Below are 57,671 nucleotides of genomic sequence, written 5' to 3' on the forward strand. Positions count from 1 at the left end.
GTGTTTCGTAAACCCATCCGCAACTGCTCGCCTGCACCAATGCCTGAATGTTAGAACCAGAAATGGGGCTAGACCGGGGCATTTCAACCCCGTCCAAACGATTTCAGTCTTCCAAAAGGAAGTGCGCCCGTGCGGTCGCGATGGGCTGGGAGCGGGACTTTTGCCAGGCGGTGATCATCACATTGGCTACGCGGTTGCCCTGGCGGGTGAGCTGACATTCAGCGAACGTCTCGCGGTTCAGGCCAGCACGAAGGTAATCGAGTGAAAAATCCACGATGCGGGGCATTCTCAGAGCTTCCTGGGACATCATCAGATAGATAACCGCTGACAACTCCATGAAGCCGCCGATCACCCCACCATGGATAGCTGGCAGTATCGGGTTACCCAGGTTTTCCTCTTTCATGGGCAGGCGAAAAATCAGGTCGTCGCCGAAACGGTCGCACTCGAGGCCGATGAAACGGGCGTAAGGGATACTCTCCAACATTCGAGAGAAATCCCCGGTGTCCTGGGTATAGCGGAGGATTTCCGGATTGGTCATTCTTCGCCTCCAGTGATCAAGTCGCGGAACGACTTCGGAGTCGCTTCCTTACCGATACGCATGAACGTACCAACACAGTTGGCGATGGTCTCCCCCGGCTCCTGATAGGCCTCACAGCGGGTAAAGATAATATTGCGGGTAACCTTATAGGTTTCAGCGCGGGCGTAGACCGGCTTGTGTGGTTCCGCCGGGCGCATGTAGTCCACCCTCAGGTCCAGGGTCGGGCACAACTCGAAGTCATCCAGGCTGCACATGATCACGGAACCGGAAGTGGTGTCCATCAGCGTTGTGATGGCACCACCATGGATAACGCCCGTATCCGGGTTGCCGATAATGCGGTCACTGTAAGGAAGGCATAGCGTCAATTGACCTACCTTTGCAGATGTTACTGTCAGGCCCAGTTCCCGTCCCTGGTTGAGGGTTTCTATAAACCGGCGGACCCGGTCCATCCTCATGGAGTCTTTCATAATGTTAGGCTCGTCAGGTCAGTTTTGGGTTTCTTTACCAACTTCTTTCTCGGTATCCGACTTTGGCAGCGGCTCCTCGAACACCTTGCCGGCTCGCAGCGCCTTCAGCGCGGTAGAGCGGAACTCCCGACGATACAAAACGATGACGATCAAGGTAGAGGCACCCATGAATACCAATGGGTGGATAAACCAGGAAACCACTGCCAAGGCGTAATAGTAAGAGCGCAACCCAAGGTTGAAGGCATCGCCAGCAAGATTGCAAACCCTTCCGGCGTTCTTTGCAAAGGCTTCCCTGGCAGCAGGACTTGCCTTGGTATCGGTTGTCAGCGGTGCACTGCCAATCAGCACGGAGACGAAATTGTACATCCGCATGGACCAGGTGAACTTGAAGAACGCATAGATGAAGATCACCATCAAAACGACCATCCGCATTTCCCAGATTTCCCGGCTGGGCAAGGTGCCAAACGGCATGGTACTGAACACTTCCATGACCTCTTGGGTGTATCCCAGCGCCGTGATGATACCGGCCAGGATCAACAAGCAACTGGACGCGAAAAAGGCACCGTTGCGCTCAAGGTTACCCACCACGGAGGCGTCGGATATGCGGTTATTCCGGCGGAGCATCACGCGCATCCAGTCTTCACGATAAAGGTCGAGTGTGTTGGAGAGGCAGGGTCGATCATTGGCCTTGCGCCTGGAATACTCGGAATAGCCCAGCCAGCAGATCAAAAACCAGACCAGGGCAATGAGTTCCAGATAGTTGCTCATGAAGTCGTTCCGGATGCGGTATAAAACGGGAATTGGAGTTTTTGATCATACCGCAAAGCCGACAAAGCCTCCATACAACAGGCCCTTACGGGTAGCATCACAGCCGCCCACAGAGATATGGTATAAACATCCCAATGCCCAGCAACGGCGACCGCGGGTATCCACGAGGGTCTGCCCAGGTATTCAAACAAGGAGTTTATCGTGAACGTTCACACAGGCTTTCGAGATCTTACCGTTTTTGTGGTGGTGGCCTTCCTTGCCGGGTGCTCAGTCAACCCGGTCACCGGCGAAAAGCAGCTGTCACTGATTCCCGAGAGCCAGGAGCTTTCCATCGGCAGCGAGCAGTACAAACCCACGCAGCAAACCCAGGGTGGCCAGTTCTACCTCGACCCGGAATTGAATCTGTACGTCAGTCAGGTAGGCCAGAAGCTGGCAAAGGTCAGTGACCGTCCCGACCTACCCTATGAGTTTGTGGTTCTCAACAGCAGTGTTCCCAATGCCTGGGCGCTTCCTGGGGGGAAGATTGCCATCAACAGGGGTCTGTTGATGGAGTTGGAGGATGAGGCCCAGTTGGCGTCGGTTCTTGGCCATGAAATAGTTCACGCGGCCGCACGCCACAGTGTCCAACGCATGCAGCAAGGCATGTTGATCAGCGCAGGCGTGGCGGGGTTGGGTTTTGCCCTGTCTGATAACGAATGGGCCGGCCTGATCATGGGCGGCGCGGCCATGGGTGCACAGCTCGCGCTCGCCCAATACAGCCAGGGGGATGAGCTGGAATCTGACCATTATGGCATTCGTTACATGAAAGCAGCCGGATACGACCCACAGGCAGCCGTGGAATTGCAGGAAGTGTTTGTACGGCTCTCTGAGGGCCGTGACACAAGCTTCATTGAAGGGATGTTCGCCACTCACCCGCCGTCACAGAAACGCGTTCGTGAAAACCAGGAACTGGTCAATAAAATTGGCGCGGGCGGCTATCGCGGCGAAGAAACCTACGAGAAGAAGCTGTCGTTCCTGCGCAGCCGCCAGCCTGCTTACGATGCCTATGACGAAGCCATGAAACTGGCCAGCAACGACAAGCTGGACGAAGCACTCGCCAAAGTGAATGAGGCCATCAAGGTAGAACCGGAAGAAGCCGCTTTCTACTCACTTCGTGGGCGCATCTACCGGGCCAAAGAAAACCTTGATAAAGCCGCCGCAGACTTCGACAAGGCCACGTCGTTGTATCCGGAGATGTTCACTTACCAGCTTCACAGCGGCCTGAATGCCCTGGAGCTGAACAATTATGACAAAGCCCGCGAACACCTGAGCCAGGCCAATCAGGTTGTGCCGACATCAATCGCCTACCTGCGGCTGGGTGATGTCGCTGTCAAGCAGGGTAAACGCCAGGAAGCCATCCAGTATTACAGCACCGCAGCAGAGGCCGGCGGTGAGGTGGCCGAGGAAGCAAAACGCAAGCTGGCCCAACTGACGCAGAACTGACGTCATCGTCCGCATTGACTTTTAGAGCAATAACTCTAAAAATCGATGTACTTAAACAACAATCGGACGATTGCCATGCTTGCGAAACGTATCCAGCCGATGGTGTTCCAGGCCCGGCGGCTTTATGTGGAGCTGATGTTCCAGGTGATGGGGCGCGCGCTCCAGGCTGTCAGTGAAATTGATTCCGCGGTGCAAAAGGAAGCCCGGGCCCTGCCCGATGGCTTCCTGTTTGAAATGATGGTGATGCCAGACGGGTCACGACTCATTGTTGAGCACACAGGGAATGGCCGCTTTCATTACCATGGGGACTCCGCACCTCGCCCGGTGGACCTGTCCATTCAGTTCAAGCACATCGCTCACGCCTTCCTGGTGCTCTCGTTCCAGGAGAAAACCTCGGTGGCGTTCGCCAATGACCGCATGCTGGTGGATGGCGATATCAGTTATGCCATTCGCATGACCCGCGTCCTCAATCGGCTTGAAACCTTCATCCTGCCCAAGCTGGTGGCGAAACGTGCGGTAAAGGAATACCCCTCAAACCTTCACCTGCCTGAGAAACTCCTCAGCGCAGCCCGTATCTACCTCAAGGTTGCAACCCATTTTGTCGAGACGGTAAGAGCATAATGACGAACCAATATTACGAGTTTTTCTGCCCGGTCAAAGTCATCGCCGGCAAAGCGGCTCTTGAGCATATTCCTTACGAGCTCACCGGCCTCGCCGCCAAGCGCCCGATGATCGTAACCGACAAGGGTGTCAGGGCCGCCGGCCTTCTGGACCCGGTAGTCGCGGCCTGCGAGGAAAGCGGGCTGGAAATTATCAGCATCTACGACGATGTACCGCCGGATTCGTCCACCGACGTGGTCAGGGACATTGCCGGCATCTATCGTAGCGAGAAATGCGACTCCATCATTGCGGTGGGTGGTGGCTCTGCCATCGATACCGCCAAGGCCGTGAACATTCTGGTGTCAGAAGGCGGAGATGACATCGCCGCCTACAGTGGCGCGGGGGTGATCAAACATCCCCTGAAACCGTTCCTGGTGGTTCCTACCACCGCCGGTACAGGCTCGGAGGTAACGTCGGTAGCCGTCATCACTGACACAACCAAATCGGTGAAACTCCCCTTCACTTCGTCATTCCTGCTGCCCAATGCGGCCGTGATCGACCCCAGGATGACACTGACACTGCCTCCCCACATCACGGCTGCCACCGCCATGGACGCCATGACCCATGCCACGGAAGCCTTTACCTGCATGGCCAAGAACCCGCTTAGTGATGCCTATGCCACAGCGGCGGTTAAAAAGATCAGCACCTCGCTGTTGCAGGTCATGGATAACCCGAAAGACAGCGATGGCCGACTGGAGCTGGCGCAGGCCTCGACCATGGCCGGGATCGCCTTCTCGAACTCCATGGTGGGACTGGTTCACGCCCTCGGGCACGCCACCGGCGCCATCTGCCACCTGCCCCATGGTTTGTGTATGAGCCTGTACCTGCCTTACGTACTGGAGTACAACCTCGAGTCGATCCGGGCACCGCTGGGCGAGTTACTGCTCTACCTCGAGGGGCCTGATGTCTATTCCGCCACACCGGCCAGCCGCCGCGCGGAAGCCAGCATATCAGCCCTGCGCAAGCTGCGAGACGAGCTCCACAAACGCTGCAAACTGCCCCGCACTCTCAAGGAAACAGGCAGCGTTGAGGAACACCAGCTTGATACCATCGCCGAAATGGCCATGGACGACGGCGCCATGATGTTCAATCCGAAAGAGGTTAGCCTCGAAGATGCTCGCGCGGTTCTGAAGCGCGCCTGGGCCTGATCGGGTAACGCCCGGCACCCGGCTCAGGCCGGGTGTTTCAGGCCCTTCAGGGAATACAGGCCGACACTCAACGCTACAAAAACATTCAAATCATGTCATTGAAATTGACAGGAGAAACAGTGACAATTCCGCAGTAGCTGGCAGGGATGTAGCCGGATTAGAATATCTCCTTGAAACAGAGCCTCGCATCTATGCGCAAAGACTCATCCAGTCGGCACATCCTGATCTCTATTGCGTCACTGGCACTCCTGTTTACGTCCCTCTGCGGCGCAACCGCATTCGCTAACGAGGAAGCTCCCTCACAGGACGCAGAGCGCGTATTCCGATTTAACGTCTCGCCGAATGGCTACCCCCCTTACCTGATCACAGAAGGCGACAAACAGTCCGGCATCATGTGGGACGTGGTTGTCCTGGTGGCTAAGCAGTTGGATTATCGCGTTGTCGCCGAAAAAATTCCCCGCAAACGGGTCGATCAGATGCTGATGGACGGCTACATAGACGGCACCACCCGGGCGAAGGAATGGACTGACAACCCCGAGGATTTTGTCTTCACAGATCCCGTGGTGAATATTGAAGAAGTCCTGTTTGTGCCGAAAGACTCAGCGTTTCAGTTTGAAGTGCCTGAGGATCTGCTTTCGAAAACCCTGGTAACCCACCTCGGTTACCATTACCCCGCATTGGAACCGTACTTTGAGTCAGGAGACATCAGGCGCTTTGACGTCTCCAAGGACCGGGACATGTTCCTGTACGTTCTCCATGGCGAAGATCTCGACGCCGCGATCGCAGATCGCCTGGTTGGCAAGTGGATCCTGAGGAACGAGGGGCTCCAGAGAGAGTTCACCACTACCTCGACCAAGCTCAGCGAATACGGTTTCCGACTGATGCTCCGGAAGGAGTGGGCACCTTTTGCCAACGCGTTTAACCGGGAACTCCAAGCCCTCCGGGAAAACGGCAGACTGGATGAAATTCTCTCCAACTACCGTTAACTCCGGAATCGCCTCTGTTATTCAAGTCGCCTGAGCAGGAGCATCGGCGATACGCTCAATACGGGCTTCAATTGCCAGCGACCGAACAGCGCCAACACCAAGGCACTGAACAGTGGGATGGGCAGTATGGTCTGCCAGTGCCAACGGAACTCGCCTTCAAACATGCGGAACTGCAACGCCCAGACGGCGCCTTCCGCAGCCGCAACGCCGAGAATACCGGCAAAGAATCCCAGCAACGCGAATTCCAGCATGGTACTCCTTACCAGCAGTGTCTGTCGGCCGCCCAGAGTCCGCAGCAGCGCACCTTCCCGTTGCCGATCCTGCATGGTGGCACTGACTACCGCAGCCATCACAACCAGAGCGGCGGCCAGGATCAACGCCAATATCGCTTCGATAGCCTGGGTAACCTGCCGTACGATTTCCTGAATACGCTCAATCACATGGTCGATTTCAAGTACGGAAACCGTGGGAAACCGGCGTGAAAAATCGTTGAGCTGGGATTTCAGGTCCGCCGGCAGATAGAACGCCGTAATCCACGTGGCGGGCATGTCTTCCAGCCCACCTCCCGGAGGAAACGCCATGTAGAAATTGGGTTTCATGCTGTCCCACTGGACCGTACGAACACTGGTCACGGTTTCCGAGATCTTCTCTGAGCCAATGGTGAAGCCAAGCTCATCCCCCACCTCAACACCGAGCTTTCCAGCCAGCTCCGCTTCAATGGAGACACCGTCGGTCTGCCCGTTCGTGAACCATTGGCCAGCAACAATGCCGTTGTCCTCCGGCAATTCTTCCATCCAGGTCAGGTTTAACTCGCGGTTAAGGGCACCGACCCGCTCGTCCTTGGTCACGGCTTCCTTCACCGGCTTCCCATTCAACTCGGTAAGCCGGCCACGGACCATGGGATACAGCTTCTCCAGTGGGTGCCCGCGTTCCGCCCAGAATGCATCCACCTCATCCACCGCCTCCGGGGCGATGTTGATCAGGAAGTGATTGGGCGTGTCTTCAGGCAATTGCGACTGCCAGTCGTCCAGCAGGGACGTTCTGACAAGGATCAGCGTGGCCGCCAGCATCAACGTCATGGCGAAGACCGCAATCTGGGACAGGCTGGCTCGGCGATGCCGGTACAGACCCACAAGTGCCAGCCGCCAGGCGTTCCCACCACCACTGATGCGGCGCAGCGTAGTGACCATCAACCACCCAAGCAGGCCCAGAGTACCGAGCAGCAAGGCAAGCCCACCAAGCAGGGACAACACCAGGGACACTTCCCTGGCATACATCCATACCAAGCCAAAGATTGCGACGACTGCAATCACCAGGTCGGGAATCGCTTCGCGGCCGGATTCGCCAGGCTGGCTTCGCAACACCCGCATCGCCGGTACATTCCGCAGCCTTCGGATGGGCGGATACGCAAAGGCAAACAGCGACACCAGCGCTGTCAACAACGCCGGCGCCAACGCATTGGGATCAATCTGGTAGTCTATCTGCCGCTCCAGCACATCCCCCAACACGCTGGACAGCAGCCAATACAGAGGTAAGGCCACCAACAGGCCGCCAACGGCACCAACAATACCCCACAGAGCCAATCGACGCAGGTACAGGCGGCCTATTCCCTGGCTGCGAACCCCCAGGGTTTTCAACAGCGCGACAGTATCCCGTTGCGATAACGCGTACTGACGGCTGGCGACCGCCACGGCGACCGCCGCCAACATCACCGCCAGGCTGCCACCCAGCAACAGAAAACGCTCAGCCCGTTCCAGGGAGCGGGAGAAGGTCTCGCCGTCTCGCACACCCTCCCACTCGTGGCTGGGCTCCAGACGTGGCTGCAGCCAACCGTAGTAATCGTCGAGCAGCGCTTCTTCACCGGCAAACAGGTACACGTATTCAACCCGACTGCCCTCCTGAATCACACCGGTGGCGCCAACGTCATCCACGTGCATCATTACCCGCGGCGCCAGAGCGGACATATTGAAGCCGCCGTCCGGCTCACGCACCAGCAGGCCAGAAATGATCAGCCCCTGATTGCCAACCTCCAGGGTGTCTCCCAATTCGAGCTCCAGGAGTCGCAGCAAACGCGGGTTGATCCAGACCTCGCCCGGCGCAGGTCCATGGGCAACCGTTTGCCTCGGCGCCTCCGCACCCTCCTGGTATTCCACTTCGCCCCGCAGCGGGTATGCGTTGTTCACCGCTTTGACCGACACCAGCTGGAAATTCCCGGCACCAAAGACCATCGTGGAGAATTCGACCATACGGGCCGTTTCCAGCCCTCTTTGCTCGGCTTCCTGCATCCAACCCTCAGGAATCGGGCGGCCGTTTTCCGCTTCCAGTTGGCGATCCGCGGCAAGAAAAGAGCTGGCTGACGACACCAGGGTACGCTGCAACTGGCTGGCGAACAGGGCAATGGTTGCTACCGTGGCAACCGCGATGATCAGTGCCGAGAGCACCACACGAACATCCCGTTCCCGCCAGTCACGTTTGACCGACATGAGTTTCTTTGAAGCCGCCATCAGTTCACCGCTTCTGGCTGAGGGGCCGTCGAGGGCTCGGTCAATACACCGGCCTCGATATTGAATTGTCGGCCACAGCGGGCGGCAAGCCGTTCGTCGTGGGTCACCATGACCAATGTTGTGCCCTGCTCCCGATTCAGGGTCATCAACAGGTCGGATACGTCAGCGCCAGTGCGGTTGTCGAGATTGCCCGTGGGTTCGTCGGCAAACAGGATGGCCGGCTCGGAGGCAAAGGCGCGAGCAATGGCCACCCGCTGCTGTTCGCCACCGGAAAGCTGCCTCGGGGTGTGAGAGAGCCGTTCGCCAAGCCCGACCCGTTCCAGTAACTCCTTTGCTTTGGCTTTCGGAGAATCGAAACCGCCCAGCTCCAGCGGCAGCATAACGTTCTCCAGCGCGGTCAGGGCCGGCAATAACTGGAATGACTGGAACACGAAGCCAACACGGCGGGACCGGAGTTTCGCGCGTTCATCCTCACTGAGCTTGCTGATCACCGAACCATCAAGTTCAACGGTGCCATCAGATGGGGTATCCAATCCGGCCAACAGCCCCAACAACGTGGTTTTCCCGGAGCCGGAGCGCCCGACAATGGCGACGGATTCACCCCGGTTGATTTCCAGGCTGACCCCCTGCAAGATCGTCAACGTATCTGTCTCCAGGCTGACCTTGTGCGTCAGATTACTGACTTTCAGCATGGGGCTAACATTATCCGGTTTGTGATCACTTAAGTCGCTCACGAGCTCTCCACAACGGTTGTCTTGAACACAGGACCTCTATGCATACGGTATTTTTACGCCTGAGATCAATAGTTTTTCTCGCTTTAATGTGTGTTGGTGCCCAGGCTCAGGCCAGCCAGAGCACACTGATGATCGTTGGCGACAGCCTCAGCGCAGCCTATGGCGTGCAAACCGGGGAATCCTGGGTGGCTCTGCTTCAGGAACGGCTCGAGGGCGAGGGCCTGGACCACTGGCAGGTGGTGAACGCCAGCATCAGCGGCGAAACCACCGACGGCGGTCTGCGCCGCCTGCCGGATCTTCTGGATAAGAACGAACCCGCCGTTGTTGTCATCGAGCTCGGTGGTAACGATGGCTTGCGGGGATTTCCGCCCAACGTTATCCGCCAGAACCTGGCCCGGATGATTGAGCAGGTAAAGGAGGCGGGCGCCGAAACCCTGCTGGTGGGCATGCAGATTCCGCCCAATTACGGTCAGCGATATACCCGCGCCTTCGCGGACATTTACCCCGAACTTGCTGACCAGTACGAGACCGAACTACTCCCCTTTTTCCTGGAAGGTATCTATGACCAGGAAGGCATGATGCAGGGCGATAGCATTCATCCAACGGCAGAAGCGCAGGGTCAGTTGCTCGATAACATCTGGCCAGTACTGGAACCCATGCTCAGGGAATAGCCCTGCTTTAAGCCACCAGCGTGCGGGCATGCGCCACAGCCCGCCGCTCCGACCAGTAATAGCCATCCTGAACGTGCTCAACAAAGCCGACATGGCCGCCCCAGCGGGGCGCTTCCAGCCTCACGTAAGCGCCCAGTTGCGCACGGGATTCCGGAAAACATTGCCGGGACAGGAACGGGTCATCGGCAGCGTTAACCATCAGCGCCGGCACACGGATGTCCTTTAAAGTCCACAAGGCAGAACAGTTTTCCCAATAGTCCCTGGCATCTCGGAAACCGTGTAACGGGGCGGTGTAGCGGTCATCAAACTCATGGAAACTGCGAATCTTTTCGAACCCGGTAATATCGATCAGCCCCGGGAATCGTTTCGACTTCTCTTCCATCTTCGCGTGAAGGTCACGCAGAAAACGTTGCATGTAGATACGCCGGCTGGGCCGGGCCAGCGTATCGGCACTGCCGGCCAGGTCACAGGGTACGGAGTAGGTGATAGCGCCGCAGATACGGCTATCCACCTGCTCTGACTTCTGCCCGAGGTATAGCAGAGTGAGGTTACCGCCCATGCTGAAGCCCGAGAGCATCACTTTTCCATATCCCTGAGCAAGTCCATGCTGCACGACCCTGTCCAGGTCGCCAGTTGCGCCGCTGTGGTAAAAGCGGGGCTGGTGGTTCATCACACCGCCGCACGAACGAAAGTTCCAGGCCAATACATCCCAACCGTCGTTCAACAGCGCGCGCGCCAATCCCTGCATGTAAGGACGCTGACTGTGCCCTTCCAGGCCGTGGGATAACACCGCCAACCGGTCGTTCCCCTGGCGATACCAATCCAGATGTAACTCGTCATCGTCCTCTGTTGGCAGCGATTCCCTGACCGGCTTTGTCAGTGAAACCTTGCGAAACAGAGTCGGCCAGACAGACTGGACGTGGCCATTGCGCAACCACAGGGGTGGCTTGTAATACAGATTGTGGTCGTACAAAATTTAACCTTTCAATTCATGGGGTTGACGCCGCCGGGCAAAGTCCCTATTATGCGCGCCATTCCGACTTTGTTCCCCGATAGCTCAGTTGGTAGAGCAACGGACTGTTAATCCGTTTGTCGCTGGTTCGAGCCCAGCTCGGGGAGCCATTTACAGCACCTCCTCTCGCTGCATGAACTCCCGCAGCACCCGAAACAACGTCACCCCATCTCTGGTTCCTGCCATTTCCCGGATTGAGTGCATGCCAAACTGTGGCACACCGATATCCAGCGTTGTCACCCCAAGATTACCGGCGGTGAGCGGGCCAATCGTGCTTCCACACCCCATGTCACTGCGCACCACAAAAGTTTGATATGGCAGGTCAAGCTCATCACTGATGTGGCGGTACAACGCTGCTGAGCGGCTATTGGTGGCGTAACGCTGGTTATGGTTGACCTTGATCACTGGCCCCTGGTTCAAAAGCGGGCCGTGGTTCTCGTCGTGCCTGTCCATGTAGTTGGGGTGGATACCATGAGCGTTGTCCGCCGAGATCATCATCGAGCGGGCAATCGCGCGCGCCCGACCCTTACCGCACCAACGATCCAGAACCGCTGACAGGAACGGCCCCTGAGCCCCTTCCGCCGACATGCTGCCCACTTCCTCGTGGTCGTTGCATACCAGCAGCGCCGGTTCGTCTCCGGAAGATTCGATCAAAGCCTGCAGCCCTATGTAACAGCTCAGCAGGTTATCCAGCCGTGCCGATGCAATGAAGTCCTCGCGCAGCCCCACCAGCGATGCTGGCTGGGCGTCGTAGAAGCCAAGCTCATAGCCCAGAATTTTACGAACGCGGACACCCGGGGCCTCCGTGGCCAATTGGTCGGTCAGCAGATCGGTGAAGCGGGTGGTGTCGTCCTCCGGCACTTGCATCAATACCGGCGGAAGATCGGTTTGTGGATTAACCGTGCGATTGCTGTTGGCTTCCCGGTCCAGATGAATGGCGAGGCTGGGTATATACGCCACGGCCTTGCGAAAATCGATCAGTGTGTCTTTCACCGACCCGGACTCATCCACGTAAGTGACCCGACCCGCCAGGGACAGGTCACGATCAAACCAGGGATTCAGCAACACGCCGCCGTACACTTCCACACCCAACTGGAAAAACCCCTTGCGGCGCAGTTCCGGGTTGGGTTTCACCTTCAGACAGGGGCTGTCGGTGTGGGCACCCACCATACGAATACCGGCTTCCTCGGGGTCGCGGCGACCAGTGCGGAACGCCACGATGGATGAGCCGTTACGGATGGCGTAATAGCCCTGCCCCGCTTCCAGTTCCCAGTCTTCTTTCTCATCCAGGGCCCTGAAACCCGCCTGATCAAGACGATGCTTCATACTGGCTACAGCGTGCCAGGGGGTCGGTGATGCGTTCAGAAATTCGAGCAGATTGGTGTTAAATTCAGCGTGTTCCATGATGTCCCTGATAAACTGATAATTGCGGCGCCAGTATGGCATGATGGCGCCCGACGTCATATCCGTACAAAACGGCTGCCCGCGCAGCCCGGCTACCCGGAGAGTGTACCTTGCCCGCACCGCGTTTTCTTGATATCGAATACTGCCAGACCGACGACGTTCTGTTCCCCGTGGCCATGGCCTGGTCACTGGAAGACGGTCAGATGAAAACCGTCGTCATCGCCCCGGCCGACGAATGGATACCGGAAGACGCCGACCTGGGCGATATCGACCTGCTCTACCTGGAAGAACAGGGCGTACCCCTGATCGAACTGGCCCAGGAGCTTCATCAGGACCTGCCCGACCAGACGGTTTACGTGGACGGCATGGACCCGGACGAAATCCTGGTGGATCTGATCTTCACCGCCGTCGCCATGGACGCGCCCTTCGAAATCGCGGGCATGGAAGAACTGGTCACGTCCCTGCCCCGGGAAGCACTGGACGACCGACGCAGGCAACTGCTGTCCGACGAAGGCCTGGAACCTCAACTGCCCGAAAACGGGGTCTATGCATTATTATTGATTGCACGTGAGGAAGGCTTCTTCGACTGAACCCCATCCTACAACGTCGCTGGCAATGCGAACTGTGACTTGTGTCGACGTAACAAACAGTTACAGAAGGCAGAATCTGTCGGAATCCGACAACGCCAGGAAGCCCAATAACAATGAACACGCTGTTGCGACACCTCTTCACGGCCGCCACGCTTTCCGCAGCATTGCTCACACCGGGCATGGCCAGCGCACAGGATAAAGTTCCCCGCGAAGGCATGACCTACGTCGGCATTCTGGCCACCGGCCTCAACCACCGGTCTGTAGGCCAGAACACCCTCGAAACAGCCTGGTCAACCACAGGATCCATGGTGCTTGGAACACATATTTCCGAGTATTTTCACGTGGAGATCCGCGCAGGTGCGGGTACCACCACCGCCGAAATCGACAACGAACTGGAATTGGACATCGAGTACTTCGCCAGTTGGTACATCGGCGGCCATTACCCGATCACCGATTACGCCAACGCCTATGCCCAGTTCGGGTTTTCCCACGTTCAGGGGGTAGCCACTCTGACTCAGCTGGGCAAGGCCCGGGAAGCCGATCCTGACGATGACTCGCCCTACGCCTCAATCGCGGACGAATATCCGGACAGTTCCTTCAGCGTGAGCTGGCTGCTTGGCCTGGATTTCGAGGTTATCGATAATGGTTTCATCGTCCTGGAAGGTGGCCGGTTGTTTGAAGACACCGAAACCGGCGCGAACACCTTCCAGTTCTCAACCGGTTTTAAATACGAGTTCTGACCTGCCAGCACCGGTGAATTCGAGCATTGCGCTGAAAATCCCGGTCCAGGGTGTCCCGGGTCACTTCTTCAATGGCGAACTCCTCTTCCAGGCTCTCATCCAGCTTGAAGCGCCGGAAGTTGGTCGAGAAAATCAGCAGGCCCTCTGAGGTCAGCCGCTGCATCGCCTGGCGTATCAACCTGCCATGGTCTTTCTGAATATCCAGTACCCCGGCCATGCGGGCGGAATTCGAGAAGGTGGGCGGGTCCATAAAAATCAGGTCAAAACGCTGATCGCTGGTTGGCTTGCCCGCCAGCCACGCCAGGCAATCCGCCTGCTCCACCCGGTGATGGGATGCATCGGCACCGTTAAGCGCGAGATTCTCCTGAGCCCAGTTCACATAGGTTTTCGACATGTCCAGGCTCAGTGAACGGGTCGCGCCGCCGACCGCTGCGTGCACGGTGGCCGCTCCGGTATAACAGAAAAGATTCAGGAACCGCTTGCCCGCAGCATTCTGCTGAATCCAGTTGCGTACTGGTCGATGGTCCAGGAACAGGCCCGTATCCAGATAATCCTTGAGGTTCACCTTCAGAACACAACCATGTTCGTGAACGTTGAAAAACTCTCCGCTGGCTGCCTGCTTTTCGTACTGGCTGGTACCTGTCTGCCGCTGTCGTTGCTTGCAGACCATGTCTTCCCGCTCGACACCGATGGCGTCAGGAATCACCGCCAGAGCCTCGGCCAACCGTTCCCGTGCGGAACGCTCGTCGACTGACTTGGGAGCAGCGTACTCCTGAACGTGGACACGACCCTCGTAGACATCAATAGCGAGTGCAAACTCGGGCATATCGGCGTCATACAGGCGGTAACAGCCGATACCCTGCTTGCGGGCCCACTGGCCGACGGTCTTCATATTTTTCTTCAGGCGATTGCGCAGCATCGCAGCGCGCTCTTCATTGGCGATGCGAAGCGTCACCTCGCCAGGTACATCGGGCTCCCGCGGTGTCATGGCGCTGGCGTCATCCACGTTGAACAACAGCAACTGCGCCGGCAACTTGCCGTTGTAGAGTCGGTACTGCTTGTAGCTGCGAAGGCCTATGGATTTGCCGTACTCGGGCGCACCGGTGAATACGCCAAACCGCCAGCCCGGCAACGCTTCCTTAACGGCTTCACCCAGGCTGCGATAAAGACCACCCAGCTCCTTGCGTTCGCTCAGGCGCTCGCCGTAGGGAGGGTTAACCAGCACCAGGCCAGTCTCAGCCCAGGCCTCTTCGCGGCTGAACTGGTCAACTCCTTGCTGCTTGATGGTTACGATGCCTTCCAGGCCAGCCCGTTGCAGGTTGTTCCCTGCGGTTTGTATCACCCCTCGATCCTGGTCAAAGCCCAGGAAGGCAGGAACGCGCCCCTCAATGCCCTGCTTGCCTGTATAGGCGCGCTTCTCGGCTTCCTGGCGCAGTGACAACCACAGGTCCGGCTGGTGGCCCAGCCAACGCTCAAAACCGAAACGTTCGCGCTTGCGGCCGGGCGCCAGATCCAGAGCCATCATGGCAGCCTCAATCACCAGCGTGCCGGAACCACACATAGGGTCGATGAAATCGCCGCCGGCTTTCGCCAGTTCCGGCCAACCGCATCTCGTCAGCAGAGCCGCCGCCAGATTTTCCTTCAGTGGCGCTGCCCCCTTTTCCGTGCGGTAGCCCCGCTTATGGAGGCTGTCGCCGCTCAGGTCGATGCCTACCGACAGTTTGCCGCGATTCAGGCGTGCGGATACCGTTACATCCGGGTTTTTGGCGTCCACGGAAGGCCGCTGACCACTGGCACTGCGCAGACGGTCCACAATGCCATCCTTCACTCGCTGGGCACCATATTGCGTGTTTCGGATGGCTTCGTTCTGACCGACAAAGTTGACGCGAAAACTGCCATTCATCGGAATATGCTGCTGCCACTCCAGATCCGTCACACCCCCCAGCATCTGGTCACCGGAGGTGGCATCCACGTCCGCCAGATGAAGGATGACCCGGTTTGCGAGCCTCGACCACAGGCAGGCACGATAGCCACTTTCAAGGGTGCCGTTGGCCCAGACACCTGCCGGTGCGTTCCGGACCGGGTCCATGCCGAAGGTACGCAGTTCGTCCTCCAGCAAATACTCCAGGCCCTTGGGGCAGGTTACGAAAAAGTTAAGGTCTGACACGTTCGACTCCTGAGTCGTTTCTACGATGGCTAAGGTCGTGGGATTAGCGCATTTTCCGAGGTTTTCACTGGCTTGTTATGTCACACAACTATAAGAGAAGCTTCATATAGATGAAATAAATAGTGTACAAGGGCGCTGGCTTAGTCTTACCTTGTAGGTGACGCGTCGTTCCGGGGAGCCAACAAAGGGCTCTCTGTTAACAGGATCCTGACTGCTCTGGCCATACCTGACAATAGTGGGTTACCCCGGAAGGGTTGCCCCAAGTCTCGGCCACGGCAGATGTGTACACGCTTGTTCTGTTAATCCATCAGTGAGGAACGGCATGAAAAGACAGAAAAGAGATATGTACGCTCGTGCATTCAAACGGGGTTACCTGGCCGGCGTGTCCGGTAAAGCAAAAGACAGTTGCCCGTTGGAACAGCCGGAAGTTCGCCAGGAATGGCTCAACGGGTGGCGAGAAGGCCGCACAGATCAATGGGAGGGCATGACCGGCGTATCCGGCATCCACAGACTGGCAAACGTAACGGCATAACGTTGTTTGTCAGCACCCCGAATCTTTAATCTGATCTTTCAACAACACACAATTTGGCGCAGTACCCAGAGCAACCCAAACGGGTCCTCCCGACCCGTACCATGCGATGAAACGCCACGGGGTTTATTCCCCGCACGGGCCCGCTAAGCGGGCCCACTTTATTTCTGGCCTCACTTCCTGGCACACCTCATGGCACACCGTTCTCACCACCGCATCAAGTCAGACGCCGAATCGCGTCGACCGACTCCCGGATCAGCGCCGGACCGCGATAGATAAAACCGGTATAAATCTGCACTAACTTTGCGCCGGCACGAATTTTCTCAGCCGCGCTGTCACCGTCGGTAATGCCGCCTACCCCGATAATCGGTAACGACTCTCCCAGTTCCGCATACAGAGCCTGAATCACCCGGGTGGAAGACGCCTTTACCGGCGCCCCGCTGAGCCCCCCAGCTTCTTCCGCGTACCGATGCCCGGCAACGGCCTCGCGGCTGATGGTGGTATTGGTGGCTATGACACCGTCCAGCCCCGACTCTTTCAGAGCGTTGGCCACAAAGCGCACTCCGTCGTCGTCCATATCCGGGGCGATCTTCACCGCCAACGGCACGTAGCGCCCATGTTCCTTCTCACAACGTGCCTGCTCCTCCTTGATGGCGTGCATCAGGCCCTTTAGAGAGTCGCCAAACTGAAGATCCCGCAGGCCGGGCGTATTGGGGGATGATACGTTCACCGTGATGTAGTCAGCGCGGGAATACACCGCCGCGATACCTTTGCGATAATCTGACTCGGATTCCTCGTTGGGTGTGGCCTTGTTCTTGCCGACATTGATACCCAGTACGCCGGCGTAACGACGCTTGTCCACCTGATCCAGCAGGTGCTCAAGGCCATGATTGTTAAAACCCATCCGATTGATAATGGCGCTGTGCTCAGGGAGCCGGAACATTCTCGGCTTCGGGTTGCCGGGCTGAGCCAGAGGCGTGACAGTGCCTACTTCGATAAACCCAAATCCCAATGCGCCCAGGGCATCCAGATGATCAGCGTTCTTGTCGAGCCCTGCAGCCAGCCCAACGGGATTGGGAAACTCCAGGCCCATCACCTTGGTTGGCAGCGGCTCCGGCTTGCTGACGAGCGCCTGGAGCAACCCGAGCTTTCCTGCCATATCGAGCCCCGACAACGTCAGGTTATGAGCAGTCTCCGGTGGCAGCCGGAACAGCAGTTCGCGCATAATGCCATACATACACAATCTCCCTGATCGAGAACGATGCGGAGTATACCGGAAGTTTTCCACAGCATCGCCCTACACCTTAAATATGACGGCTAAATGTCTGTAGCGTTAAGCTCTTGTGACCTTTTCCACGGAATCTGTGGATAACCCTGTTGAAAATCGCGGGGCAACGCGGCCGAACCCTTGATATTCGCGCCAGCCTACAGATTGATCATTTTTTGATCAGTTTATTTATTTATAAATATCAAATATTTACGGAGCCTTTTCTGTCACGGCAGGCAGTTCGGTCACAGAATGTTACGTCATTCAGCGATTACGCCCATGTGCATAAAACATACAGTGGCAGGTTCGTTATACTGACGATCAGGCCCACGGAGAACCTCAATGACGGACCAGCAGACCTTTTCCTCCCAAGAACACAAGGGACTCCCCCAGGAGCGCAGGGCAGCATCGCGTGTAACCGTTATCGGAATGCTACTGGATGGTGTACTGGGCATTCTCAAGGTCATCGCCGGAACGCTGTTTCATTCCCAGGCGCTGTTGGTGGATGGCATTCATTCCTTTACGGATGTCGCATCGGACCTGGTCGTACTGGGCGTCATGCGGGTGTCCCGTCAAGCGCCAGACCAGGACCATCCTTATGGCCACCAACGCATAGAAACCATGGGCACCATGGTGCTCGGCAGCATCCTCATTGCCGTTGGCGCGGCCCTGGCCTGGGATAACACCCTGCGACTGCTTGATGGCGGCGCTGTGAACATTCCCGAATGGCCGGTGTTGGTGGCAGCCGTCATCTCCGTTGCCAGCAAGGAATGGATCTATCGCTACACACGCCGGGTTGGCATAGCGATCCGTTCGGACCTGATCATCGCCAATGCCTGGCACAGCCGCACTGATGCCCTCTCCTCCGTGGTGGTGCTCTTCTCGACCATCGGCGCCATGCTGGGCTACCTGTGGCTGGACATTCTCGCGGCAGTGATTATCTCCGGGATCATCATTCACATCGGTTGGCGCTTCACCCGCGACAGCGTGAAAGAACTCGTCGATACAGGCCTGTCCCCGGAAGATACCGAAGCACTGAAATACATCGCCAGTAAGACCGACGGCGTGCGCAACGTGCATGAACTTCGCAGCCGACGCATGGGGCATGACATCCTGCTGGATGTGCACCTTGTGGTGTCGCCGGAGATCAGTGTCTCCGAAGGGCATCAGATAGGAATGCAGGTGGTAAAAGCCATGCGCAATGCCCTGGACAACATTCTCGACATCAATTTCCACATTGATGCCGAGAACGACGAAATCCACCCCCAGACCTCCGAGCAACTGCCCGCCCGAGCGGAAATCCGCGAGGTACTTCACCAACACATAGAAAACCTGCCGTCCAACAACCGGCTACGGCTGCATTACCTCCGCAACCGGGTCCATATGGAACTGTTTATGGAGATTCCTGAGTCTGAGGCACTTCCTGACGCCCGTCAGATCAGCGAGGACCTGGGCCGCTACGCGTGGTTCGGCAGCCTCAGGATATGGCACGCCCATACCGAGAACTGACAGGGCGTCTAGCGACGCCGCTTTTCCTCCATGCGGGACAGGAACTCCTGCATGATCAGGGTGTATAACTCCCCTCCCAGGAATCGATCCTCGACCCCGGCATCAATGCTGGGGTTGTCGTTTACCTCAATGACTGCCACTCGGTTACCAGACTGTTTGATGTCCACACCGTAAAGGCCATTGCCGATCAGACGTGTGGCGTTGAGCGCTGCCTGGATGACGTTCCGGGGCACCTCGTACGTCGGCATGGTATCGAAACCACCGCTGTCCACTTCCGCGCCACCATGCTGGTAGATCTGCCAGTGTCCCTCCACCATGTAGTATTTACAGGCATAGATGGCCCGGCCGCCAAGCACCCCGATACGCCAGTCATAATCGGTGTAAAGATACTCCTGGGCCAGCACCAGTGCCGACTGTTTGAACAGCTCTTTCAGGCCCGCCCGCAGCGTTTTTTCATCCTCCGCCTTGGTGACTCCCCGTGAAAAGGCGCCGTCAGGAATCTTGATAACGGCAGGAAAGCCCAGATCACGAATCACCTGTTCAGCACTGTCTTTCTGATCCTTCGACAGAATCAGGGTTTTTGGTGTCGGGATCTTGTTGTTCTTCAACAGATCCGCCAGATAGACCTTGTTGGTACAACGCAGGATCGACACCGGGTCGTCGATCACCACCATGCCCTCGGCCTCGGCCTTGCGGGCGAAACGATAGGTGTGATGATCGATGGCAGTAGTCTCGCGAATAAACAGGCCGTCGTATTCCGGCAGCCGCATATAATCACGGCGGCCGATCTGCTCCACGTTAATCCCCAGCTTACGGCCAGCCTTCTCGAATTTCTCCAGCGCCTCTTTGTCGCTGGGAGGCATTTCCTCGTCCTCGTTGACCAGCATCGCAAGATCAAACCGATAACGACGGCGGGTACGGGGCTTGCGCCAGACCATGCTACTGAAACGGTCAAACGCCGCCGCGAATGCATCCTGTTCTTTCCCTTTCAGGTCGGCGGGACAGCCTGGCTTCATGGACGCTATCTGCCAGGTTTTGCCACGGCGGAACACCACGTCCAGAACCGGGCACGGGAAACGATCAAACAACGCGCGTGCAACCGGCTTCAAATCCCCATGTTCCGCCTGCCCGAAGTACGTGCGGACACGTACTTCCCGCGTGGCGTGGTTATTGTCACCGGCGGGCTCGATCTCAGCCCCGGCTTCCTCAAGCCAATTGATCACGCTCGCATCCAGTTCATCCAACTGCAGCGAGAACAGCCCTTTGCGGCTGAGGTCGTTGAGCGTCATCACAGACGGCACCACATGATGGCCACGAGCCTCAGCCAGCAGTGAACAGTAATAGCCACGACTGAGGTACCGGGCGCTCTGGCACAGGTTGATCACCCGCACCCGACTGGAAGTGGGCGCGGAAAACTGTAGATACTGATCAAAAGTCAGCACGTCTTCACTGGGGTAATACGGTGCCCAGTCCTTGGCGCGGTCAACAACAATCAACAATCGTGACATCAGTGGCATTCCTCCATGAAGGCAGTGCCGGAAGCTTGGGGAACACAGGCCCACCATGCGTCGACGGTGCCTGTACAATCTCGCAACAATACGCCGGAACGCTTTAGCCTACAATTAGCACGAAATGCGTGCTTTTACGCATGATTGCATGCTATCGGCAACGTCAGCACTCACTCATAATAGCCGTCAAAGCTGAATCCGGCGAAGTCGCCACATTTGAGTTATCCAGAGTTCTTTCCCTATGACATCACTCGCTTTTCGTCACGCCACAAGCGATGACCTGGACGCACTGGTAAAGCTGGAGAACCGCTGCTTCGCTGAAGACCGGATCTCACGGCGCAGCTTCCGGCGCTTCCTGGATATGCCGCGGGATCGCCTGATTGTCGCGATGGCCGGCAACGAGCTTGTGGGCTACTGCCTGGTATTAATGAGCACGGCCACCCGGCTGGCGCGAATCTATTCCATTGCTGTTTCGCCAGCGGAACGCGGCAGAAATATAGGCGAGCAATTGGTTCGGGAAGCAGAAGCTGCAGCGGTCGACGCAGGCCGCATCGTGATGAGGCTGGAAGTGCGGGAAGACAATGCCCCGGCGATACGGCTTTACCAACGCCTGGGCTATCGCCAGTTCGGCACCTATCGGGACTACTACGAAGACCACGGCACCGCCCTGCGCTTCGAGCGTCGCATCCTCTATTACGAGCCTTCCCGGGAATATCCGGCAGTGCCCTATTACCCGCAGACCACGGAATTCTCCTGCGGCCCGGCAGCTCTGATCATGGCCATGGCAGCCCTGGATGAGCAGCTGCCGATGACCACCTTGGAAGAACTGAAACTCTGGCGTGAAGCCACCACCATCTTTATGCTCGCCGGCCACGGTGGCTGCGGCCCCCACGGCCTGGCACTGGCTGCCTGGCACCGCGGCTTCCACGCCAGTGCCTACATCAGCAAAGAGGGTGCTCTATTCAAGGATACGGTTCGCAACGACGACAAGAAGCGAGTACTGGAACTGGTACACGAGGGCTTTCTCTACGACATCGGCCAGACCGGTATCGAACTCCATCACGATCCGCTCACCCTGAATGGGATTCAGGCTGCCCTCCACGATGGCCGTGTGCCGGTGATCCTGATCAGCACCTGGCAACTGAATCGCAGCCGCGTGCCCCACTGGGTGACGGTATGTGCGATGGATGATCAGTTTGTATACCTGCACGACCCTGAAATCGATACGGAGGTTGGTGAGACCGTCGCTGACAAGCAATACCTGCCGGTAGACCGCCGGGTGTTCGACCGTATGTCCCGATACGGCAAGAACCAACCATTGCAGGCTGCAGTCATTGTAGGACCAAGGCGTTAGCCGGTCCGCAAGGCGGCCTCTTTAAGCTCGGAAATATCATCCCTTAACCGCGCAGCCGTCTCGAAGTCCAGATCCGCGGCGGCCTTGTACATATCGTCTTCCAGACGGGTGATCTCCTTAAGAACCTCTTCCGGCGAGCGGTTACCCGCCTTGGCACGGTACTTCTCCGCCTCCTCGGCCGCCTTCTCGCCCGGACGCTCGGCCTTACGGCGACCGCGACCGCTGCCGCCACCGGCGCCTTCCATGATATCCGCGATCTTCTTGTTCAGACCCTGCGGCGTAATGTCATGCTCCTCATTATGGGCCGCCTGCTTCGCCCGGCGGCGCCCGGTTTCGTCGATGGCCCGCTGCATGGATCCGGTGATCCGGTCGCCATAGAGAATGGCCTTGCCATGGAGGTTACGGGCGGCGCGACCAATGGTCTGAATCAGCGAACGTTCCGAGCGCAGGAAACCTTCCTTGTCAGCATCCAGGATAGCCACCAGTGATACCTCTGGCATATCCAGACCTTCCCGCAGAAGGTTGATGCCCACCAGTACATCAAACTCACCCCTGCGTAAGTCGCGGATAATCTCAACACGCTCTACGGTATCAATATCCGAATGCAGATAACGCACACGGATATCATGCTCCATGAGGAAGTCGGTCAGATCTTCGGCCATACGCTTGGTGAGCGTGGTCACCAGAACCCGTTCGTTGACGTCGGTGCGCAGGCGGATCTCCGAGAGCAGATCGTCCACCTGGGTAGAGGCCGGGCGGACTTCGATTTCCGGGTCAAGCAGACCGGTTGGCCGCACCACCTGTTCGACCACCTGCCCTGCGTGCTCGGCTTCGTAGTTGCCGGGGGTGGCGGAGACGAACAGCATTTGAGGTGCAATCCGCTCCCACTCGTCAAAGCGCATGGGCCGGTTATCCAACGCAGAGGGCAGCCGAAAGCCGTACTCCACGAGGGTTTCCTTACGGGAACGGTCACCCTTGTACATGGCGCCGATCTGGGGAATGGTAACGTGGGATTCGTCCACCACCAGCATCGCATTGGCTGGCAGATAATCGAACAGTGTCGGGGGCGCCTCACCCGGCTGACGACCTGACAGGTACCGGGAGTAGTTTTCAATGCCGTTGCAGTATCCCAACTCCAACATCATCTCGATGTCGTAGCGGGTGCGCTCTTCCAGACGCTGCGCTTCCACCAGGCGATTGTTGTCCCTTAATTGCTGCAGGCGCTCATCCAACTCGACCTTAATGCGCTCAACGGCATCCAGCACTTTCTGCCTTGGCGTGACATAGTGGGATTTCGGATAAATGGTGACACGGGGCACACGCCGAAGAACCTCACCGGTCAGGGGATCAAAGTAACTGAGGTTTTCCACCTCGTCATCGAACAACTCAATGCGGATGGCTTCTTTCTCGGATTCCGCCGGGAATACATCGATCACATCCCCACGCACCCGATAATTGGCCCGGTGGAATTCAACATCGTTGCGGGTGTACTGCAGCTCGGCGAGGCGCCGGAGGATGTGACGCTGGTCGATCTGGTCACCCCGGTCCAGGTGCAGCATCATTTTCAGGTAGGACTGGGGGTCGCCCAGGCCGTAAATGGAGGATACGGTGGCAACAATGATGGCATCCGGCCGTTCCAGCAGGGCCTTGGTCGCCGAGAGGCGCATCTGTTCTATATGCTCGTTGATGGAGGCGTCTTTTTCGATGAACGTATCGGAAGATGGCACATAGGCTTCCGGCTGGTAGTAGTCGTAGTAGGAAACGAAATACTCCACCGCGTTGTCCGGGAAAAACTCACGAAACTCGCCGTATAACTGGGCCGCCAGGGTTTTGTTGTGGGCCATGATGATGGTCGGCCGCTGAACCTGCTGGATGACGTTGGCAATGGTAAAGGTCTTGCCCGAGCCGGTCACACCCAGGAGCGTCTGGTGTGCCAGGCCGGAGTGGATACCGTCCACCAGCCCATCAATGGCTTTGGGCTGATCCCCAGCTGGCTGAAACGGGGAATCCACCTTGAAGGCGCCGTCTTTCATGAGCGCGCCGGTTTCTGAAGTGGCCATAGTCTGGAGACATCCTTCATTCAATCAAAAGTGATCTGGGCAACGCATTGCACCGCGAATATCAAAAGGTGCAATCTGCAGAGAAACTTATCGTCACGCGGGCTTCATGATACCATCTGAATCGTCAAAGGCGGCCTGAACATGGTGAAAACCACTACCCCGAAGCCGCCGGAGCCCTATCAGACGCAGCTTTAAGGAGCGCAAGTTTGGACCTTCAACTTTCCAGCCGAGTACAGGCAATCAAGCCCTCTCCCACCCTCGCAGTCACCAACAAGGCAGCGGAACTACGCGCTGCTGGCCAGGACATTATTGGCCTGGGTGCCGGCGAGCCGGACTTCGATACCCCGGATCACATCAAACAGGCGGCCATCGAAGCCATCAACAACGGCCAGACCAAGTACACCGCCGTGGATGGTACGCCCGCACTGAAAAAGGCGATCATTGCGAAGTTCAAACGGGACAACGGCCTGGAATACGAAGCCAACCAGATCCTGGTAAGTGGTGGTGGCAAGCAGAGCTTTTTCAACCTCGCGCTGGCCACACTGAACAAGGGCGACGAAGCCATTATTCCTGCGCCGTACTGGGTATCTTACCCGGACATGGTGCTGGTGGCTGAAGGCAAGCCGGTGATCATCGAAACCGGCGCCGATACCCGCTTCAAGATCACCCCGGAGCAGTTGGAAAGCGCCATCACCGATCGTACCCGCCTGTTCGTGATCAACAGCCCGTCCAACCCCAGTGGCATGGCTTACAGCCTGGACGAGCTGAAGGCGATTGGCGAGGTGTTGAAGAAGCATCCGCAGATCATGATCGCCACCGACGACATGTATGAGCCGATCCTGTGGACCGGCCAGCCGTTCTGCAACATCCTGAACGCCACACCGGAGCTGTATGATCGCACTTTCGTGCTCAACGGTGTGTCCAAGGCCTACTCCATGACCGGCTGGCGTATCGGCTACGCAGCAGGCCCGGCAAAAATCATCGGCGCAATGAAGAAGATTCAGTCCCAAAGCACGTCCAACCCGGCCTCGATCTCCCAGGCGGCTGCAGCCGCAGCTCTGGATGGCCCTCAGGACTGTGTGCAGGAAATGGTCACCGCCTTCAAGGAACGTCATGACTACCTGGTGGAAGCCCTGAACGCCCTGCCCGGTGTTGAATGCCTGCACGGTGACGGGACTTTCTATGTGTTCCCGAGTTTCCAGGCAGCCATTGACGCCGATTCTGACGTCAGCAATGATGTGGAGTTTGCCGAGAAGCTGTTGAAGGAAGCCGGCGTGGCCCTGGTGCCAGGCTCCGCTTTCGGTGCGCCGGGCCATATGCGCCTGAGCTTCGCCACCAGCCTTGATACGCTGAAGCAAGCCATTGAGCGTTTGCAGAAAGCGCTGGGCTAAAAATCCTGGCAAGGGGTTGACGAGGCGTTGGGGTAACCTTAATATACGCGCCTCGTCACATGACGACGTTCCCCGATAGCTCAGTTGGTAGAGCAACGGACTGTTAATCCGTTTGTCGCTGGTTCGAGCCCAGCTCGGGGAGCCACTATTCCGAAAAGCCGCTAGTCCTCTGGATTAGCGGCTTTTTTGTTTTCGGTACTTTGAAGCTGTCCTTGGGCCCTAGCCTGTCTGTAACGGTGCCACGGCAAGGTAGGGATTCCTTCCCAAAAAAACGCTACAAGCACGTCCGTGTGCGCTTGGGCTCCGCCATCCATGGCTCCGCACATTTTTTGGGAAGGAATCCCTACCTCGCCTGATTGAGCCTTTAAGTTATTAGAAAAGCCGAATCCAGCTTTCGCGGCGATATCTGAAAACTTTGAACCGGTGCGGTGGGGCCTTCCTCTCGAAAATGTGCGGAGCCATGGATGGCGGAGCCCAAGCGCACATGGATGTGCTCGTAGCGGTTTTCGAGAGGGAGGCCCCACCGCACCGAAGCACCACACCATCAGGCTAGAACAGGACCAGAGCAGAAACCCAAGTCAGAACCCAGTCACCTCAGAGTGAATAGACTCCAACGCAGCCAGAGGATCAGCAGCCTGGGTAATCGGGCGACCGATGACCAGATAGTCGGAACCAGCTTTGAGGGCATCTGTAGGGGTCATGATGCGTTGCTGGTCACCTCGGTCTGCTGAGAGAGGACGGATGCCCGGGGTGACCAGTTTGAAATCCTTGCCCTGCTCTGCTTTCAATGCCGGAGCCTCCTGTGCGGAGCAGACGACGCCGTCCAGACCGCAGTTGCGGGTCAGGGTTGCCAAGCGGGATACTTGGGCTTCCGGGGAATCCGTGATGCCGATACCGGCAAGATCCTCCGGCCCCATGCTGGTCAGCACGGTAACGGCGATCAGCAACGGCCTGTCTTTGCGAAAGCTTTCCAGACGGTCACGACAGGCGGTCATCATCTTCTCGCCGCCAGAGGCATGTACGTTCACCATCCAGACACCCAGGTCCGCCGCGGCCGCTACCGCAGCGGACGTTGTGTTCGGGATATCGTGGAATTTCAGGTCCAGGAAAACGTCGAAGCCGCGGTTCTGCAGGTCACGAACCAGAGTCGGCCCTGAACGGGTAAACAGCTCCTTGCCGACTTTAAGGCGACATTTCGCGGGGTCCAGTTGATCAACCAGAGCCAACGCGGGCTGATCAGAGGGGAAATCGAGGGCAACGATGATTCGGGGACTATCGGGGGTTTGCACGGTCAGTTTCCTGCAGAATGTCGTGTTTTCGGGTTTATTCAGCTTCCACGCCCTGGATTGGGCGAACGGTTTCCCACTGCTTGCAGCTGGGGCATAGCCAATGCAACTGCTGTCCGGAGAAACCGCAGTTTACACATCGGTATACCGGGCGGTTGGCGAGTATCAGGTGGCCAATGCGGCTGACCAGGCGGCCTTCGTCCGTCGTCATGCCCTTTTCATAGCCCGCCAACTCCACCAGGCGCAGCAAACCGCGGACGCTGGGGCGGACTTCCAGTTCCCGGCGCAGCAACTCGATTGCAGCCATGCGACCGGACGTGCGCTCCACGGATTCAACCAGCGCCAGCAGCAAGCTTGTGCTCGGCCAGGCTTCGTAGAACTTGCCAAGCTTTTTGACCAGACGACCCACATCGCCGTGTTCCCTCTCAAGCTTCATCAGCCTGTCCACCGCCTCGGAGCCAAACTCAGGATTCTGATCGAAGACTTTCAGGCTTTGGCTGGCAGCGTCCCGGTAGCTACCCTGGCGAATGAGCAACTTCATCATGATAAACGTGGCCCGGACACAGGAACGATCGTACTCCAGCGCTTCCTTGGATAGCTTTTGTGCCATCCAGCGGTCGTCGTGCTTGAGGGCATTCTCAGCCTGCTCGCAGGTTATATAGGCCAGCATTTTGTACATGCGTGCATCGTGGTCGCCGGTCGTCAATGTACGGGCGACCTGCCCTGCCTTACCCCATTCCTTTTCCTGCTGATACAGCTCAATCAGTTGTAATGAAGACTTACGGCCGTATTCCCTGTCGCCCATCAGTTGATGAAGCAATGCTTCTGCTCTGTCCAGAAGGCCTGCGTTCAGGTAGTCAATGGCCAGCTCGTAGGTGACCTGTTGAGAGTATCGCGGGGGCAGCTCCGGACGGGCGAGGAGGTTCTGGTGAATCAGGATGGCACGATCGGTCTCGCCCTTGTGGCGAAAATGGGCGCCGATGGATAGGTGCAGGCCCACCGTTTCCTTGTTCACAGCCAGGGACTGAACGAAGTTCTCAACCGCCTGATCGGAATAGTTGGTGAACAGGAATTGCAGACGATCCTTGACGGATTCCTCATCGGAGATGGGCGTTTTGGAGCGTTCCCTGGTACTGCCCATCCGCCCGACAAACCAGCCGGCGGCCACCGCAACCGTTAACAGCAGCCATTGAAGCACTATATCCATTAAAGCGTCCGGTCGTTCTGGGCCCTGGATTTCTCCAATGCCTGCTCGGTACGAGCAAGTCGTTTTTCGAGGTTACGGCGGGAAACCGATGTGCGAACGGTTGCGAGCATGGTAATCAGAACTCCGATCAAAGCGCCGATCACAAAAGACAGGATAATCCAGACGGCAACACCGTGAGGCTGAGTCTCAAAGAGCAGAAAATTGAGGGAGACTGCCATCTGATTATTCAGGGAGAAAACAAGTGCTACCAGAACCAGAACCAATACCAGCAGAATGAGAAGGACCTTCTGAAATCCGGCCATAGTCGCAATGCTCCACACGGACCTGGTTGTTTATCTCAGGACCTGGTTAACGTCTTTCCCCAAGAGGGTAATCAGAAGCCCTTTTTAAGGCTATCGTTTACCTGCTCCCGCAACTCCTTGCCTGGCTTGAAGTGCGGAACAAATTTGGCAGGTAATTGCACGGCTTCCCCGGTTTTCGGATTACGCCCGGTTCTGGCTGCGCGATGGTGCAATGAGAAACTACCAAAACCCCGGATCTCGATTCGCTGGCCATCCGCCAGTGATTGGGACATGTGTTCGATAATCGTTTTCACAGCCAGTTCCACATCCTTCACTGAAAGCTGCGTCTGCTTGGACGCAATCAGCTCTACCAGTTCAGATTTCGTCATTGGGCTCATCCCTCTTTACATTATTATCGGATAGCCGGTTACCAGCTCCTTGCCTCTAGTTTAGCCAAACCAGAAAAAAACACAAAAAAAACGGGCTCTTAGAGCCCGTTTTTTTCATACCAACCGGAAATGTTATTCCTTGTTGGCGTTTTGCTGCTGCATCTGCTCTTTGATGAGATCACCGATGGTGGTCGCACCAGAGGAAGATTCGGCCGCTTTGGCGCGAACACCTTCCAGCGCCTGCTTGTCGTCTTCAACGTCCTTGGACTTCACAGACAGGTTGATGACGCGGTTCTTGCGGTCGATGCTGATGATCTTCGCTTCAACTTCGTCGCCTTCGTTCAGCGCGTTGCGTGCATCTTCAACACGGTCACGGCTGATTTCAGAGGCTTTCAGGACCGCTTCAACTTCGTCGTTCAGAGTAATGGTAGCGGCTTTTGCATCAACCGCAGATACCGTGCCCTTAACGATGGAGCCCTTGTCGTTCAGCTGTACAAACTCGGCGAACGGATCGCTTTCCAGCTGCTTGATGCCCAGGGAGATGCGCTCACGCTCGGGATCAACAGACAGGATGACGGTTTCAACTTCGTCGCCCTTCTTGTATTCACGAACGGCTTCTTCGCCAGTCTCGTTCCAGCTGATGTCAGACAGGTGAACCAGACCATCGATACCGCCGTCCAGGCCGATGAAGATACCGAAGTCAGTGATTGACTTGATCTTGCCGGAGATACGGTCGCCTTTGTTGAACTTGCTGGAGAAATCTTCCCACGGGTTAGCAACACATTGCTTGATACCCAGAGAAATACGACGACGCTCTTCGTCGATATCCAGAATCATCACGCCCACTTCGTCGCCTACCTGAACGACTTTGGAGGGATGAATGTTCTTGTTGGTCCAGTCCATTTCGGACACGTGAACCAGGCCTTCAACGCCTTCTTCCAGCTCAGCGAAGCAGCCGTAGTCGGTCAGGTTGGTTACACGTGCAGTAACCTTGGTACCTTCCGGATAACGACCCTTGATATCCACCCAGGGATCTTCGCCCAACTGCTTCAGACCCAGTGATACGCGGTTGCGCTCACGATCAAACTTCAGAACCTTGACGTTGATCTCGTCGCCGACATTGACGATTTCGCTCGGATGCTTGATGCGCTTCCAAGCCATATCGGTGATGTGCAGCAGGCCGTCAACACCGCCCAGATCTACGAATGCGCCGTAGTCGGTCAGGTTCTTGACGATACCCTTGATTTCCAGACCTTCAGTCAGGGTTTCGAGCAGAGCTTCACGCTCGGCACTGTTTTCAGCTTCCAGAACGGCGCGGCGGGAAACAACCACGTTGTTACGCTTCTGGTCGAGCTTGATAACCTTGAATTCGAGTTCCTTGTTCTCCAGGTGCGCGGTATCGCGAACCGGACGAACATCTACCAGTGAGCCTGGCAGGAAGGCACGGATGCCGGCCAGATCCACGGTGAAGCCACCCTTGACCTTGCCATTGATAACACCCTTAACCACTTCTTCAGCTTCGAAGGACTTCTCGAGCACCTTCCAGGCTTCTGCGCGCTTGGCTTTTTCACGGGACAGACGGGTTTCACCGAAGCCGTCTTCCACAGCGTCGAGAGCTACGTCAACAACGTCGCCGATAGCAACTTCCAACTCGCCTTTTTCATTGAGGAACTGGGAGGCGGGGATAACACCTTCGGACTTCAGTCCGGCGTTAACGGTGACCCAGTCGTTATCGACGTCTACAACGGTTCCCTGGACGATGGAACCTGGTTGCATGTCAATTTCTTTTAGGCTTTCTTCAAAAAGATCCGCAAAGCTCTCGCTCATTATGTGTCCTATGTGATCAACGCAAGTTTACTCCGTGCTACCAGCAACACGGTCTGTTAGTTTCAATCCGGATCCAGCCAGTGGCTGGCCGATAACGCCGAATCCGGAATTTCAACAACAAAAAGGTGTAGTCAGGCCTGGCCTGCTGCGGCCATAACCCTGACTAGCACCTCTTCTATACTCAACCCCGTCGAATCAATGACTTGCGCATCGTCTGCAGGCTTGAGCGGGGCGGCGGCGCGGTTCATATCCCGCTCATCGCGCACCCGTATCTCCTTTAAAAGGGCGTCAATATTAACATCGACCCCGGCGTCCTTCAACTGGCTGTAGCGTCTTTGCGCACGCTCTTCGGCACTGGCTGTCAGGAAGATCTTCACCGGCGCATCCGGAAACACCACCGTTCCCATGTCACGGCCGTCCGCAACCAGCCCGGGAGGCTTCTGGAAATCGCGCTGGCGCTGCAACAGCGCGTCGCGCACCGGCTGCATGACAGCCACTTTCGATGCATTATCGCCACAGGTCTCTGTACGTATATTTGCGGTGACGTCAACACCAGCCATCAGCACCTTTGCCGGCTCACCTGGAGGCGTTGGCTCAAACGCCACATCGAGGTTGGCGGCGACGTTTACCAGGGACGGCTCGTCATCCAGGGACACGCCCTGTCGCTCTGCCGCCAGCGCGGTGAGGCGATAAAGCGCACCGCTATCCAGCAGGTGCCACCCCAGCCGGCGGGCGAGCATCTGGGTAATGGTGCCCTTACCGGAGCCGCCAGGGCCATCCACGGTAATAACCGGAGCCTTGCCTTCAGCCATTATTCAGCCCCTTCGGCGGCAATATTGATGCCTGTCTGCTTCGCCAGCTCCACAAAGCCCGGAAATGAGGTGGACACATTGGCACAATCGGTGACCTCGATATCCCCTTCTGCCCGCAGGGAGGCGACGGAGAACGCCATGGCAATACGGTGGTCCCCGTGGCTGTTCACGGTTCCGGCGGTCATCGTCTGCCCACCATCAATGATAATACCGTCTGGAGTCACGGTGGTTTCCACTCCGAGCGCGGTCAAGCCGTCAGCCATCACCTGAATGCGATCACTTTCCTTGACGCGGAGCTCCTCGGCGCCGCGCAGAACAGTTCTACCCTCGGCGCAGACTGCGGCAATGAACAGCACGGGGAATTCATCGATTGCCAGCGGAACCTGATCCTCGGGGATGTCGATACCCTTGAGTTCGGCGGAACGGACGCGAAGATCAGCGACCGGCTCCCCACCAATCACGCGCTCTTCGAGGACCTCTATATTGGCCCCCATCATGCGCAGAATATTAATCACCCCAACCCTCGTCGGGTTCATGCCAACGTGGCGGATGGTCAAGTCGGAATCCGGGGCGATACTCGCCGCAACGAGGAAAAACGCTGACGAAGAGATATCCGCAGGTACGTCTATGGCGGTGGCGGTCAACGAGCCGCCACCGGTCACACTGGCCGTCGCGGTATCTCGATGCACGTGATAACCAAAGCCTTCCAACATGCGTTCAGTGTGATCCCGGGTAGGAGCTGGCTCGGTAACGGAGGTTACGCCCTCGGCATAGAGACCGGCGAGTAGCAGGCAGGATTTCACCTGGGCGCTGGCCACCGGCATTTCATAATGGATACCGGTTAGCGCGTGCCCACCTCGGATTTTCAAAGGCGGCCGCCCGCCCTCGGCGGTATCAATCACCGCACCCATGGCTCTCAAAGGATCCGCCACACGCCCCATTGGACGCTTGGACAGACTTTCATCACCGGTGAGTTCGGAGTCAAACGGTTGCGCCGCCAGCAAACCGGAAAACAGGCGCATGGCGGTACCTGAATTACCCAGGTACAAAGGGCCGCGCGGCGCTTGGAGCCCGTTGATACCAACGCCGTGAATGCGCACAAAGCCTTCGTCCGGCCCTTCAATGGTCACGCCCATATCGCGGAACGCCTGCAGGGTCGCCAGGCTATCCTCTCCTTCGAGGAAGCCCTTCACCTCCGTGATACCGTCGGCAAGGGCGCCCAGCATGATGGATCGATGGGAAATGGACTTATCGCCCGGCACGCGTATCTCGCCGGAAATCCGGCCGCCAGGTTGAAGACGGAACGTTACCTGTTTCTGACTGTTTTTTGTCACGTAAGCCTGTCCTGAAAGCATCTTTGAAAAATGTTCCCGCGCCGCCTTGGCGCGACTGAAAACCCGCAACAGAGTTGCACTGTCCTGATCGGCGATGGCGGTACGAAGCTGATCCAGATCGTGGGTAAAATGATCAATTACCCGCAACACCGCATCCCGGTTTGAGAGAAAAATATCGTGCCACATCACCGGGTCGCTCGCTGCTATTCGAGTGAAGTCCCGGAAGCCGCCGGCTGCGTAGCGGAAAATATCCAGATTCTCGTCCTCGCCCGCCAGGGTATCCACTAGCGAGAAAGCAATAAGATGAGGAAGATGACTGGTGGCGGCCAACACCTCGTCGTGATAGGCCACCGACATGGTCAGAACCGTTGCACCACAGCCTTCCCACAATGCCCTGAGCTTCTCCAGGTCGGGCTGACCAACATTCTCCGCCGGCGTGAGTATAACCTTGTGATTGGCAAACAAGTCGGGGTTGGCCGCGCGAATGCCGCTTTTTTCGGAACCGGCGATGGGATGACCTGGTATCACTTTCGCGGGTAGATCGCCAAACACCTCTCGCACATCGTTAACAAAACTGGTCTTGGTGCTGCCGACGTCCGTTAACACGGCGTTTTCGCCAAGATGGGGTTTGATTTCCGCCAGCACTGCCCGAGTTGCCCTGACCGGCACCGCCAGCACTACAAGATCGCTGCCGGCCACTGCCTCTGCAACCGAACCGGCAGCTTCATCAATAATGCCCAACTCGGTGCCAAGCGCCAATTCGTCCGCGCGCTTGTCAGCACCCACAACGGTAACCGCGAGGCCATTGTCGCGGATCGCCCTGGCCAGAGAACCACCGATCAGGCCAAGGCCAATGACAGCAACACGCTGAAACAGTGGCTGAACCTCGCGCACGTTACTCTCCCCATCCTGCGGACGTATCCAGTGCATGGGCCAAAGCCTCGATAAACCGCGCATTTTCTTCGGGCAAGCCGACCGACACCCGCAGGTGCCTGGGCAGGCCGTAGCCACCAATCGGCCTGACAATCACGCCCTGCTCCAGTAACGACTGATTAATGCCAGCCGCCTGATCGCCCACATCCACGGCAATAAAATTGCCGGCAGACGGAATGTATTTGAGCCCTATTTCGTTAAATGCAGACTCAAGCTGTTTCATCCCGGCTGCATTCACTTCACACGAGCGCCGCAGGTAGTCTTCATCGCTCAACACAGCCGTCGCGGCCACCAAGGCCATAGAATCTACATTAAAAGGCTGACGTACTCGGTTGAGAATATTGGCAATCTCCGGAGAACTTACGCTGTAGCCAGCCCGCAGCGATGCCAGCCCCCAAGCCTTGGAGAACGTCCTGGTAACGATCAGGTTCGGGTAGCGCTTGAGCAACGACAGGCCATCCACATAGCCCTCCCCCTGCAGGTATTCGCAGTAGGCTTCATCCAGAACCACCACAACCCTGGAGGGAATACGGGCCAGGAACGACTCGATCGCCTCGGCACCATGAACCGTGCCCGTGGGGTTGTTGGGGTTGGCCACAAACACCAGCGCGGTGCGATCTGTTATCGCTTCCACCATGGCATCAAGGTCGTGGCCGTAGTCCCTGGCAGGTACCGACACGCCTTTGGCACCGATCGCCTGGGTAACAAGCGGGTATACCGCAAAGGCGTACTGGGAGAACACCACTTCCGAGGAAGCATCTGCAAAGCACCGAGTGATCACTTCCAGCACATCGTTGGAACCGTTGCCAAGGGTAATCTGCGAGGGCGCCACGCCGTACCGGGCAGACAACGCCTGCTTAAGATCAAACCCATTGCCATCAGGATAGCGGCAAAGCTCGCCCAGAGCGCCCTTCACCGCCGCCAGCGCCTTTGGGCTGGGCCCAAGAGGGTTTTCGTTGCTGGCCAACTTGATGATATTTTCAGGCTTCAGGCCCAGCTCCCTGGCCAGTTCATCAATCGGCTTGCCCGGCTGGTAGGGGGATAGCGCCTGCACGCCTTTGACCGCCAGACTTTGGTAATCAATCGACATTTCGACCTTCCTCAGCCATTTGCGTTTCTGTCACAGAACCCCAATGGGATAGGACCCCAGGCGCTTCAGTTCGACCGCCTCTTCATCGATTTCTGACAGCACCTTGCTGACCTGTGCATCGTCCACATGGCCTTCAAAATCGATGTAGAACACGTAGGCCCAGGTACCGCTGGGCGATGGGCGGGTTTCGATACGGGTCAGGCTCAGACCGTGTTTGTGGAACGGCTCCAGCAATTGATACAAAGCGCCAGGCTTATTCCGCATGGACACCAGAATGGACGATTTATCGTTGCCACTCGCCGGCACTTCCTCGCGGCCGATGATCAGGAACCGGGTGGTGTTGTCCGGTCGGTCTTCGATGCTGGCCGCCAGCATCTCCAGACCATAGAGTTCTGCCGCCATGTCCCCTGCGATCGCGGCCGTGCCCGGCTCTTCCGCTGCCCGCCTTGCGGCTTCAGCATTACTACTGACCGTGACCCGCTCGATACCATAGCGGTGGGTATCCAGCCACTGCCGGCATTGAGCGAATGACTGTTGATGGGAATAGATGCGAACAATGTCCTGCCCTTGGTGCTTTGGCGATACCATCAGGTGGTGATGGATCCGCAACTGGACTTCGCCGCAGATCTTCAGTGGCGAGGACATAAACATGTCAAGGGTATGGTTGATCATGCCTTCCGTGGAGTTTTCCACTGGGACCACGCCATAGTGGGCCGCGCCGGATTCCACTTCACGGAACACCGCATCGATGGCGGGCAAAGGCACGCTGACCACAGAGTGTCCGAAGTGCTTTAGCGCCGCTGCCTGGGTAAAAGTACCAATCGGCCCGAGGAAAGCGATGTGCATCGGTTTTTCCAGCGCCAGGCAAGCGGACATGATCTCCCGAAACAATCGAGCCATTTCCTCGCCGGACAACGGGCCAGGGTTGCGCTCCTTTATACGGCGCAATACCTGGGCTTCGCGTTCCGGACGGTAGAAGAATACATCCTCATCCGGGTTGGCTTCCATTTTCACGCGAGCCACTTCCTGGGCACATTCCGCGCGCTTGCTGATCAGGTCCATGATCTCCTGATCCAAGCGATCGATATCGTTCCTCAACTGCCCGAGACGGGCCTGCTCATCACTCATGATCAGCCCCACTCCTTCGCAAACACGGTCATGTAGTCAATCAACGCATCGACACCGGCTTCTGGCATGGCGTTGTAGACACTGGCCCGCATGCCACCTACGGAACGGTGGCCCTTGAGATTCAACAATCCCCTCTCGTTCGCGCCTTTCAGGAAGGCGCTATTGAGCGCGTCGTCCGCCAGGGTGAATGGTATATTCATCCACGAGCGGAAGCGCGGTGTGATCGGGTTAGCGTAGAAATCGTTCTCATCAATAAAACCGTAAAGTTTACTGGCCTTACGACGATTGACCTCGCCCATGGCTGCAACACCGCCCTGCTCTTTCAGCCATTTGAACACCAGGCCTGCCAGATACCAGGAGTACGTGGCGGGCGTGTTGTACATGGAGTCATTATCTGCAATCACCTGATAGTTCATCATCGTCGGCGTGACCTTGAGCGCCTTGCCCAGCAGATCCTTGCGGATGATGACGACCACCAGGCCGGATGGACCGATGTTCTTCTGCGCGCCGGCATAGATCAGGCCGAACTTCGAGACATCCAGTGGGCGTGACAGCATGGTGGACGACATATCCGCCACCAACGGCACAGAACCGCTCTCCGGCACAAAATCGAACTCCAACCCACCAATGGTTTCATTGGGCGTGTAATGCAGGTAAGCCGCGTTGGCATCCGTAGCCCAGGCTTCCTGATCGGGAATGCTGGCAAAGCCATTCGATTCGCTGCTTGCCACAACATTGACCTTGCCATAACGGCTGGCCTCGGCGATGGCTTTCTTCGACCAGATACCCGTGTTCACGTAGTCCGCAGACGCCTTGTCGCCAAGCAGGTTCAAGGGAATGGTCGAGAACTGGCTGGAAGCACCACCCTGCATGAAGAGTACGGCGTAATCATCTGAAACGCCGGCCAATTCCCGAAGGTCTTTCTCGGCTGTTTCGGCGATTTCCACGAACTCGTCACTGCGATGGCTCATTTCCATCACGGACATGCCGGTGCCGCGCCAGTCCAGCATCTCTTCCCGTGCCTGCTGCAAAACGGGCTCCGGCAAGGTTGCCGGGCCTGCACAAAAATTATACGCCCTGCTCATGATCCTGTGATCTCTCAAATCCTGCCAATATAGGATGCCGGCTTATTCCTCGCCGGCACTCTCGCCTGCATCACCTGCGTTGTCCGAGCTACCGCCATCCTGTGCAGCAGGCGCTTCTTCACCGTCGACCTCTTCGGCATCGGTTTCGGCAATACGCTCAACACCCACAAGGCGCTCGTCTTCCTGGCTCAGCTTGATCAGGCGAACACCCTGGGTGTTCCGGCTCAGAACCGATACTTCGTCGGTGCGGGTACGCACAAGCGTGCCCTTGTCCGAGATCAGCATCATCTCGTCGCCTTCAAACAGCTGCAACGCCGTGACCAGATTACCGTTACGCTCGGAACACTGCATGGCAATAACGCCCTGGCTGCCCCGGCTGTAGGTCGGAAACTCGTCGAAGGTGGTGCGTTTACCGTAGCCGTTTTCACTCGCCGTCAGCAGAACCGCGTCTTCCTGCGGAATGATCAGCGACACAACGTGATGCCCTTCCGGCATTCTGATGCCACGCACACCTCGGGCCGTACGGCTCATCGGACGTACCGCCTCCTCGTTGAAGCGAACGGCCTTGCCCGCCGAGGAGAACAGCATGACTTCCGCATCGCCCTTGGTGATGGCCGTACCAATCAGGGTGTCACCCTCGTCCAGCGACAGGGCAATCAGGCCATTGCTGCGCGGACGGGAGAAATTTGGCAACGGCGTTTTCTTGACCACACCAGCCGAGGTGGCCATCAGCACGTACTGATCTTCCGGATAGTCACGAACCGGCAGGAAGGTGGTAATACGCTCCCCGTCTTCCAGCGGCAGGATGTTGACCATTGGGCGACCGCGGGATGCGCGGCTTGCCCGGGGAATCTCGAATACCCGCAACCAGTACACCTTGCCCCGGTTGGAGAAGCAGAGAATGGTGTCGTGGGAGTTCGCTACCAACAGTTTCTCGACAAAATCTTCGTCTTTCATCGACGTGGCGGCCTTGCCACGACCACCACGGCGCTGTGCCTGATAGTCTTCGACTGCCTGGGTCTTGGCGTAACCACCGTGGGAGATGGTCACCACCAGGTCTTCTTCGTCGATCAGATCGGCGATGGTCAGGTCCCGTTTGGAGCTGGTGATTTCGGTCAGACGGTTATCGCCAAACTCGCTCACCACAGCTTCCAATTCCTCTCGGATCACCTGCATCAGGCGGTCCGGATCGCCCAGGATTTCCAACAGGTCGGCGATCTTCTCGAGAATGTCCTTGTACTCGTTCTGTAGCTTTTCGGTCTCAAGACCGGTCAGGCGGTGCAGACGCAGGTCCAGGATCGCCTGGGCCTGCTCTGGCGACAGATGGTACAGGCCATTGCGCAGGCCAAAAATCTCCGGCAGGTCGTCAGGGCGGCAGGCATCTTCACCCGCCCGCTCAAGCATCGCCAGAACATCACCCGGCGCCCACCCCTGGGCCATCAGCTTTTCTTTTGCCTCGGCCGCCGCCGGAGACGCCTTGATCAGCGCGATGATTTCATCAATGTTCGCCAATGCGACCGTAAGGCCTTCCAGAATATGGCCACGTTCGCGGGCTTTGCGCAGTTCGTAGATGGTACGGCGGGTAACCACTTCGCGGCGATGCCGGACAAACGCGTCCAGCATTTCCTTGAGGTTCAGGATCTTCGGCTCGCCGTTGATCAGGGCGACCATGTTAATGCCGAAAACGGTCTGAAGCTGGGTATGGGCAAAGAGGTTGTTGACGATAACGTCCGGGTTCTCACCTCGACGCAGCTCAATCACCACCCGGATGCCTTCCTTGTTGGACTCATCCCGCAGCTCGGAAATACCTTCCAGACGCTTCTCTTTAACCAGTTCCGCAATCTTTTCGATCAGCCGTGCCTTGTTCAGCTGGTACGGCAACTCGTTGATGATGATGGCGTCACGGTTGGTCTTCTTGTCGTGCTCAATTTCATGGCGGGCGCGGATATAGATGCGCCCCCGGCCGGTACGGTAGGCTTCCACAATCCCAGCACGACCGTTGATGATGCCCTGGGTGGGGAAGTCCGGCCCCGGGATGTGTTCCATGAGATCGTCAACGGTCATGTCGGGGTTGTCGATCAGAGCGAGACAGCCGTTAACGACTTCCGTCAGATTGTGGGGCGGAATATTGGTGGCCATACCCACGGCAATGCCCGAGGAACCGTTTACCAGCAAGTTGGGAATCCGCGTGGGCAGTACGTCCGGAATCTGTTCGGTGCCATCGTAGTTGGCCACGAAATCCACGGTTTCCTTGTCCAGATCCGCCAGCAGGGAGTGGGCAATCTTCTCCATGCGGATCTCGGTATAACGCATGGCAGCCGCGTTGTCGCCGTCGATGGAGCCAAAGTTACCCTGACCATCCACCAGTGGGTACCGCAGGGAAAACGGCTGGGCCATACGAACAATAGTGTCGTAGACCGCCGAGTCACCGTGGGGGTGGTACTTACCGATGACGTCACCCACTACACGGGCGGATTTCTTGTAGGCCTTATTCCAGTCGTTGTTGAGTTCGGACATGGCGAACAGTACGCGGCGATGCACTGGCTTAAGGCCGTCGCGCACGTCTGGAAGTGCCCGCCCGACGATGACGCTCATGGCGTAATCGAGATAGGACTGTTTGAGCTCGTCTTCAATATTTACCGGCAGGATCTCTTTGGCTAACTCACCCATCGAGAAAGGTTCCTTTGCATTTGCTGGAAGTCGTTTCAGGGCCCTTCACAGCGCCCCATAGTTATTCTTTAACAAGCGGCCAATACTACCACATTCAACCCCTTAGCGGGGGATATGGCAGTGGCCGTCAGTCAAAAACCACAGTCTTGTTTTCGTAGGCGATCACACGGTCTTCAATGTGCGCCCGCAGCCCCCGGGACAGGGCATTCTTCTCCACGTCCTTGCCCAGACGCACCATATCCTCAATGGAGTCGCTATGGCTGATGCGAATTACCTCCTGTTCGATAATGGGGCCTTCGTCCAGATCCTGCGTTACGTAGTGGCAGGTGGCGCCTATCAACTTCACACCCCGGCTGTACGCCTGGTGATATGGCCGAGCGCCGGCAAAGGATGGCAAAAAGCTGTGGTGGATATTGATAACTTTGCCTGCGTACTTTTCACACAGGTCCGCAGGCAGTATCTGCATGTATCGGGCTAGAACAACCACATCAGCGTCGTACCCTTCGATCAAACCATCCACTTCGCCGAAGGCTTCATCGCGATTGTTCTGATTCACCGGAATATAGTGGTAGGGTATTTCATGCCACTCCACCATGCGCCGGAGGTCTTCGTGATTGGAAATAACCGCTACGATCTCAGCGTTGATTTCCCGGCTGTGCCAGCGATGGAGCAGGTCCGCCACGCAGTGGGATTCCTTGCTGCACATCAGGATCACTTTCTTGGGCCGGGCCGAATCAGCAATGTGCCAGTTCATATTGAACTCGCGGGCAATCGGCTCAAAGGCCGTGCGGAACTGGTCCAGGCCAAAGGGGATCGAACTGGCCTTGATTTCATGCCGCATGAAGAACCACCCGGTCTGGGTGTCGGAATGGTGGCTCGCCTCTGTAATCCAGCCATTGTAGGTCGACAGAAAGTTACTGACCTTGGCAACGATCCCCACCCGGTCCGGGCAGGAAATCACAAGACGATAGGTATGCTCCATGGAAGCCTTTCCTTAATCTGATCCGGGATCACGGGCGCGCGACTTCACACCCTCAAAAATGACCGGCTATGATAGCTTATCTGAGCACCAGAAACGAGGCACAGAAACATGGATAGACTCCCCCTACAGGTACGTACCCGAAAAGCCCTCGCGGGCCGCTCACTGGCCGCGAGAATGATGATCACCCTGGCGCTGCCCCTACCTCTACAGCCGGTGACTGCAGAGGCCATTCTAGAGGGAGAACGCCACCACCCGGTGCAAGCCAGTAACGGCATGGTGGCCACCAGCCACACCCTGGCAACGGAAGTCGCATTGAACGTACTGAAGAACGGCGGCAATGCGATGGATGCTGCCGTTACGGCGGGATTCGCGCTGGCGGTCACCCAGCCGCGCTCCGGCAACATCGGCGGTGGCGGATTTATGCTTTTCGCGCCGGGCAACGGCGACGCGGTGGAGGCCATCGACTATCGGGAGAAAGCACCGGCTGCTGCCACCGAAACCATGTTCCAGGACGATGATGGTAACCTGGTCGAGAATCGCAGCCGCTTTACCCACAAAGCATCCGGCGTGCCCGGCACCGTCGCCGGCCTTGCGCTGGCCCTTGAGCGCCACGGTACGCTGTCGCTGGAACAGGCCCTGGCCCCGGCGATCAAACTGGCGCGGGAAGGCTTTATTGTACCCGCACGCTTCACCGAGGGCCTGGAACAGGCGCGGGAACGACTGCAGCGCTGGCCGGCAACTCTCGAAACCTTCTATAAAGAGGACGGCTCTCCGTGGCAGCCAGGCGAGCAATTTCGGCAACCGGAGCTTGCCGACACCCTTCAGCGCATTGCCGATCAAGGCATCGATGGCTTCTATCAGGGCGAAACCGCGCAACTCATCGTCCAGGAAATGGAACGCCACGACGGCCTGATCACCCTTCAGGACCTGAAGAACTACCAGCCCACAATTCGCCAGCCGGTTCATGGCACCTACCGCGGACATGACATCTATTCCATGTCACCGCCCTCCTCTGGTGGCACTCACATTGTGCAGATTTTGAACATTCTTGAAGGCTACCCGCTGGCCGAGTTCGGTCATAACTCCGCCGCCGGTATTCACCACATGGCCGAAGCCATGAAGCTCGCCTACGCTGACCGTGCGGAATACCTTGGAGACACCGACTTCGTGGAGGTACCACTAGAGGGCCTGACGAGCAAGGCCTACGCCGAAGCATTGCGTAAAACCATTGATCCGGCCGAAGCCCGGCCTTCGACCGAGATCAGTGCCGGTAACCCTGAGGCCTATGAAAGCCCGGAAACCACCCACTTCTCCGTTGTCGACCGCTGGGGCAACGCAGTTTCCAATACTTACACCATTAATTTCAGCTACGGGTCCGGCATCACCGTTGACGGGGCGGGGTTCCTTTTGAACAACGAAATGGACGACTTCAGTGCCAAACCCGGCGAACCCAACGCCTATGGACTGATTGGTGGCGAAGCCAATAAGGTGGAACCCGGCAAGCGTATGCTGAGCTCCATGTCGCCGACCATTGTCAGGCGCGATGGTCGCAACTATCTGGTTACGGGAAGCCCCGGCGGGTCCCGAATTATCACGACAACCTTGCAGGTGCTGCTGAATGTGATTGATCATGGCATGAACATTCAGTCTGCGGTGAGTGCCCCAAGGATTCACCACCAATGGTTGCCAGACGAGATCCGCATTGAACAGGGCATCAGCCCGGATACCGTGAGGCTGCTGGAGGAAAAGGGGCACAAGGTGGTGACAAAAAGTGCCATGGGCGCCATCCAGAGCATACTGATCGATACTGAAGGAACCCTCTACGGCGGTGCAGACCCGCGCCGCAGCACATCTTCAGCCATGGGCTATTGAGGGGCACACAGCCCCGGGAGGCATTATGTTTTTATCCGTTCAACTGAGCTGCTACCCACTCACCGATGACTACAAGCCGCCCATTCGTGCCGTTATCGAGCGGCTTGAAAAAACAGGGCTGGAGATCTTTCCGGGCCGCATGAGCACCGAAATGTTCGGTGAGTACGACGAGGTAATGCGCGTGCTCTCAGACACCATGAAATGGTCGTTCGAGGAGTACGGTAAAGCGGTGTTTGTGGCCAAGATCATGGAAGGTGATCGCCGGCCACGCTAGGGCGCTTTTGAGCCAGGCCCAGACACTCGCTCTAGTCTGGTGTAACTTTCAAAACACGTCCGTCAGCATTATCCGTTAACAGATAAACCGAACCGTCAGGGCCCGTTACGACGGCCCTGATGCGTTCGCCCAGCTCACCGAACAGGGTTCCCACTTCCGTTGCCTCGCCACCCGCCAACCGGACACGATGCACTTGCCGGGTCACCAGTCCGCCAACCAGCAGATCACCCTGCCACTGAGGAAACAGATCGCCGGTGTAAACGGTCATGCCCGATGGGGCGATGGATGGCGTCCAGTGCAGCAGCGGCGCCTCGACACCCTCACGCTCCTCGAACGGGGTTACCCGCGCACCGGTATAGTCCAGCCCATGGGTGGTGACCGGCCAACCGTAGTTGGCGCCCGGGCGAATGACGTTGATCTCATCACCACCCCGGGGCCCGTGTTCATGAGCAATCAGCCGGCCCTGTTCGCTGTCGTAGGCCAGCCCCTGCACATTGCGATGACCATAGCTGTAGATTTCACCCTGGTAGGTGTCGTGCCCTGCAAAAGGGTTGTCGTCCGGAACGCTGCCATCCGGGTTAAGGCGCACAATACTGCCAATGTGGTTTTGACGGCGCTGGGCCTGCTCGCGGTAGTCGAAACCGTCTCCGAGGGTTAACACCAGCGTATCATCCGGCAGCCATACCATCCGCCCTCCATAATGAGCGCTGCCCTTCTTGGCCGGTTGTACCCGGAATAGTTCGCTCACATTCTCCAGGCCCTGCTCTCCCAGTTGCCCCCTGGCCAGGCAGGTGTGATTGGCATCCATGGTGCCACAGGCATAACTCAGGTAAATCTGTCGGCTCTCCTCGAAGTCCCTGGCGGGAAGCACATCAAACAGCCCTGCCTGGCCGGATGCGAAAACCTCCGGCACACCATCCAGCGGTTCCGGCATCAGGTCGCCGTTAGCCGTCAGCATTCGCAACCGACCCGGCCTTTCAGTAACCAGCATTCGCCCATCGGGCAGGAACGCCATTGACCAGGGGTGTTCGAGGCCACTGGCCACGGTTTCAATCGCATAGCCTGGCACCTCATCCGCTACGGCATCAGATTCAGGCAGAACCGCCCCGGCAACCATCAGAAGCATCGCAACAGGCACTGCCGAGGCATTGCCATTTTTACGGGGCAACCGGGAAACCAGAACGGCAAACAACAAACCAGAGAGAGCAGCCGTTGCCAGCATGGCCAACAGTCCACCCATATCTCGCGTGGCAGCGATCAACGTAGGCATGGGCGCCAATGCATCCACAATCCGCAAGGTCGCCCACAATCCCACAGCCGCGGCAAGCGGGCACAGCCACAAACGGCCTGATTGACCAGCCAGCCGGGCCACAAGAGACGCAGCACCCTGAGAGAACAGGAAACTGAGCCCAAAGAGGATGGCGTACAAAGGGGCAAAGTTCAGAAGATCCTGAACTGTAGTTTGCAAACGGGTCGCCATACTGATTTCAACCCCCAGGCCTTCCAGCGCCTGGAGATTGAACTGGGTTTGCACAAGGCTGCCCAGCACGGAGCCCACGATCAACGCGACGATGAATGCCAGCACCACTCTCCTCCAGCCAACCAATGCTGCCATTACTTCTCTCCGGAAGGCTCCAGCTTGTCCTGAGTGCGCAGTTCGAAGTCACTGGCGTCGTGGCGTTCATGCAACTGCCTGCTCTCCTCGCCCCAGGTGCGGTTTACCATCAATCCACGCTTGACCGCCGGGCGTTCTGCGATCTCATCGGCCCAACGCACCACGTTCTTGTAGGTATGCGCTTCCAGGAATTCCGCCGCTTCATACACCTTGTTTTTCACCAGTGCGCCGTACCAGGGCCAGATCGCCATATCTGCGATGGTGTATTCGTCGCCCGCAATGTAGCGATTGTCGGCCAGTTGCCGATCCAGCACGTCCAACTGGCGCTTCACTTCCATGGTGTAGCGGTTGATCGGGTACTCGTATTTTTCCGGTGCGTAGGCGTAGAAATGGCCAAACCCACCGCCCAGGAACGGCGCACTGCCCATTTGCCAGAACAACCAGTTCATGGTTTCCGTGCGCGCCACAATGTCCATCGGCAGGAACTCGCCAAACTTCTCAGCGAGGTAAAGCAGGATGGAGCCGGATTCAAACACGCGGACGGCCGGCGTGTGGGTGTGGTCCATCATCGCCGGTATCTTGGAATTCGGGTTCGCGTTCACGAAACCACTGCCAAACTGTTCCCCCTCGGTGATGCGGATCAGCCAGGCATCGTATTCCGCTTCCTTGATGCCCTTGGCCAACAGTTCCTCGAACATGATCGTGGCCTTCACGCCATTCGGGGTCGCCAGTGAGTAGACCTGGAACGGGTGCTCCCCTACCGGCAATTCTTTCTCGTGAGTGGGTCCGGCGATGGGGCGATTGATCTGCGAGAAGGCTCCGCCGCTCTCGGCATCCCATTTCCAGACTCTCGGTGGCGTGTAGGTGTCATCGGTCATTCATTCTTCCTCAATTTAGTGGATCTATTGGTAACAAGGCCTCACGCGGCCAGTTCCTGGCGCATCATGTTCAGCAGTCCGCCTTCGATAACCATACGGACCTGGCGCTCGCTAAGTTCATGCGTCAGTTCATAACGTTCGCCGTTCCGGGTATTTTTCGCAACAATCCTGTCCCCGGCTTTTAATGTTTCAACCAGCCCCTCAATCGATAACTCATCGCCCTGCTCGATGCTATCGAAGTTCTCCGGAGTGACAAAGTTCAAAGGCAACACACCAAAACTGGACAGATTCTGCCAGTGTATGCGCGAATAACTCTTGGCAATCACTGCCCGCACGCCCAGATAACGGGGCGCCAGCGCCGCATGTTCACGGCTTGACCCCTGGCCGTAATTGTCACCGCCAACGATCAGAGACCCGGTGTCCTGATACTCTTTTGCCCGTTCCGGATAGGTTGGGTCCAGCCGGGTATAAGTAAACTCGCTGATGGCCGGAATGTTACTGCGAAACGGCAGTATCCGGGAGCCGGCAGGCAGGATGTCGTCGGTGGAAACATCGTCACCAACCTTGAGCAGAACCGGCGCCTTCAACGAGTCAGGCAGTGCCTCAAACGTCGGCAGGGTGCTGATGTTCGGCCCCTTCTCAACCACCGTTAATTCCGGGTGCTTCGCCGGCGGGCGGATATTGCGATCATCCACATAAAAGGTACTGTGCTCGTCGAACACAGGATAGTTCATATCGAGATCACGAGGGTCTGTAATCACGCCGGTCAACGCAGACGCCGTGGCTGTTTCGGGGCTGCAGAGACAGACTTTGTCTTCATCAGTACCCGACCGACCCGCAAAGTTCCGTGGAACGGTGCGCAGGCTGATCTGATCCGTTGCCGGTGCCTGCCCCATGCCAATGCAGCCATTGCAGCCGGTCTGATGCAGGCGCGCCCCAGCGCTGAGCAGATCGGTAAGATGGCCCAGTTCTACCAGGTTTTCCAGAACCTGACGCGAGGTGGGGTTGATATCGAAAGATACTCCCTCGCGAACCTGACGGCCCTTCACCATCATCGCAGGAACTGCGAAATCCCTCAGGCCAGGATTCGCGGAGGACCCAATGTAGGCCTGGTAGATGGGCTCGCCAGCCACTTCCCGCACCGGGAACACCTTCCCTGGACTGCTGGGAAGTGCAATCAACGGCTCCAGCTTGCCCAGATCGATCTCGTCATGCAGATCGTAGGTGGCGCCGCGGTCGGCTTCCAGCCTCTGGAAGTCACCTTCCCGCTGTTGCTGCTTGAGAAAATCCCGCACCGCATCGTCCGCCGGGAACACCGTAGCGGTGTGTCCCATCTCCTGCCCCATGTTCGCGATCACATGGCGGTCCATCGCGGACAGCCCTTTCAGGCCCGGCCCATAGTACTCGATAATGTTCCCGGCACCGCCCTTCACTCCGTGGCGGCGAAGCATTTCCAGGATGACATCCTTGGCACTCACCCAATCCGGCAGTTTCCCGGTCAGCTTCACGCCCATGACCTTTGGCATGTTGAGATAGAACGGCTCTCCACACATGGCCATGGCCACAGCCAGACCGCCAGCCCCCATTGCCAGCATTCCCAGGGAACCGGCAGCGCAGGTATGGCTGTCGGAGCCAAGAAGGGTCTTGCCCGGTTTTCCAAAGCGTTCCATGTGCACTGGATGGCTGACGCCGGACCCGGCCGGGCTGAACCACAGGCCGAACCTCTCGCAGGCACTGCGCAGGAACAGGTGATCATCGGGGTTGCGGTTGTCAGTCTGCAGCAGGTTGTGGTCAACGTACTGCGCGGACAACTCGGTTTTGACCTGGCCGAGCCCCATGGCCTCCAGCTCGAGCATAACCAGTGTACCGGTTGCATCCTGGGTCAGCGTTTGATCGATCTTCAGCCCGATTTCCTCGCCGGCCTTCATCGTTCCCGACACCAGGTGTGACTCGATCAGCTTCGTGGCAACATTGCGCGGTTGATTCTTCGTCTGTTTCGTCATCGGATGACCTCCATGCGAGCCAGATTTCAGACCTTCATACCGTTAACTATAGATCCCGCTGGCCAACCTTGTCGTCAGGACTGGGGGAAACACAGCTCCTTGCTTCGGGACGTCAGGCTGCTCCACTTCGGTTTGCTGGTGTTGCGTACTTTTTTCAGATAGGTGTTCACGTCGCTGAAGTGCTTTTCGGTGGCCCCCATCCCGGTTGCCTCGTCCCGGTGAACACCGGACATAAACATCAATGCCTTATATTCATCACCGCCATCATCAATCGTGCCGCTGAGTAACTTCAGATGTGAGGCGCAAAAGATGTGCAGGTTGCGTTTATCGTAATCGACCTCTTGGGCCCAGGCCCAGCTGTTAAAGCTGAGCGCCACCAGAAAGACAGAGGTGCATAAGGTTGGCTTCATGAGGTTTTACTCCCAAAGCACCAAGCGTTGTTGGTGCGTGAATTACGTGGTCGTCCCGGACGGACTGGGCGTAAACAGCAGCCCAGATGGGACATGTCAGGAATCGGTGCAGCCCTATTGACTGGAAAGGTTAACGCCAATCAACAAGGCTAACCAGTAGATCAGGCAACTGTCTTGCGATTGCGGAATTTCAATGTGGCCAGTGGTAGCAGTAACAACAGCCAACTGGCTGCACCACCGCCACCGCTACTGCCACTGCTACCGTTTGGCGCCACCTCTTGTTCCAGAAACTCCAACTCATTTTCAGCCATGGTCATCAATGCTTCGATTTCATTCAACCGAATCTGTTGCGCCTGGAACAGTCCCTGATCCAGTTGCTCTTTGATTAACACATCGCTATTCGAAATCGCTCTGGCCACATGAGCCAGTCGACGCTTGAGCTCGGCGTTACCCAAGCGCACTTCACCATCCGCAATTTCCGCCCCTATACCCAGAGAAACTCCGCCGTTCAAGTTACCATTCATGGCCAGTACGTTTAGCTGTAAAAACTCACGATACGGCAAGCACTGTGATGGGTCTTCGGCAGGATCACCTTCTGGAATGGTTCCGATAACAGGCTTCGGGTCAGCAAAAGGATCAGAGCAGTCATAGTCAGGTGCACTCCCATCGCTGTAAACCGGGTAATCCACAACGCTCATCTGACTGATGTAAAGCCCGTTATCGCTCCCATTCGAAGACTGATTTGCGTCCAAACGCCAGGATTCGCCGACCTCACCGTCTACATAGGTGCCGTCGAAAGTTTGCCTAACCGGCCCGCCAGCCGTTGCTGTTGAATCGTGCCAGCGTATACGGAGGTTGTTTTCCTTGAGTACCAGAGCGCCATTGGAAAAGTCCTCGCCGTTAACAATACAATCCGTGCCGATGCACAGATTCCCCTGCACGACCGTATCATCCGCCCTAATCTGATCAGCATTAGACGATGAAGCCGCAGCGGCACACACTACAAAAAGACTGTATTTAAACAATTTCATGATTGATGGTTCCCAGCTGAGCAAGTGTTGTTAGTCAATCTGGGCCGCAACAGCCTCAAGCCGATCAACCAGGTCAGTCAGGCGGGATTCCAGGCCAGCCAGACGAACATCCAGGGCATCCACTTCATCAGACACCGAGGCCGTCGCCGTCGTTTTGAATGTGTTGAACTGCGCGAGTGTTATCGCATCGCTATCGTCGACAGCGTCCGCCACGAACGTTACCCGACGCTCGGAGCCCAAATCGCCGACCGAGATCGCATCCGCCACCACTTCCGCGCCGGCGCCCAAGGCTACGTCGCCTTCCGCAGAGATCACCACAGAATCAAGCTGGCTGGTTAAATTCCTGATAAAGAAGGTCGACGGCAATGCCGATCCACCATCCGTGATGCCCAGCAACCAGTCCTCGGTCGGGAAACTTGCAGAGACGCTAGTATCCCGCAACAGGATCTGCGGTGTTGGTGAATGCAGTCGGAGTGTGTCGAAACCAAATTCAGCATCAACCACACAGTGTTCGCCGGCACACAAAGACCCCTTCACGATCAGATCATCCTGAACGACCTCATCCGCGTGACTCAAGACAGGTAACGATACTGCAAGTGTAGACGCCAAAACGAAGAACTTTCGCATTCCATAATCCCTATTTGATGATACGCAGCCAATTGTGCGTAATTAGTCGCATTCCAAACTCAGGCGTCCGCCTCGCAACGAAGACCTATCCAATAAATAGACAAACAGCTGAAGCTTATGTCAGAAAATTAATAAATCAATGAAATACTTGCGACACGATAGATTTATGGCCGCTCAATTAGAGCTAGTATGGTGTGATTGCCTGTCGCGTTTCTTGGGCCAGGCCAAACCCGAACGGGAATCGGGACCATAATAAACAAGGGGAACAGCCATGAAACAAATTGTTCTCGTGTCTTCCATTGGTGTCCTCGCTGTAACGGCCAGTATTTCTTTTTGGCTGAGCCAGACTGACTCCTCTGTTGACACCGAAAAATCGATCAGCAACCCGCAAGCTACCCAGGCACTGACTCAAGAGCCGCAATCGACCAGCCAAAGCCAGAACAGCGGGCTTACAGCCGAACAACAGGCTTTACTGGACAACCCGCAAACGCTGGAACTGGCCAACCGGCTCGACTTTGAGGAAGAACTGCACACCTTCTTTGCGAACGCCAAGAGCCTGTCTTCGGAAGAGCGCGCAGCGGAGGCTGCAATGCTGGAACAGCGCCTGGCTGAGTACGAACGCCTGGGACAGGTCAGCGCAGCAGAGAGCCTGATGGTTCGCATTGCCATGACAAAACTCACCATCGAAGACGAAGCCGCGCAGAAACGGGCGTTGCAAGGCCTGATTGACCGGCAGAATGCCGCTGCGCAGGCACGCAAAGAAGAATGGCTGGCCAAACCCAGGCCGGAGTTTGAAGCCTATAAGCAGCAGGAGAAACAAATCGTGCAAGAGGTGATGGCAATGGACAAAGTGCCTGCAGGAATGACCCGCAACGAGTACTTACGCCAGCGATTGCTGGAAGCCCGTGTGGCCGCCAACAATAATGGCGATGCGCCTCAATAACGCATCGCCATCCCTATCGGCGGGTTCCCCGATTCCGGAGAACCTGATACCCAATGTTCTACAGAAGCTGATCAAGTGCCCAGTAGAGCGGATTGAACGGCTTGTTGTAGTCAGCCTGCTGATCGGTTTCAGAGGCCTGCATCACCGCACCGCTTCCGTTCAACACATTGGCCACAAAGTCATCCAGCTCCAGCCCGGCTTCCTGAATGTCTGAGTTGGCAAACTCAATAATTGTGGTGCAGTGGCTCTCGTTCACATCGCGGAACCATGGCAGGTAATACCCAAAATTATTCAGGTTGGACAGGGTACCCTTCAGGCGCTCTGTATCCGTATACCAGCGTTCGTGGATCAACGCCTCTTTGGTAGCCTGATCCGGCGCATTCTCGATTTCCGGATAGAAACGCTCGTAAGAATAGGAGGAGTAATTCAGATCCTGCCAGAAATGCGTATGCCCCATCCGATCATTCGGTAGCTCCGCAGAAAGGGCCGTATACAGTGAGCCGAGATCGTTCAGGTTCATCAGTGGAAGCCCGTCACTGAGGTATTCCAGCGGACCATTGGGCTGATCCAACCCCCAGGCATCACGGATAAACGACTGCAACAACACCGAAGGATAAGCTTCTGGATCCGCTCCGGAAGGCGCACTGAAGGCAGGTCCAGAGTCGTTGATCATGTACCCCCGGTTGGGCTCCATATCTCGGCGAGTCGGGTGATAATTGGTCAAACTGCCCAGGCCGCCGGCACTGCATCCGGTCGTCAGCAATTGCTTCGGCCGCTGCAGATTATCCTTCACCCACGAAATCGCGGCGCGGGTGTTGCGAAGGCCATTGTGATGCCAGATCAAAGGCTCCGCTTCCCCTTCCGGATCTTCGTACACGGCCACCTTGTCACCGGAGTAGACGTCTCCCGTGCAGTACGGGATATAAACCATGTTCCAGTTCTGGGTCTTGACCGATGTCAGTGGATTCAGGCGCACCACAAATGGACTGACCAGGCTGGCACTGGGGTTTGTCAGGTTCATGTAGTCATCGGGAATACCGTCCGGGTTGCGGGCTCCCCGAATGCCCGTCTGGCCAGAGCAGCTCTCGTAATCCCAGCAAGCGCCGCCCCCTTCCAGGTAGATAATCGTATTACTGGTGTTCGGCACGCGGTTCACAAAGAACTTGTACTCAGAGCCGTTACCACAGACAGCGCCGGTTTCGGGTGCCAGGGGAATGGTTTGCCAGGCGTAGTAGTTGCCTGGCGAAAAACCATCGTTGAACCCCGGCGGGTTGGCAAGTAAGGGGTAGTCACCCTGACGCTGAGCTGCAGTAACCGGGTTATCCGCTGCCGGTGGATTAACCAGATTCCCGAGTGTTCGCCAGAAACCATAGTCACCCAGCTCAGCCATCGCCGGGCCTGTTACGCCCAGTAGAATAAGAACAACTAGCAGTTGGTTCTTGATGCTCGTTTTCACAGGCATCCCTCCTTGATTGTTGTTATTGGGGCGTAGTCAATCATTGAGCTCACCCCTGAATCGAAACTAGACGTGACACTCTGTCATTTCAATGAATACCCCTAGAACAATTGGTCCTAAAAAATGATAGGTAATAGCGTTATTGAAAAATGTAAAGGAAATGACTGAATTGGAGAGAACTACCTCCTCTACTGCCTACTTAATATTGGCCCAATGGGACTAAAAGCATTTTCATCACGACATAAAACATAACAATTTGGCACTATTTAGAAACTAACTTTCTGAAATAAAATGGATATTTAGATCAGCAACCAACAGGCAGCGTTCAACATCAGGCGGCTGTAATTCACTTTTAACAGCGATTACATAAGGGAATATTTGATGCTGGAAAGCAGTTACAACGAGGTTTTGGTCGCCTGTTCTATTATCATTGCCGTTCTTGCATCCTATACGGCCCTGAATATGGCCAGCCGTGTCTCCAGCGCATCGGGCCGCTCTGCGGTTCTATGGCTGATTGGCGGTTCCATCGCCATGGGCTTTGGCATCTGGTCCATGCACTTTATTGGCATGCTCGCCTTTAGCCTTCCCATCGAACTAGGCTACGACGTCCCCCTCACCCTGCTGTCATTAGTCATCGCCATAGCGTGTTCTGCATTCGCCCTTTATCTGGTGTGTCAGGACACGCTGCCCTGGGGCCGGCTGCTATCGGGTGGTTTACTGATGGGCCTGGGTGTAGCCAGCATGCACTACATCGGTATGGAGGCACTGCTCATGCATCCGTACATTTTCTATGTACCCTGGCTGGTTGGGCTATCCATTGTTATCGCCATTGTCGCGTCCACAGCCGCCCTTTGGCTGGCGTTTCGACTGCGAGAGGAGAGCAAGCGCGCGACCTTCGGCCGCATTGGCGCGTCCCTGGTTATGGGGTGCGCCATTATCGGCATGCACTATACCGGAATGGCGGCCTCCAAATTCCCGATCGACAGCTTTTGCGGCGCGGCCAACAGCGGGATCGATACAAAGTGGCTGGCTGTGCTGGTCATCATTGTCAGCCTTGCGGTGTTCGCCATTGCTCTAATTGTGTCAATGCTTGATGTACGCACCAGCCAACTGTCCAACTCACTCGATGACGCCAATAACGAACTCATAAAGCTCGCCCTGCAGGACAACCTGACCCGCATACCAAATCGTGTTCTATTAGGAGATCGGCTGGAGCAAGCGATACACCGAGCCGAGAGAAACAACGGTGAGTTTGCCGTACTGTTTTTGGACCTGGACGGCTTCAAGGCGATCAACGACATGCACGGGCACCATGTCGGAGATCAGTTGCTCAAAGAGGTAGCGAATCGCCTGCTTTCAAACAAACGAGAGGGAGACACAGCCGCGAGGCTTGGAGGGGATGAATTTGTACTATTATTAGAACCCTGCTCACCGGAAACTTCCGCCGTATTTGCGCAACGGTTAATTGATGCCATTGAGCAGCCCTACGAGACTTCGAATATCCCCCTTCACATTTCCACCAGTGTCGGCATCGCGATTTACCCCCAGGACGGTAAAACCGAACATGAGCTGATGGTGAATGCTGACGCCGCCATGTATCACGCCAAGAAACAGGGCCGCAACGGCTACTGCTTTTTCGAACACGGCATGAACGCCAATGTGCACCTGCAGATGCAAATGCAGCAAAATCTGCGGCAGGCCGTCAGCCGCAACGAGCTGGTACTGCATTATCAGCCCAAGTTTGTTGCACCTGACGGCCCCATGACTGGCCTCGAAGCCCTACTGCGATGGCAAAGCCCCGATCACGGATTCCTGTCACCCGATCGTTTTCTCCCGCTGGCAGAGAGCTCCGGGCTGATCGTGCCCATTGGCAACTGGGTCATCGAGGAAGCCTGCCGGCAAATGAAGGTCTGGTACGATCAGGGGCATCAGGAGTGGAGTGTAGCGGTAAACCTTTCAGCGGTTCAGCTGGAGCATCATAGCTTGGTTGACGTGGTTCGCGAGGCATTGAGAAAGCACTCCCTGGATCCCTCACACCTGGTGCTTGAAATCACCGAAACAACGGCCATGTGCAACGCAGAGACAAGCCTCACCGTATTGAACAAACTATCGGATCTCGGCGTGTCCATTTCCATCGATGACTTTGGCACCGGCTACTCAAGCCTGCTCTACCTCAAACGTTTGCCAGCCAACGAACTGAAAATAGACCGCGGCTTCATTACCGAACTGGCCCAGGATAACGATGATGAAGCAATCATCCAGGCGATCATCGCTCTGGGCAAAACGCTGGATATGAGGATTGTCGCAGAAGGTGTTGAAACAGCCGAACAACAGGCACTGCTGACCCAGCTTGGCTGCAATACCCTGCAAGGGTATCTGTTGGCGAGGCCTGCCCCGCCCGAAGCGTTGCTCGAGAAGATTGCTCACATGACCAAACGTACGGAATCGGCTCTGGTTACTTAGGTGAGCGAAGCTGCGTGACGACTGTTGGCATCGCTGACAGAAGAATGCTGCTGCCAACTATGTTGAACTATGAAAACGACGGTGCAGATCACGCACCTGTTCGGCAAGAGCGGGAACCGGACCTTCAACTGCCACGTTTGGAACGACTTCTCGGATTGGTAACGCTCGTACGGGAGGTGCTGGAACTCCAAGATCGGTAAGCCATGCCGCCAATTGCTCGGAGGAGCTCACGTACACGATACGTCCCAGCCCCACCCAGCCATGGGCGGCGGCACACATCGGACAATGTTCACCAGACGTATAGACCGTTGCTTCTGCTCTGGCCTCCGGGGTCATATTCGCCGCAGCCCACCGTGCAATCTCAAACTCCGGATGGCGGGTTCGATCACCTGAGGCAACGTGGTTGTGATCTTCAAAAAGAACTTCCCCGTCTGCCGCCACAAGCACAGAGCCAAATGGCTCGTCACCCAGCTCTAGAGCCTCAGTTGCAAGTTCTATACACCGACGCAGGTGCTGTATCCCTCCATCGTTCACCATGACGTGCTCCTCGAATCCTGTGGCCAATATCGACGCAGAAATGCGGGTGCCGTCCATCGGCCGCGTACTGATGCGGTTGATTATATTTTGCTGGCTTCGGCTTCAGGCTCACGCCCACCGCGCAACACCAAATATAGCAGCGGGCCGGCAGACACAAACACTGCTGTCAGAATAAAAAACGGGATGAGATAGCCCAACCCTTTTCCGCGACTTTTGCCATCCCGGTACATCCAGACACAGGCCAAAGCAGCAAGAATGTAGAGATCAATAACAACCTGGGCTGTGTCCGGGCTGGACATGAGCTGAACGCCAAAAGCTAAAAGCGACTGCTCTGCTCCGGCCATTACCCAAAAGGTAAAACCCATGAACAGACAGAGAATGATTAGGGGCAAAGTCGATACTCTCATGATCTTCCTTGATTGAGGTTGAAGAAATATAACGCCTTGGCTTTGCGGCGTACCGGAGCACCAGCATAGGTGCGTTCGACAACAGCCCCTGGCTAAGCTGCTTCGAAGTCCAAGCGATGAATACCATCCAGATTGACTGTGCCGCGAGCCACCCATAGGTCATACATATCTTGCATCGCCAACCAGCTCTCAGGAGTACGCCCGAGAACCTTGGATAGCCGAAGCGACATTTCCGGGCTAATACCACTATCCCCTTTTAGCAGTCGAGACAATGTGGAGGGCGAGACCCCCAGGCTGGACGCAAGCTGACGGGAACTGATACCGAAAGGCTCCAGATACACCTCCCGTATGAATTCACCAGGATGCGGCGGATTATGCATAGTCATCAGTGATAATCCTCATAATCAAGAATGTAGGCGTTGCCGTCCTGAAATTCGAACGTCATGCGCCAATTTCCGTTAACCCTAATCGACCAGCGGCCTTTGTCTTTGCTCTTCAATGGATGAAGCCGAAAACCAGGGATATCCATGTCTTCCATTGAAGTCGCCGTATCCAGAGCAGCCAGCTGCATACGCAGCCTCTTGGCATGGTCGGGTTGTATGCCAGACGTGTGGCCGGTCGAGTAGAACCGCTTCAGTCCTTTGTGACGGAATGATTTAATCATAATAGAATGCTAGCATGTTGCGCACCACGCAACAATGAAACTCAACGCTTGCAGCATGCGCGCCCGCGGAATGGAGCCGAAGGGGCAATGTAATGGGCGTCGCCGTGCCTGCATTGGTTAGGCCATTTAGCAGCAACCCAATTCCCCGTTAGTGAATACCGTATGGAGAAAGATTTGAGTACGCCTCCGATTTGAACATAAAGACCAGGTCAGACAAGCTGCTGACGACTTCATGAAGATCTTGGGCGTACTCCGTCATATCATACTCACCGTGTCGCTCGGTCACGATCTTGAGAATGCCTGATTTGGACTCAAGCTTGGCAAAGTAATTAACACAGGCAGCCGAATAGGCGAAGCTCTCGACCTTGTCGTCGTTTTCCTTGGGATAGACCTTGTAGAACACGCGGAGGATATCGCTTTGACTGAGGGCACTGAATTCCTCCTCTGTAAAATCATCTGGGTCTTGCTTCCGAATAAGGAGCAGATTCTCAGATGGGAAGTCATCGAAAGTGAGTATCAGATAACCAGCATCGGATACTGTAATTCGGGGTACGTCATTGTCAGCGGGTAAAAGAGTCTGATGTGAGTCCCCTTTAAGAGTGACGAGAAAAAAATCTCGAAACCGATCAATGAAACCACGAGCATCAACAAAGTAGCCAGAACGAACAAGATTATCTCTCACCCTACGGCACGTTCGGCTGAGTACATAATGGATCAGGAGGAAAATGGAGACCAAAACTCCCAGCAGAATATTCATGGCTTTGCCTCGGTCAAATTCTGCGCCCAGTTCCGCGGCCACGGAAATGAGGCCCTGAGGCAAGACAATAACGATGATTAAAATAATCACCGTACGGACAAATAAAAGAATCCCTTTGGACAACAACACCCGCCTCCGATGCAGAAATACCGGGCTCCACAATAGAGCACTCTCACCGATCCAGTAGAGGAAAAAGTCTAGCCTAACGCCATGCGAAGCGGCCGATTTGGAGGCGCACCCGCGCCGGAAAACCGGTCCGCTTGCGCTACTGGTTATATCAGACCTCACTCTCGTAAGGCACTACGCTACCAGCCGGTCAATAAATCCAGAGCATGCGGGAACGTAAACACCGCAAGAATCAGTGCAATAACTCCTATGTACACAACCCTATAAAATTCAAAAAGTTTCGGGTCAACATCTTTATAGATGACCTTGTACTGAACCAATACCTTATGCTTTGACATCAAGTAGACCTCTCCTCCCAATAAGGGAGGAACAACCACAGCAGCAAAATACTCTTTTTCCAGATCCACTCCCAAGAACAAGACGCTCGTAAAACATACCGCTAGGAGAAGAAACCCCGCTAGGAGAAGGCCTACACGGCTTTTTACGTATGGTTTAAGAGTCTCAACATTGGTTTCAAAGTATCCAATCGAAATGCTTACGATCTCATGGCATTGCGCGCACACATACCCTCTATTCGTGGGAGAAGGCATTGTCGACCCGCACTTGGGGCACACAGAGTAGTATCCACTCATAAGATATAACGCTTGCAGCAAGCGCGCCCACGGAATGGAGCCGAAGGCGCAATGTAGTGGGCGTCGCCGTGCCTGCACTGGATATGTGCTTTAACCATTGTGACTGAAAACCACCAGTTTCTTGTCGGGTATCACCATCAGGACGGCCTCACCTTTGAACGAATAGTACGAACCAGCGGTTCGTCCGCTCTCTACTACGTCGTCGTACAAAGAGTCACCGATACTCCCGCCGCAAAGCAGTTCATATGACCAATTTTCCGACCTGGTCCAGTCATCCCTGGGAGTTTCCATCCACTCGCCATATGTATAATACCGGCCAGAATGACCTCGAGCCTGGCCTGATTCCTCAAAAAACTTAACACCTTGTTCTTTGATGGCTTCTGCTGTTTTACCGCCCAATTTGTAGACGGCCGTACCACATCCTTCCCTGAGCCCGGAATCCGAGGTGATAGAAATGCGGTAA

The 57,671-nt window shown here is 56.6% G+C and carries 51 protein-coding genes and 2 tRNA genes (1 of these 53 running past the window's edge); 17 read left to right on the top strand and 36 right to left on the bottom strand.

Annotated features, from left to right (window positions below; translation table 11 throughout):
* Positions 1 to 103 precede the first annotated feature (103 nt).
* The 3 genes from ACTRWH_RS19030 to ACTRWH_RS19040 are packed head-to-tail and all read right to left on the bottom strand — an operon-like array spanning position 104 to position 1,773.
* Entirely contained in the window at positions 104 to 538 is a 435-nt protein-coding gene (locus tag ACTRWH_RS19030; RefSeq protein ID WP_292046166.1) for a PaaI family thioesterase, read from the bottom strand.
* A complete protein-coding gene (locus ACTRWH_RS19035; protein ID WP_462826739.1) occupies positions 535 to 1,005 on the bottom strand; it encodes a hotdog fold thioesterase in 471 nt (156 codons plus the stop codon). The genes ACTRWH_RS19030 and ACTRWH_RS19035 overlap by 4 nt, the downstream gene beginning before the upstream one ends.
* Before the next feature lie 18 nt (positions 1,006 to 1,023).
* Positions 1,024 to 1,773: a DUF599 family protein gene (locus ACTRWH_RS19040; protein WP_462826740.1), complete on the bottom strand. Its 750-nt coding sequence runs from the start codon at positions 1,771 to 1,773 to the stop codon at positions 1,024 to 1,026.
* A 201-nt stretch (positions 1,774 to 1,974) separates the two neighbouring features.
* Here ACTRWH_RS19040 and ACTRWH_RS19045 point away from each other — a divergent pair, with 201 nt between their 5' ends.
* The 4 genes from ACTRWH_RS19045 (at position 1,975) to ACTRWH_RS19060 (ending at position 6,049) form a co-directional block, all read left to right on the top strand.
* Positions 1,975 to 3,255, top strand: coding sequence for a M48 family metalloprotease (locus ACTRWH_RS19045; protein WP_462826741.1), 1,281 nt, complete (start codon positions 1,975 to 1,977; stop codon positions 3,253 to 3,255).
* Positions 3,256 to 3,330: 75 nt separating this feature from the next.
* Positions 3,331 to 3,876 carry a hypothetical protein gene (locus ACTRWH_RS19050; protein WP_007154360.1) on the top strand — a complete coding sequence of 182 codons (546 nt, stop codon included), beginning with the start codon at positions 3,331 to 3,333 and terminating at the stop codon, positions 3,874 to 3,876.
* On the top strand, positions 3,876 to 5,063 hold the full coding sequence (locus ACTRWH_RS19055) for an iron-containing alcohol dehydrogenase (protein ID WP_041333110.1): 1,188 nt from the start codon (positions 3,876 to 3,878) through the stop codon (positions 5,061 to 5,063). The genes ACTRWH_RS19050 and ACTRWH_RS19055 overlap by 1 nt, the downstream gene beginning before the upstream one ends.
* Positions 5,064 to 5,254: 191 nt before the next feature.
* Positions 5,255 to 6,049 (top strand): substrate-binding periplasmic protein, encoded by a 795-nt coding sequence (locus tag ACTRWH_RS19060; protein ID WP_127401025.1) that lies wholly within the window; start codon positions 5,255 to 5,257, stop codon positions 6,047 to 6,049.
* Between the two features lie 17 nt (positions 6,050 to 6,066).
* On the opposite strand, the gene ACTRWH_RS19065 is transcribed toward ACTRWH_RS19060, so the two are convergent.
* Together ACTRWH_RS19065 and ACTRWH_RS19070 are read right to left on the bottom strand one after the other, a co-directional pair.
* Positions 6,067 to 8,553 carry an ABC transporter permease gene (locus ACTRWH_RS19065; RefSeq protein WP_228210742.1) on the bottom strand — a complete coding sequence of 829 codons (2,487 nt, stop codon included), beginning with the start codon at positions 8,551 to 8,553 and terminating at the stop codon, positions 6,067 to 6,069.
* Complete coding sequence (locus tag ACTRWH_RS19070; RefSeq protein WP_082040509.1) at positions 8,553 to 9,245, bottom strand: ABC transporter ATP-binding protein; 693 nt, start codon at positions 9,243 to 9,245, stop codon at positions 8,553 to 8,555. The genes ACTRWH_RS19065 and ACTRWH_RS19070 overlap by 1 nt, the downstream gene beginning before the upstream one ends.
* Before the next feature lie 80 nt (positions 9,246 to 9,325).
* Here ACTRWH_RS19070 and ACTRWH_RS19075 point away from each other — a divergent pair, with 80 nt between their 5' ends.
* A complete protein-coding gene (locus ACTRWH_RS19075; RefSeq protein WP_041333102.1) occupies positions 9,326 to 9,958 on the top strand; it encodes an arylesterase in 633 nt (210 codons plus the stop codon).
* A 7-nt stretch (positions 9,959 to 9,965) separates the two neighbouring features.
* Here ACTRWH_RS19075 and ACTRWH_RS19080 read toward each other — a convergent pair whose 3' ends face one another.
* Positions 9,966 to 10,931, bottom strand: coding sequence for a YheT family hydrolase (locus ACTRWH_RS19080; protein WP_075196903.1), 966 nt, complete (start codon positions 10,929 to 10,931; stop codon positions 9,966 to 9,968).
* 73 nt (positions 10,932 to 11,004) lie between these two features.
* Between ACTRWH_RS19080 and ACTRWH_RS19085 the strand changes: the two genes are divergently transcribed.
* Positions 11,005 to 11,080: transfer RNA gene (locus ACTRWH_RS19085), tRNA-Asn, on the top strand.
* A gap of 1 nt (position 11,081) precedes the next feature.
* Here the strand turns inward: ACTRWH_RS19085 and ACTRWH_RS19090 are convergent.
* Entirely contained in the window at positions 11,082 to 12,374 is a 1,293-nt protein-coding gene (locus ACTRWH_RS19090) for a M18 family aminopeptidase (protein ID WP_075196937.1), read from the bottom strand.
* A gap of 110 nt (positions 12,375 to 12,484) precedes the next feature.
* Between ACTRWH_RS19090 and ACTRWH_RS19095 the strand changes: the two genes are divergently transcribed.
* On the top strand, positions 12,485 to 12,964 hold the full coding sequence (locus ACTRWH_RS19095) for a hypothetical protein (protein WP_036208396.1): 480 nt from the start codon (positions 12,485 to 12,487) through the stop codon (positions 12,962 to 12,964).
* Positions 12,965 to 13,077: 113 nt separating this feature from the next.
* Positions 13,078 to 13,704, top strand: coding sequence for an outer membrane beta-barrel protein (locus tag ACTRWH_RS19100; protein ID WP_127401020.1), 627 nt, complete (start codon positions 13,078 to 13,080; stop codon positions 13,702 to 13,704).
* Here the strand turns inward: ACTRWH_RS19100 and rlmKL are convergent.
* Positions 13,688 to 15,871: a bifunctional 23S rRNA (guanine(2069)-N(7))-methyltransferase RlmK/23S rRNA (guanine(2445)-N(2))-methyltransferase RlmL gene (rlmKL, locus tag ACTRWH_RS19105; RefSeq protein WP_228210743.1), complete on the bottom strand. Its 2,184-nt coding sequence runs from the start codon at positions 15,869 to 15,871 to the stop codon at positions 13,688 to 13,690. The genes ACTRWH_RS19100 and rlmKL overlap by 17 nt on opposite strands.
* 322 nt (positions 15,872 to 16,193) lie before the next feature.
* Here rlmKL and rmf point away from each other — a divergent pair, with 322 nt between their 5' ends.
* Positions 16,194 to 16,403 (top strand): ribosome modulation factor, encoded by a 210-nt coding sequence (gene rmf / locus ACTRWH_RS19110; protein ID WP_040474610.1) that lies wholly within the window; start codon positions 16,194 to 16,196, stop codon positions 16,401 to 16,403.
* Positions 16,404 to 16,617: 214 nt separating this feature from the next.
* On the opposite strand, the gene ACTRWH_RS19115 is transcribed toward rmf, so the two are convergent.
* On the bottom strand, positions 16,618 to 17,637 hold the full coding sequence (locus ACTRWH_RS19115; protein ID WP_041333094.1) for a quinone-dependent dihydroorotate dehydrogenase: 1,020 nt from the start codon (positions 17,635 to 17,637) through the stop codon (positions 16,618 to 16,620).
* A gap of 372 nt (positions 17,638 to 18,009) precedes the next feature.
* On the opposite strand from ACTRWH_RS19115, the gene ACTRWH_RS19120 reads away from it, so the two are divergent.
* Complete coding sequence (locus ACTRWH_RS19120; protein WP_228210744.1) at positions 18,010 to 19,176, top strand: cation diffusion facilitator family transporter; 1,167 nt, start codon at positions 18,010 to 18,012, stop codon at positions 19,174 to 19,176.
* Between the two features lie 8 nt (positions 19,177 to 19,184).
* Here the strand turns inward: ACTRWH_RS19120 and ACTRWH_RS19125 are convergent, their stop codons facing one another.
* Positions 19,185 to 20,684 carry a RimK family protein gene (locus ACTRWH_RS19125; protein ID WP_041333093.1) on the bottom strand — a complete coding sequence of 500 codons (1,500 nt, stop codon included), beginning with the start codon at positions 20,682 to 20,684 and terminating at the stop codon, positions 19,185 to 19,187.
* 241 nt (positions 20,685 to 20,925) lie between these two features.
* Between ACTRWH_RS19125 and rimI the strand changes: the two genes are divergently transcribed.
* A complete protein-coding gene (gene rimI, locus ACTRWH_RS19130) occupies positions 20,926 to 22,038 on the top strand; it encodes a ribosomal protein S18-alanine N-acetyltransferase (RefSeq protein ID WP_462826742.1) in 1,113 nt (370 codons plus the stop codon).
* On the opposite strand, the gene uvrB is transcribed toward rimI, so the two are convergent.
* Positions 22,035 to 24,071 (bottom strand): excinuclease ABC subunit UvrB, encoded by a 2,037-nt coding sequence (gene uvrB / locus ACTRWH_RS19135; protein ID WP_292046241.1) that lies wholly within the window; start codon positions 24,069 to 24,071, stop codon positions 22,035 to 22,037. The genes rimI and uvrB overlap by 4 nt on opposite strands.
* Positions 24,072 to 24,304: 233 nt before the next feature.
* Here uvrB and ACTRWH_RS19140 point away from each other — a divergent pair, with 233 nt between their 5' ends.
* Both ACTRWH_RS19140 and ACTRWH_RS19145 read left to right on the top strand, forming a co-directional pair.
* A complete protein-coding gene (locus ACTRWH_RS19140; RefSeq protein WP_462826743.1) occupies positions 24,305 to 25,489 on the top strand; it encodes an aminotransferase class I/II-fold pyridoxal phosphate-dependent enzyme in 1,185 nt (394 codons plus the stop codon).
* Between the two features lie 69 nt (positions 25,490 to 25,558).
* Positions 25,559 to 25,634: transfer RNA gene (locus ACTRWH_RS19145), tRNA-Asn, on the top strand.
* A 433-nt stretch (positions 25,635 to 26,067) separates the two neighbouring features.
* Here ACTRWH_RS19145 and pyrF read toward each other — a convergent pair.
* From pyrF to purU, 12 genes are all read right to left on the bottom strand, one after another.
* The gene (gene pyrF, locus ACTRWH_RS19150) at positions 26,068 to 26,778 is read right to left on the bottom strand and encodes an orotidine-5'-phosphate decarboxylase (protein WP_462826744.1); all 711 of its coding nucleotides are present in this window, start codon (positions 26,776 to 26,778) and stop codon (positions 26,068 to 26,070) included.
* A gap of 34 nt (positions 26,779 to 26,812) precedes the next feature.
* Positions 26,813 to 27,982 (bottom strand): lipopolysaccharide assembly protein LapB, encoded by a 1,170-nt coding sequence (lapB, locus tag ACTRWH_RS19155; RefSeq protein WP_462826745.1) that lies wholly within the window; start codon positions 27,980 to 27,982, stop codon positions 26,813 to 26,815.
* Positions 27,982 to 28,284 (bottom strand): LapA family protein, encoded by a 303-nt coding sequence (locus ACTRWH_RS19160; protein ID WP_300496763.1) that lies wholly within the window; start codon positions 28,282 to 28,284, stop codon positions 27,982 to 27,984. Before ACTRWH_RS19160 ends, lapB begins: the two co-directional genes overlap by 1 nt.
* A 71-nt stretch (positions 28,285 to 28,355) precedes the next feature.
* A complete protein-coding gene (locus tag ACTRWH_RS19165; RefSeq protein ID WP_007154691.1) occupies positions 28,356 to 28,652 on the bottom strand; it encodes an integration host factor subunit beta in 297 nt (98 codons plus the stop codon).
* Between the two features lie 132 nt (positions 28,653 to 28,784).
* Positions 28,785 to 30,479 carry a 30S ribosomal protein S1 gene (gene rpsA / locus ACTRWH_RS19170; RefSeq protein ID WP_007154692.1) on the bottom strand — a complete coding sequence of 565 codons (1,695 nt, stop codon included), beginning with the start codon at positions 30,477 to 30,479 and terminating at the stop codon, positions 28,785 to 28,787.
* Between the two features lie 131 nt (positions 30,480 to 30,610).
* On the bottom strand, positions 30,611 to 31,291 hold the full coding sequence (cmk, locus tag ACTRWH_RS19175; protein WP_292046205.1) for a (d)CMP kinase: 681 nt from the start codon (positions 31,289 to 31,291) through the stop codon (positions 30,611 to 30,613).
* Positions 31,291 to 33,555, bottom strand: coding sequence for a bifunctional prephenate dehydrogenase/3-phosphoshikimate 1-carboxyvinyltransferase (locus ACTRWH_RS19180; protein ID WP_462826746.1), 2,265 nt, complete (start codon positions 33,553 to 33,555; stop codon positions 31,291 to 31,293). Before ACTRWH_RS19180 ends, cmk begins: the two co-directional genes overlap by 1 nt.
* On the bottom strand, positions 33,521 to 34,648 hold the full coding sequence (gene hisC / locus ACTRWH_RS19185) for a histidinol-phosphate transaminase (protein WP_462826747.1): 1,128 nt from the start codon (positions 34,646 to 34,648) through the stop codon (positions 33,521 to 33,523). The genes ACTRWH_RS19180 and hisC overlap by 35 nt, the downstream gene beginning before the upstream one ends.
* A gap of 30 nt (positions 34,649 to 34,678) precedes the next feature.
* Positions 34,679 to 35,776: a prephenate dehydratase gene (gene pheA, locus ACTRWH_RS19190; RefSeq protein ID WP_462826748.1), complete on the bottom strand. Its 1,098-nt coding sequence runs from the start codon at positions 35,774 to 35,776 to the stop codon at positions 34,679 to 34,681.
* Positions 35,777 to 35,778: 2 nt separating this feature from the next.
* Positions 35,779 to 36,861, bottom strand: a complete 1,083-nt coding sequence (gene serC, locus ACTRWH_RS19195; protein ID WP_462826749.1) for a 3-phosphoserine/phosphohydroxythreonine transaminase — start codon at positions 36,859 to 36,861, stop codon at positions 35,779 to 35,781.
* Between the two features lie 42 nt (positions 36,862 to 36,903).
* On the bottom strand, positions 36,904 to 39,531 hold the full coding sequence (gyrA, locus tag ACTRWH_RS19200; protein ID WP_292046214.1) for a DNA gyrase subunit A: 2,628 nt from the start codon (positions 39,529 to 39,531) through the stop codon (positions 36,904 to 36,906).
* Positions 39,532 to 39,658: 127 nt separating this feature from the next.
* Entirely contained in the window at positions 39,659 to 40,513 is an 855-nt protein-coding gene (purU, locus tag ACTRWH_RS19205; RefSeq protein WP_300496742.1) for a formyltetrahydrofolate deformylase, read from the bottom strand.
* A 108-nt stretch (positions 40,514 to 40,621) separates the two neighbouring features.
* Here purU and ggt point away from each other — a divergent pair, with 108 nt between their 5' ends.
* Positions 40,622 to 42,385: a gamma-glutamyltransferase gene (ggt, locus tag ACTRWH_RS19210; protein ID WP_462826750.1), complete on the top strand. Its 1,764-nt coding sequence runs from the start codon at positions 40,622 to 40,624 to the stop codon at positions 42,383 to 42,385.
* A 25-nt stretch (positions 42,386 to 42,410) separates the two neighbouring features.
* Positions 42,411 to 42,659 (top strand): thiamine-binding protein, encoded by a 249-nt coding sequence (locus ACTRWH_RS19215; RefSeq protein WP_036206861.1) that lies wholly within the window; start codon positions 42,411 to 42,413, stop codon positions 42,657 to 42,659.
* 31 nt (positions 42,660 to 42,690) lie between these two features.
* On the opposite strand, the gene ACTRWH_RS19220 is transcribed toward ACTRWH_RS19215, so the two are convergent.
* From ACTRWH_RS19220 to ACTRWH_RS19245, 6 genes are all read right to left on the bottom strand, one after another.
* Positions 42,691 to 44,274 carry a PQQ-dependent sugar dehydrogenase gene (locus ACTRWH_RS19220; RefSeq protein ID WP_228210748.1) on the bottom strand — a complete coding sequence of 528 codons (1,584 nt, stop codon included), beginning with the start codon at positions 44,272 to 44,274 and terminating at the stop codon, positions 42,691 to 42,693.
* Positions 44,274 to 45,152, bottom strand: a complete 879-nt coding sequence (yghU, locus tag ACTRWH_RS19225) for a glutathione-dependent disulfide-bond oxidoreductase (protein WP_228210749.1) — start codon at positions 45,150 to 45,152, stop codon at positions 44,274 to 44,276. The genes ACTRWH_RS19220 and yghU overlap by 1 nt, the downstream gene beginning before the upstream one ends.
* Before the next feature lie 41 nt (positions 45,153 to 45,193).
* Positions 45,194 to 47,155, bottom strand: coding sequence for an aconitate hydratase (locus ACTRWH_RS19230; protein WP_228210750.1), 1,962 nt, complete (start codon positions 47,153 to 47,155; stop codon positions 45,194 to 45,196).
* A 74-nt stretch (positions 47,156 to 47,229) separates the two neighbouring features.
* Positions 47,230 to 47,565, bottom strand: a complete 336-nt coding sequence (locus ACTRWH_RS19235; RefSeq protein ID WP_085681025.1) for a hypothetical protein — start codon at positions 47,563 to 47,565, stop codon at positions 47,230 to 47,232.
* A 161-nt stretch (positions 47,566 to 47,726) separates the two neighbouring features.
* Positions 47,727 to 48,620 carry a hypothetical protein gene (locus tag ACTRWH_RS19240; protein ID WP_136634091.1) on the bottom strand — a complete coding sequence of 298 codons (894 nt, stop codon included), beginning with the start codon at positions 48,618 to 48,620 and terminating at the stop codon, positions 47,727 to 47,729.
* A gap of 6 nt (positions 48,621 to 48,626) precedes the next feature.
* A complete protein-coding gene (locus tag ACTRWH_RS19245) occupies positions 48,627 to 49,223 on the bottom strand; it encodes a hypothetical protein (protein ID WP_199480565.1) in 597 nt (198 codons plus the stop codon).
* A gap of 271 nt (positions 49,224 to 49,494) precedes the next feature.
* Between ACTRWH_RS19245 and ACTRWH_RS19250 the strand changes: the two genes are divergently transcribed.
* Complete coding sequence (locus ACTRWH_RS19250; protein WP_199480566.1) at positions 49,495 to 50,166, top strand: hypothetical protein; 672 nt, start codon at positions 49,495 to 49,497, stop codon at positions 50,164 to 50,166.
* Between the two features lie 58 nt (positions 50,167 to 50,224).
* On the opposite strand, the gene ACTRWH_RS19255 is transcribed toward ACTRWH_RS19250, so the two are convergent.
* Positions 50,225 to 51,628, bottom strand: a complete 1,404-nt coding sequence (locus ACTRWH_RS19255) for a pectin acetylesterase-family hydrolase (RefSeq protein WP_085681033.1) — start codon at positions 51,626 to 51,628, stop codon at positions 50,225 to 50,227.
* A gap of 375 nt (positions 51,629 to 52,003) precedes the next feature.
* On the opposite strand from ACTRWH_RS19255, the gene ACTRWH_RS19260 reads away from it, so the two are divergent.
* A complete protein-coding gene (locus ACTRWH_RS19260) occupies positions 52,004 to 54,085 on the top strand; it encodes a putative bifunctional diguanylate cyclase/phosphodiesterase (RefSeq protein ID WP_085681035.1) in 2,082 nt (693 codons plus the stop codon).
* Between the two features lie 57 nt (positions 54,086 to 54,142).
* Here the strand turns inward: ACTRWH_RS19260 and ACTRWH_RS19265 are convergent, their stop codons facing one another.
* The 6 genes from ACTRWH_RS19265 to ACTRWH_RS19290 form a co-directional block, all read right to left on the bottom strand.
* Positions 54,143 to 54,622, bottom strand: coding sequence for a nucleoside deaminase (locus ACTRWH_RS19265; protein ID WP_085681037.1), 480 nt, complete (start codon positions 54,620 to 54,622; stop codon positions 54,143 to 54,145).
* A gap of 80 nt (positions 54,623 to 54,702) precedes the next feature.
* Positions 54,703 to 55,029: a DUF2834 domain-containing protein gene (locus tag ACTRWH_RS19270; protein WP_036206826.1), complete on the bottom strand. Its 327-nt coding sequence runs from the start codon at positions 55,027 to 55,029 to the stop codon at positions 54,703 to 54,705.
* Between the two features lie 92 nt (positions 55,030 to 55,121).
* Positions 55,122 to 55,415, bottom strand: coding sequence for a HigA family addiction module antitoxin (locus tag ACTRWH_RS19275; protein WP_023012140.1), 294 nt, complete (start codon positions 55,413 to 55,415; stop codon positions 55,122 to 55,124).
* Entirely contained in the window at positions 55,415 to 55,693 is a 279-nt protein-coding gene (locus ACTRWH_RS19280; protein WP_041336503.1) for a type II toxin-antitoxin system RelE/ParE family toxin, read from the bottom strand. Before ACTRWH_RS19280 ends, ACTRWH_RS19275 begins: the two co-directional genes overlap by 1 nt.
* 148 nt (positions 55,694 to 55,841) lie before the next feature.
* Positions 55,842 to 56,573 (bottom strand): hypothetical protein, encoded by a 732-nt coding sequence (locus ACTRWH_RS19285; protein WP_157665610.1) that lies wholly within the window; start codon positions 56,571 to 56,573, stop codon positions 55,842 to 55,844.
* Between the two features lie 725 nt (positions 56,574 to 57,298).
* Positions 57,299 to 57,671 carry the 3' portion of a hypothetical protein gene (locus ACTRWH_RS19290; protein WP_085681043.1) on the bottom strand. 110 nt of this gene lie beyond the right edge of the window, so 373 of the gene's 483 nt are visible here — the last part of the coding sequence; the start codon falls outside the window, past its right edge; it ends in the stop codon at positions 57,299 to 57,301.

Source organism: Marinobacter sp. G5_S1_61_S3 (genome assembly GCF_054968585.1).

Excerpts from the sequence above, each read along its gene's own strand:
- ACTRWH_RS19030 (WP_292046166.1), bottom strand. The coding sequence starts at position 538 with ATGACCAATCCGGAAATCCTCCGCTATACCCAGGACACCGGGGATTTC.
- ACTRWH_RS19035 (WP_462826739.1), bottom strand. The coding sequence starts at position 1,005 with ATGAAAGACTCCATGAGGATGGACCGGGTCCGCCGGTTTATAGAAACC.
- ACTRWH_RS19040 (WP_462826740.1), bottom strand. The coding sequence starts at position 1,773 with ATGAGCAACTATCTGGAACTCATTGCCCTGGTCTGGTTTTTGATCTGC.
- ACTRWH_RS19050 (WP_007154360.1), top strand. The coding sequence starts at position 3,331 with ATGCTTGCGAAACGTATCCAGCCGATGGTGTTCCAGGCCCGGCGGCTT.
- ACTRWH_RS19055 (WP_041333110.1), top strand. The coding sequence starts at position 3,876 with ATGACGAACCAATATTACGAGTTTTTCTGCCCGGTCAAAGTCATCGCC.
- ACTRWH_RS19060 (WP_127401025.1), top strand. The coding sequence starts at position 5,255 with ATGCGCAAAGACTCATCCAGTCGGCACATCCTGATCTCTATTGCGTCA.
- ACTRWH_RS19065 (WP_228210742.1), bottom strand. The coding sequence starts at position 8,553 with ATGGCGGCTTCAAAGAAACTCATGTCGGTCAAACGTGACTGGCGGGAA.
- ACTRWH_RS19070 (WP_082040509.1), bottom strand. The coding sequence starts at position 9,245 with ATGCTGAAAGTCAGTAATCTGACGCACAAGGTCAGCCTGGAGACAGAT.
- ACTRWH_RS19075 (WP_041333102.1), top strand. The coding sequence starts at position 9,326 with ATGCATACGGTATTTTTACGCCTGAGATCAATAGTTTTTCTCGCTTTA.
- ACTRWH_RS19090 (WP_075196937.1), bottom strand. The coding sequence starts at position 12,374 with ATGGAACACGCTGAATTTAACACCAATCTGCTCGAATTTCTGAACGCA.
- ACTRWH_RS19100 (WP_127401020.1), top strand. The coding sequence starts at position 13,078 with ATGAACACGCTGTTGCGACACCTCTTCACGGCCGCCACGCTTTCCGCA.
- rmf (WP_040474610.1), top strand. The coding sequence starts at position 16,194 with ATGAAAAGACAGAAAAGAGATATGTACGCTCGTGCATTCAAACGGGGT.
- ACTRWH_RS19115 (WP_041333094.1), bottom strand. The coding sequence starts at position 17,637 with ATGTATGGCATTATGCGCGAACTGCTGTTCCGGCTGCCACCGGAGACT.
- ACTRWH_RS19120 (WP_228210744.1), top strand. The coding sequence starts at position 18,010 with ATGACGGACCAGCAGACCTTTTCCTCCCAAGAACACAAGGGACTCCCC.
- ACTRWH_RS19125 (WP_041333093.1), bottom strand. The coding sequence starts at position 20,684 with ATGTCACGATTGTTGATTGTTGTTGACCGCGCCAAGGACTGGGCACCG.
- rimI (WP_462826742.1), top strand. The coding sequence starts at position 20,926 with ATGACATCACTCGCTTTTCGTCACGCCACAAGCGATGACCTGGACGCA.
- uvrB (WP_292046241.1), bottom strand. The coding sequence starts at position 24,071 with ATGAAAGACGGCGCCTTCAAGGTGGATTCCCCGTTTCAGCCAGCTGGG.
- lapB (WP_462826745.1), bottom strand. The coding sequence starts at position 27,982 with ATGGATATAGTGCTTCAATGGCTGCTGTTAACGGTTGCGGTGGCCGCC.
- ACTRWH_RS19160 (WP_300496763.1), bottom strand. The coding sequence starts at position 28,284 with ATGGCCGGATTTCAGAAGGTCCTTCTCATTCTGCTGGTATTGGTTCTG.
- ACTRWH_RS19165 (WP_007154691.1), bottom strand. The coding sequence starts at position 28,652 with ATGACGAAATCTGAACTGGTAGAGCTGATTGCGTCCAAGCAGACGCAG.
- rpsA (WP_007154692.1), bottom strand. The coding sequence starts at position 30,479 with ATGAGCGAGAGCTTTGCGGATCTTTTTGAAGAAAGCCTAAAAGAAATT.
- cmk (WP_292046205.1), bottom strand. The coding sequence starts at position 31,291 with ATGGCTGAAGGCAAGGCTCCGGTTATTACCGTGGATGGCCCTGGCGGC.
- ACTRWH_RS19180 (WP_462826746.1), bottom strand. The coding sequence starts at position 33,555 with ATGCACTGGATACGTCCGCAGGATGGGGAGAGTAACGTGCGCGAGGTT.
- hisC (WP_462826747.1), bottom strand. The coding sequence starts at position 34,648 with ATGTCGATTGATTACCAAAGTCTGGCGGTCAAAGGCGTGCAGGCGCTA.
- pheA (WP_462826748.1), bottom strand. The coding sequence starts at position 35,776 with ATGAGTGATGAGCAGGCCCGTCTCGGGCAGTTGAGGAACGATATCGAT.
- serC (WP_462826749.1), bottom strand. The coding sequence starts at position 36,861 with ATGAGCAGGGCGTATAATTTTTGTGCAGGCCCGGCAACCTTGCCGGAG.
- gyrA (WP_292046214.1), bottom strand. The coding sequence starts at position 39,531 with ATGGGTGAGTTAGCCAAAGAGATCCTGCCGGTAAATATTGAAGACGAG.
- purU (WP_300496742.1), bottom strand. The coding sequence starts at position 40,513 with ATGGAGCATACCTATCGTCTTGTGATTTCCTGCCCGGACCGGGTGGGG.
- ggt (WP_462826750.1), top strand. The coding sequence starts at position 40,622 with ATGGATAGACTCCCCCTACAGGTACGTACCCGAAAAGCCCTCGCGGGC.
- ACTRWH_RS19215 (WP_036206861.1), top strand. The coding sequence starts at position 42,411 with ATGTTTTTATCCGTTCAACTGAGCTGCTACCCACTCACCGATGACTAC.
- ACTRWH_RS19220 (WP_228210748.1), bottom strand. The coding sequence starts at position 44,274 with ATGGCAGCATTGGTTGGCTGGAGGAGAGTGGTGCTGGCATTCATCGTC.
- yghU (WP_228210749.1), bottom strand. The coding sequence starts at position 45,152 with ATGACCGATGACACCTACACGCCACCGAGAGTCTGGAAATGGGATGCC.
- ACTRWH_RS19230 (WP_228210750.1), bottom strand. The coding sequence starts at position 47,155 with ATGACGAAACAGACGAAGAATCAACCGCGCAATGTTGCCACGAAGCTG.
- ACTRWH_RS19235 (WP_085681025.1), bottom strand. The coding sequence starts at position 47,565 with ATGAAGCCAACCTTATGCACCTCTGTCTTTCTGGTGGCGCTCAGCTTT.
- ACTRWH_RS19245 (WP_199480565.1), bottom strand. The coding sequence starts at position 49,223 with ATGCGAAAGTTCTTCGTTTTGGCGTCTACACTTGCAGTATCGTTACCT.
- ACTRWH_RS19250 (WP_199480566.1), top strand. The coding sequence starts at position 49,495 with ATGAAACAAATTGTTCTCGTGTCTTCCATTGGTGTCCTCGCTGTAACG.
- ACTRWH_RS19255 (WP_085681033.1), bottom strand. The coding sequence starts at position 51,628 with ATGCCTGTGAAAACGAGCATCAAGAACCAACTGCTAGTTGTTCTTATT.
- ACTRWH_RS19260 (WP_085681035.1), top strand. The coding sequence starts at position 52,004 with ATGCTGGAAAGCAGTTACAACGAGGTTTTGGTCGCCTGTTCTATTATC.
- ACTRWH_RS19265 (WP_085681037.1), bottom strand. The coding sequence starts at position 54,622 with ATGGTGAACGATGGAGGGATACAGCACCTGCGTCGGTGTATAGAACTT.
- ACTRWH_RS19270 (WP_036206826.1), bottom strand. The coding sequence starts at position 55,029 with ATGAGAGTATCGACTTTGCCCCTAATCATTCTCTGTCTGTTCATGGGT.
- ACTRWH_RS19275 (WP_023012140.1), bottom strand. The coding sequence starts at position 55,415 with ATGACTATGCATAATCCGCCGCATCCTGGTGAATTCATACGGGAGGTG.
- ACTRWH_RS19280 (WP_041336503.1), bottom strand. The coding sequence starts at position 55,693 with ATGATTAAATCATTCCGTCACAAAGGACTGAAGCGGTTCTACTCGACC.